This is a genomic window from Clavibacter sp. AC415, from assembly GCF_979252985.1.
The window spans coordinates 1-56,359 of the sequence record NZ_CEEDAR010000013.1; the positions used below are offsets into that span (position 1 = coordinate 1).

Consider the following 56,359-nt stretch of genomic DNA (forward strand, 5'->3'; position numbering starts at 1 on the left):
ATGTTATGTCCTGTACTTCGTTCGGTTGTGGCCGAACCGATATTAACCGTTCCTCGTGCAGTGTCAAGAGATGTTTTCGCATTTATCGTGAAACGCTTTCGCGTTTTTCGTGCGCCGCTTCACCGGCCTGACGTACGGCCTCCAGTCCCTCCCGGACGGCGCGGAACGCGATGCCGCGCGCCTCGAGCCCGTTGAGGATGCGGACCACGTCGGACGTGCCCGGCCCGAGGCGGTCGAGGCTGACCACGAGGAGCTCGTCGTTCTCGCGGAGGTAGTCGAGGGCGTCCTGCAGGCCGGGGCGCGGGGCCTTGGGGCCGCCCGCGACGTCGACGAAGATCCGCTCGCACCCGGCCGCGTCGAGGGCGTCGACCTGGTCCTGGTAGGACTCCTCGGCGCGCGCGACGCGCGCGTACCCGACGAGCGTGGTCATGCGTGCTCCCTCTCGGCGCGTCCCGCGTCATGCCGCGACGGGCGGGCGGCTGGTGGCCGCTCGCCCGTCGATCGATCAGGATGGTGCTCAGCTCGCGTCGTCCGACTGCGGCGACGCGGTCTCCTTCTTCTCCTGCAGGCGGTCGATCTGCTCGCTCGCCTCCGCCTTGTTGAGGTCGGCGGGGATCTCCTCGCCAGCCTGCGTGGCCAGCGAGTCGAGGTAGCTGCGCTGCGCGCCCGTCATCGGCTCGTCGCCCGTGACCCACGTGCTCGGGTCCTTCTCGGCGCTCTGCGGCGGGGTGGGGGTGGCCGATCCGAGCATCTCCCGGTCGTCGCCGCCCGTGGTGTCCTGGTTCGCATCGCTCATGGTGGTGCCTCCTCGTGTCGTACCGCCGACGCTACTCGCGACCGGGGACACCGGCCGCGGTGCCGGGGGCGCCGCCGACGCTGTGCGGCTAGCGCCGGGCGCTGCCGAGGAGCGCCTCGCGGTGGTCGGTGACGGCCTGGAGGAGCCGGCGCTCGTCGTCGAGGTGCCCCGCCTCGGACCGCCCGGACGCCGCGGGCCGCTCGGACAGCATCCGCTGCCGGGCGAACGCCAGCCGCGTCGCGTCGCGGGTGAACAGGCTCATGGCCCGGCCGGCGTCGCCGCCGCGGGTGCGCGCCCACAGGCGCGCAGGCGGCGGCCCTGCCAGGTGCTCAGCATCTCGACCTCGGCCGGCGTGAACCAGCCGACGACGGCGTACTCGCGGAGACGCCGGCGGGTGAGGTGGATCTCGTACCGGCGCGGATCACGACGACGACCAGGAACGCGAAGATCGGCACCTGGAGCAGCACGTAGAAGGAGAGGAAGTCGCCCGTGAGGGTGACGCCCGTGTTCCAGAGGGCGTGCAGCACGATGGCCCCGACCAGCCCGATGGCGCCGAAGCCGAGGGCGGCGCCCGGGCCTCGGCGCGCGCCGTAGCCGATGGCGATGCCGGTGATCATCGTGAACGTCACGTGCGCGAACGGCGAGAACAGCCCCCGCAGCACGAACGTGCCGACGAGCTCGCCCGTGGTGCCCTGCACGAGCGGTCCGCCGAAGTAGACGATGTTCTCGGTGAAGGCGAAGCCCGCCGCGATGGTGGCGCCGTAGACGATGCCGTCGACCGGGCCGTCGAAGTGGCGGCGCGCGACCCAGAAGACGAGGAGCAGGCCGATGGCCTTCGCCGACTCCTCGACCACGGGCGCCTGGACCGCGAGCTGCAGGAACTCCGTGTACCGCGTGGGCACGCCCACGGCCAGCCGCGCGTACTGCACCACGAGGTCGAAGACGAGGGCGATCGCGACGGATGCGGCCGCGCCCCACAGCAGCGCGAACAGCGACGCCGACGGGGCTCCGGCTCCCACCGGTCGACCCACCGGACGGCGAGGAGGACGAAGCCGAGCGGGATGAGGGCGAGGAGCGCGCGCACGGCGACGGCCTGGACCCCGAGGCTGAGCACGAGGTAGGCGGCGACGACGAGGCCGACGAGCAGCAGCACGGCGACGCCCACGACGCCGAGGACGGCCGACGTGGTGATCCGCCCGGGCGCGTGCGGCGCCGGCAGCTCCATGGACGGCGGCGGCGAGGCCGAGGCGAGGGACGGTGGACGGTCACGGGGATGGACGGGTCGGTCACGACGGCCCTCTCTTCGGCGGATCGGCGTCGCCAGCCTACTGGCGGGCCCGACCGGCGTCGGGGCCTTCCCGGCGTCCGAGGCGGTCGGCGTCGGGCCGGCGGTCAGGCCGCCTTGCCGGGGTTGAGGATCCCGGCCGGGTCGAAGACGCGGCGGATCCCGGCGGCCAGCCCCATCACGTCCTCCCCCAGCTCGTCGGCGAGCCACCGCCGCTTGAGGAGCCACGACCCCGTGCTCGCCCGTGAGCGTCCCGCCGAGGTCGACGGCGGCGCGGAAGAGGAGGTCCGCCGCGTGCCAGACCGCGTCCGGGATGCCCGTCGCGTCGCCGTCGGGCGTGCTCGGGTCTTCGGGGATGCAGAAGTTCGGGTGCAGGTTGCCGTCACCGGCATGCGCCACGGTCGGGATGGCGAGCCCCGTCTCCCGCTCAATGGCGCGGATGCGCGTGAGCATGTCGGCGAGGCGGGAGCGCGGGACGGCGACGTCCTCGATGAGGACGCGGCCCCGGGCGGCGAGCGCCGGGTGGAAGGCGCGGCGCACCGCGAGGAGGCGCTCGCCCTCCTCGGCGTCGTCGGTCACGTCGGCCGTGCCGCCGCCCGCGACGACGACCGCGACCACGCGCGCGGCCTGCGCGGCGGCGTCGGGGCCGTCGCAGCGGACGAGGAGGTGGGCGGATCCGCGCGCGGAGTGCGCCGTGCCCAGGTAGGCGTCGATGGCCTCCAGCGCGCCGGCGTCGAGCAGCTCCATCGCGGCGGGCCGGATGCGCGCGGCCGTGATGGCCGACGCCGCGGCCGCCGCCGCCGTGGAGTCCGGGAACGCGGCGGCGACGGTGGACGGCGTCGCGGTCGGGCAGGGCGCAGGCGCACCGTCGCGCGCACGATGACGCCGAGGGTCCCCTCCGAGCCGATCATCAGCGCGGTCAGGTCGTACCCGGTCACGCCCTTCACGGTGCGGTGCCCCGTGTCCACCACCCGGCCGTCGGCGAGCACCACCGTGAGCGCCAGCACGGCCTCGCGCGTCACCCCGTACTTGGCGCAGAGCAGGCCGCCCGCGTTGGTGGCGATGTTGCCGCCGATGGTGGAGATGGCCTTGCTCGCGGGATCCGGCGAGTACCAGAGGCCGCGGGGAGCGAGCGCCGCGTTGAGGTCGTCGTTGAGCACGCCGGGCTCGACGACCGCGAGCTCGTCGGCCTCGCTCACCTCGAGGATCCGGTCCATGCCCCGCACCGACAGCACGATCTCGCCCGCGGTCGCCGTGGCGCCGCCCGCGAGGCCCGTGCCGGCGCCGCGCGTGACGACGGGCGTGCCGGTGGCGCTCGCGATGCGGAGCGTCGCGACGACGTGCTCCACCGCGGTCGCGCGAACGACGGCGATCGGGTCCGCGGGGCTGCGGTACCCGGAGCGGTCCGAGCGGGCGTCGTCGAGGGAGGCGGGGTCGGTCGCGACGACCTCGCCGAGGGCCGCCACCAGCTGGGCGCGGACGTCCTCGTCGGAGTGGGCCGCAGGGATGCGGGCGGACGACGCTCCGGCGAGGACCCCGTCGGGTCGCGGAGCGGGGACCACGCCGTCGTCGATCATGCGATCCAGACTAGGTCGCCCGTGCGCGCAGCGGTCGCCGCGGATCCGGCAGGCTGAGGGCATGCGCCCCTCCGACGTCGGCCCCGCGGCCGCGCACGTGTCCCGCTCCGTAATCGACGTGCCGGCGCCCTTCGACGGCGGCGGCGTGATCCGCTTCCTCTCCTGGCACGCCGTCACGGGCGCCGAGGAGGGGGACGCGACGAGCTTCACCCAGTCGGCCCGGCTCGCGCACGGCGCGGGGACGATGTCCGTGCGGCTGCTCGACGCGAACGGGGACGCGCACGGCGGCGACGGCGGGGGCGGGGCCGGATCGGCGACGCGCGTCGAGGTCGTCACGCGGGTCGAGCACGCGGCCGACGCCGTGGAGCTGATGGCCGGCACGCGCCGCCTCCTCGGCGTCGACGTGGACTCCGCGCGCATCGACGCCGACCTCGCCCGCGATCCCGCGCTCGCGGCCGCCGTCCGCCGCACGCCCGGCCTCCGCATCCCCGGCACGCTGGATCCGCGCGGCACCCTCTTCCGCACCATCGTCGGCCAGCAGATCTCCGTCGCCTCCGCGCGCGCCACGCACGGCCGCATGACGGCGGACCTCGGCGAGGACCTGCCCGCGTCGGTCGCGCACGGATCCGTCACGCGGCTCCCGCCGTCGGCTTCCCGCATCGCCCGCGACGGCGCCGAGCTCCTCCGGGGCCCCGCCCGCCGGACCGCGACCCTGGTGCGCCTCGCGGAGGCGCTCGAGACCGGCGAGCTCGTGGTGAAGCACGGCATGCCGCGCGCGGAGCTCCGCGCCGCCCTCGTGGCCTTCCACGGCGTCGGGCCGTGGACCGCCGACTACGTCGCGATGCGCGCCCTCGGCGAGCCCGACATCCTCCTCTCCGGCGACCTCATCGTGCGCCGCGGCGCGGGTGCGCTCGGCCTCCCCGACGAGGCGCGCGCCCTCGACGCGCGGGCCGCCGCCTGGTCGCCCTGGCGCTCCTACGCGACCCTGCACCTGTGGCGCGTCATGACCGACCGGATGCCCGCCGCGGGCTGACGCCTACGCGCTCCGCTTCTCCTTCTCCGCGGTGCGCTTCGCGGGCGCCTTCCCCGTGCCCGACGACCCCTTCGCGGCGGACGTCGACCCCTTCGCGGCCGCGCCCTTCGTCGTCGACGACCCCTTCGCGGTGGACGCCGCCCTCTTCGCGGTCGACGCCGCCTTCTTCGTCGTCGTCTTCGTCGTCTTCGTCGTCGTCGTCGCCTTCTTCGCGGCCGCCGCCTTCCGCTTCGCGGGAGCCCCCTCTCCCGCCGGCGCCTTCCGCTTCGCGCCGCCGCCGCCCCCGCCCCGGCTGCGCTCGATGCTCCGCTTCAGCGCGTCCATGAGGTCGAGCACCTCGCCGCCCGAGTCCTCGTCGTCGTCCGACTCCCCGAAGGTCGCGTCGGTGTCGAGCGAGTCGCCCTGGGCGAGCTTCGCGTCGATGAGGGTCCGCAGCTGCTCCTGGTACTCGTCGCTGAACTTCGACGGGTCGAAGTCCTCCGCGAAGCCCTCCACCAGCTGCGCCGACATCTCGAGCTCCCGCGGCGACACCTTCGGTGCGGCGTCGAGCGACGGGAAGTCGGCCTCCCGCACCTCGTCGTCCCAGAGCAGGGTCTGCAGCATCAGCACGTCGCCGCGCACGCGCAGCGCGGCGAGGCGGGTGCGCTGCCGGAGCGTCACGTGCACGATCGCCGTGCGGTCCGTCTCCTCGAGCGTCCGGCGGAGGAGCGCGTACGACTTCGGGCTCGAGGAGTCGGGCTCGAGGAAGTAGCTGCGGTCGAGCATCACCGGGTCCACCTGGTCGCTCGGCACGAACTCGACCACGTCGATCTCGCGGCTCCTCTCCTCCGGGAGGGACGAGAGGTCCTCCTCGGTGATCACGACCGTGCGGTCGCCGTCGTCGAACGCCTTGTCGATGTGCGCGTAGTCGACGACCTTGCCGCACACCTCGCAGCGGCGCTGGTACCGGATCCGCCCGCCGTCGGCGTCGTGCACCTGGTGCAGCGGCACGTCGTGGTCCTGCGTGGCGCTGTAGACCTTCACGGGCACGTTGACGAGGCCGAAGGTGACGGCGCCCTTCCAGATGGCTCTCATGGATCCAGTGAACACCCGCCCGGCCGCCGCGCCCCGGCCGCACGGGGCCATGCTGGAGCGATGGCGGGGCGAGAGGCAGCAGGTGGAGGTCGACGGGCACGGGATCGCGCTCTCGAACCTCGACAAGGTCCTGTACCCGGAGACGGGCACGACGAAGGGCGACGTCATCGCCTACTACGCCGCCATCGCGCCCCACATGCTCCCGCACCTCCGCGACCGGCCCGTCACCCGGAAGCGCTGGGTCGACGGCGTCGGCACCGACGAGCACCCGGGCAAGATGTTCTTCCAGAAGGACCTCGACGCGCACACGCCCGACTGGGTGCAGCGGAGGGCGATCCAGGCGCACCGCGACCAGCGCGAACGACTACCCCCTGGTCGGCGACGTCGCGACCCTCACCTGGCTCGGGCAGATCGCCGCGCTCGAGCTGCACGTGCCGCAGTGGCGCTTCGGGCGCACAGGGCGACGTGCGCCGCCCCGGACCGCCTCGTGCTCGACCTCGACCCCGGACCCGGCGCCGGCCTGCCCGAGTGCGTGGAGGTCGCGAGGGCGGCCCGCGCGATCCTCCGCGACATCGGCCTCGAGCCGTACCCGGTGACGAGCGGATTCGAAGGGCATCCACCTCTACGCCGCCCTCGACGGCAGCCACCGCGGCGCGGGCCGCGATCTCCGAGGTCGCGCACGAGCTCGCCCGCGCGCTCGAGGCCGAGCCGCCCCCGACCTCGTGGTGAGCGACATGAAGAAGGCGCTGCGGCAGGGCAAGGTGCTCGTCGACTGGAGCCAGAACAACCCGAACAAGACCACGGTCGCGCCGTACTCGCTCCGCGGGCGCTCGCGGCCGACCGTCGCGGTGCCGCGCACCTGGCGCGAGCTCGCGTCGCCGACCCTCCGGCACCTGGAGATGGACGAGGTCGTCGCGCGGATGCGGAAGCGCCAGGATCCGCTCGCCCCCGTCGAGGAGGGCCGCCAGCGAGAGACCTGGAGCCCACGCCCGAGCGCCTGGCCTCCTTCGCGCGGAAGGAGCCCGCCGGGGATCCCGCCGCCGACCGCCTCGCGACCTACCGCTCCAAGCGCGACGCCGCCAAGACCAGCGAGCCCGTCCCCCGCCGACGCGCCCGCGCCGTCCGAGGGCCGCTCCTTCGTCATCCAGGAGCACCACGCCCGCGCCCTGCACTGGGACTTCCGGCTGGAGCACGACGGCGTGCTCGTCGAGCTGGGCCCTCCCGAAGGGCGTGCCCACCGAGCGCGGCACGAACCACCTCGCGGTGCAGACCGAGGACCACCCGGTCGAGTACGGCGCGTTCGAGGGCACGATCCCGGCGGGCGAGTACGGCGGCGGGGAGGTGGCCATCTGGGACGCGGGCACCTACGAGCTGGAGAAGTGGCGCGACGGGAAGGAGGTCATCGCGACGCTCCACGGCCGGGGCGCGGGCACCGGCATCGACGGGCCGCGCCGCTACGCGCTCATCCACACCGGCGGGCACGGGAAGGCCGACGCGAACTGGCTGATCCACCTGATGGAGCCCGCCGACGCCCCCGCGCGGCCGCACGCGCGGTCCGCGCGCCCTGCCTCGGCTGCGACGGCGGGCGGGCGCACGCGGGTCGGCGCCCGACGCCGGGGAGGCGCCGCGAGCGCGCCCGCGCCCATGCTGGCCACCGCGGCACAGGGCCCGGGCCTCGACCCCGACGAGGAGTGGGCCGTGGAGATGAAGTGGGACGGCTACCGCGCGATCGCCGTCGTCGAGCGCGGCCGGGCCACCCTCACGAGCCGCAACGGCGTGGACCTCACCGCGGCCTTCCCGGAGCTCGCGAGGAGCTCCCCGAGCGGCTCGACGTCGACGCCGCCGTGCTCGACGGCGAGATTGTCGTGCTCGGCGCCGACGGGCGCCCCGACTTCGGCCTTCTGCAGACGCGCCTCGGGCTGACGCGGGAGAAGGACGTCGAGCGGGCGAGGCGGTCGGCGCCCGTGCACCTCATGCTCTTCGACGCCCTCGCGCTCGGCGGACGCGTGCTCGTCGACGCGCCCTACCGGGAGCGCCGCGCCGCCCTGCTCGACGCCGTGCGCTCGCCCGGCCGCGGGCGGATCCAGGTGCCGCCCGCCTTCGACGGCGACCTCGACGAGGCGCTCGCCACGAGCCGCGAGCTCGGCCTCGAGGGCATCGTGGCGAAGCGCGTCGACGCGCCCTACGAGTCGGGCCGGCGATCGAGCGCCTGGGTGAAGGTCAAGCACCACCGGGCGCAGGAGGTCGTCGTGGGCGGTTGGCGTCCGGGATCCGGCAGCCGCTCTGCGGGCGTCGGCTCGCTGCTCGTGGGCATCCCGGGGCCCGACGGCCTCGCTTACGCGGGACGCGTCGGGACGGGCTTCACGGAGCGCGACCTCGCCGACGTCCTCCGCCGCCTCCGCCCGCTGGCGCGGAGGACGAGCCCGCTCGCCGACGTGCCCGCCGCCGACGCCCGCGACGTGCACTGGGTCACGCCGCGCCTCGTCGGCGAGGTGGAGTTCGCGGAATGGACCGGGACGGGCAGGCTGCGCCAGGCCTCGTGGCGCGGATGGCGGCACGACAAGCGGCCCGACGAGGTGGTCCGGGAGGACTGAGCTCCCGCCTGCCCGGCGCACGCGGGGACGGCCGCCGGCACCATGCACGTTATGACCGCAACGTCGGCCGGAGCGCCTCCGCCCGATACGCTCGGGGCATGAAGTTCGCCCACCTGCTCGCCGACGACGGCGTCACCCCCCGACTGGCCGCGATCGTCTCGGAGGGCCAGGCGCTGTTCCTCGACGAGGTCCTCGACGAGTCGCCGCGCGACCTGCAGGACCTCATCGAGCGCGGGGACGACGAGATGGCCCGCGTCCGCGCGACCGTCGAGCGCGCCGTCGCCAGCCGCACCAGCACGACGCCGGTGGACGGCCTCGCGCGCGCCTCAACGGTCCTCCGCCCGCCGGCCGTGTACGCCGTGGGCCTCAACTACTCCGCGCACGCCGAGGAGCTCAACATCACGAGCGCCTCCGCCCCCACCGTCTTCGCGCTGTGGCCGAACTCGCTCTCCGGCCACGAGGGCACCACCAGCTGGCCCCGCTCGCTCAGCGAGGAGGTCGACTACGAGGTCGAGCTCGGCGTCATCATCGGCCGCGCGGCCCGCGACGTGTCCGAGGAGGACGCGCTCGACCACGTCTCCGGCTACACCGTCGTCAACGACATCACGGCCCGCAACCTGCAGTTCTCGGAGCAGCAGTGGAGCCGGTGCAAGAGCTTCGACGGCTTCTCCCCCACGGGTCCCGTCGTCGTCACGCGCGACGAGGTCGCGGACCCGCAGGACCTGCGCATCACGACGGTCCTCGACGGCGAGACGGTGCAGGACGGGCGCACGAGCGGCATGGTCCGCACGGTCGCGCGCCTCGTCTCCTACCTCAGCACCTCCTCCACCCTGCAGCCGGGCACGCTCGTCTCCACGGGCACGACGAGCGGCGCCGGGTACTCCCGCGACCCGCAGATCTTCCTGAAGGACGGCAGCACGGTCACCGTCTCGGTCGAGGGCATCGGCTCGCTCACGACGCACACCCGCATCCTCTGACCGGCGGCGGCCGGAGGGGCGCCCGCGCGTAGGCTCGGGGCATGACCGACCAGCCGCAGGACCCGATCCACGACCACTCCATCCCGGAGGACGCCGACCTCTCCGCGCCCGACGCGGCGGATCCCGAGACCGACGAGCTGCACGACGCCACCGGCCGGACGCCGCCGACGGCGACGCCTAGCCCCTCCCGGCCGTCCCCCGACCACCGCGTCTAGGGTGGAGGGATGATCGACCCGCCTCATCTTCTTCGCCGGCATCGGCACGGGTTACGTCCTGGGCGCGCGCGCCGGACGCAAGCGCTACGAGGGCATCGCCCGCGCGTCGCGCTCCGTCTGGTGGAGCGAGCCCGTCCAGCGCGGCGTCCGCGAGGCGCAGTCCGTGCTCGACGAGAAGGGCCCGGTCGTCGTCGAGCGCACCGTCGAGACGGCGCGCGAGGTCGCGGACTTCGTCGGCCACGCCGTCCAGGGCGCGGCGGTCGCCGTCGGCCGCACCGCGCACTCGGTGGGCGAGCGCATCGGAACCACCACGCAGGACGTCGCGGGCCGGGTCGGCAGCACCACGCAGGACATCGCGGGCCGCGTCGGCGACACCGCGAAGGACCTCGGCACGCGCACCGCCGACCAGACCAAGCACGTCGTCGACCGCGTCGGCCAGCAGGCCACCGAGGTTGGCCACCGGGTCGCCGAGACGGCCGAGGACGTCCGCGACCGCGTCGTGGAGACGGCCGAGGAGGCGCGCACGCGCGTCCAGGCGACCGCCGAGGACCTGCGGGAGCGCGGCGAGGAGGCCGGACGCCGCGCCGTCTTCAGTGCCGCCGAGGCCCGCGACGAGGCGCTCGCCTCCTTCGACGACGAGGACGAGACCGGCCCGGTGGGCATCCCCGCCGACGGCGCCGCCCGGGACGGCGAGGCCGATGCCTCCGCCGACGGGAGCGACGACGACGCCGACGAGGACCTCGACACGCTCGGCCCGGACGACTTCGGCGAGCCCGCGGACGCCGACGAGCAGCCGGTGTCCGAGGAGCCCGCTACGGCGGCTGCTCCCGCGCGGAAGGCCACGCGCACGCCGAAGCCGAAGCCGAAGCCGAAGGCGGCCCCCGACGCCGCCGGGCACGTGCCCACCCCGGCCGACATCGCCGGATCCGTGCACCGCGAGGAGACCGCGCATCCGACACCCTCCGACGCGTCCGGCACGACGCCGGCCCGCACGGCCGACCAGCCCGACGACTGACACCGCACCCTGGACGACGGCGCGCCGCGGACCCTCGGGTCCGCGGCGCGCCGTCGTCTGGCCGCGTGGTCGGTCAGTCGGCTTCGCCGCCCTGCTCGGCCGCGTGGGCCGCGAGCATCTCGGGCGTGATCACCGTCATGGCCGCGGTGACCGGCTCGAGGCCCGAGAGGCGGTCGGGCGCGAGGATCTTCTCCACCTGCGACCGCGTCATGAGCCCTGCCTCCACGACGAGGTCGGGGATCGACGCGCTCGTCATCAGCGCCGTCTTCGCGAGGCTGGAGGACGCGGCGTAGCCGATGTAGGGGGTGAGCGCCGTCACGACGCCGACGGACGACTCCACCTGCGCCGCCAGCCGCTCCGTGTTGGCCGTGATGCCGTCGATGCAGTTCACCCGCAGGGTCTGGGCGGCGTTCCGCAGCCAGCTGAGCGACTGCAGGAGCGAGTGCGCGATCACCGGCTCGAACGCGTTGAGCTGCAGCTGCCCGCCCTCCGCCGCCATGGTCACGGTGACGTCGGCGCCCGCGATGGAGAACGCGACCTGGTTGACCACCTCGGGGATCACCGGGTTCACCTTGCCGGGCATGATGCTGGAGCCCGCCTGCCGGGGCGGGAGGTTGATCTCCCCGAGCCCCGCCTGCGGGCCCGACGACAGCAGCCGCAGGTCGTTGCAGATCTTGGACAGCTTGATGGCGGCGCGCTTGAGCGTCGAGGACAGGGTCATGAACACGCCCGCGTCGCTCGTCGCCTCGATGAGGTCGCTCGCCGTGACGAGCGTGTAGCCGGTGATGGCGCTGAGGTGCCCGCGCACGGCGGCGGCGTAGTTCGGGTCGGCGGTGATGCCCGTGCCGATCGCGGTGGCGCCGAGGTTGATCTCCGAGAGCAGCGGCACGAGCTCGCCGAGGCGCGCGTGGTCCTCGCCGAGGGTGGTGGCGAAGCCGTGGAACTCCTGGCCGAGGGTCATCGGCACGGCATCCTGCAGCTGGGTGCGGCCCACCTTCAGCACCTGCGAGAACTGGGCGCCCTTCGCGAGGAACGAGCGCCGCAGCAGCTCCAGCTCGTCGAGCGTCTGCAGCAGCGAGTGGATCAGCGCCACCTTGAGCGCCGTGGGGTAGGTGTCGTTGGTCGACTGGCTGCGGTTCACGTCGTCGAGCGGGTGCATGTGCCGGTAGTCGCCGAGCGCGTGGCCCGCCTTCTCGAGGGCGCGGTTCGCGATGACCTCGTTGGTGTTCATGTTGGTGCTCGTGCCCGCGCCGCCCTGTATCACGCCGACCACGAACTGGTCGTGCAGCTCGCCCGCGATGATCTCGGAGCAGACCTCGTCGATCTGCTTGGCCTTCCGGGCGTCGAGGACGCCGATCTGCACGTTGGCGCGCGCCGCCGCCTGCTTCACCTGCGCGAGCGCCACCACGAACTCGGGGTAGACGCTGAGCGGCCGGAGGCTGATGGGGAAGTTCTCGAGCGCGCGGGCCGTGTGGATCCCCCAATACGCGTCCGCGGGGACGTCCAGGCTCCCCAGGCTGTCGGTCTCGGTGCGGACGGGGTGCCCGTCCGGGGTGGGGATGCGGTCGTCGTTCGGGCTCACCGGGGTCATGTGCAAGGCTCCATCGTCTCGTCGCTCGTGGCATGAGGATCCCTCGACACTACTCGGGGGTCCGCGCCCGGCCGAGGCGCCCGGTGGCGCGGATAGGCTCGTCGGATGCGCCGCTTCCTCGGGATCGACCTCGCCTGGGCGGAGGGAACGGCGGCCCGCCCCGCCCGCGAGACGGGCCTCGCCTGCATCGACGACCACGGCCGGGTGCTCGCCCTCGAGACCGCCCGCGGGATCGACGAGGTGGTCGCCTGGGTCACCCGCTGGGACGGGCCCGGAGCCGTCGCCGCGGTCGACGGGCCGCTCGTCGTCGCGAACGCCACGGGCAGCCGCCTCGCGGAGAAGGAGGTCGCCTCCCGCTACGGCCGGCTCGGCATCTCCGCCTACCCGTCGAACCGCGGGCTCCCCGCGCAGGGCGCGGTCGCGCTGCGGCGGAGGCTGGAGGACGCGGGCTGGCGGTACGACGACGGGTCCCCCGCCGATCACGACGCCGACGCCCGGACGATGCTCGAGTGCTACCCCTACACGACGCTCGTGGGCGCCCCCGAGCTCGGCTTCGACGGCATGAAGCCGCGGTACAAGCGCCTGGCGCCCCTGCTCCCCACCGCCGAGCGCCGGCCCGCGCGCGCCGCCGAGTTCCGCGTGGTGCTCGACCGGGTCGCGGGGCTGGCGGGGGCGGATCCGCCCCTGGACGTGACGACGCACCCCGCCGCCGCCGCGCTCGTGGCCGACGGCCCCGCGATCCTCGAGCGGCAGCACAAGCACCTCGAGGACCTGCTCGACGGGCTGATCTGCGCGTGGACCGCCGCGTACTGGGCGAGGCACGGCACCGCGCGCTCGCAGGTGCTCGGGGCGACCGACCCGGTGGTCGACGAGCTCGGGCGGCGCGGCACGATCATCGCGCCCGCCCGGCCGCACCAGCGCGCGCCGCACGATCCGCTGCACGCGCCGGCTCCGGTGCCAGCCGCTTGAGGCCGGGTCAGCCCCGGCGGAGCCCGAAGCGCAGCTGCAGCACGAGGAGCAGGTTCTTCACGAGCGTGTCGCTCGGGATCTTCGACTCGCCCTCGGTGCGGTCCATGAACACGATGGCGACCTCCGTGGGCGGCGCCGCGTGCCGCAGCGCGCGCTGCTTCATCTCGATCTGGAAGCCGTAGCCCGTCGTCGTGATGGTGGACGGCGTGACGCGGCGCAGCAGTCCCGCCTCGTACAGGTTGAAGCCGCCGGTGTAGTCGGTGATGCGGGAGCCGAGGAACAGGCGCGTGTAGAGGTTGCCGCCCACGCTCAGGAAGCGGCGCTTGAGGTCCCAGTCGGGCGTCGCCCCACCGCGGATGTAGCGGGAGGCGACCACGAGGTCGGCGCCGTCGCGGACGCGCCGCAGCATCTCCGTGACGTACGCCGGGGTCGTGCGAGAGGTCCGCGTCCATCTGCAGGATGTGCGTGGGCGGCTCGTCGGCCCCGAGGAGGAGCTCGAACGCCCAGATGTAGGCGGCACCGAGGCCCGCCTTCTCGGCACGGGTCTCCACGCGGACGTGGAAGGTGTCCGTCTCGACGCTCGGGGCGAGGGTGCGGACGAGGTCCGCGGTGCCGTCCGGCGACGAGTCGTCGACGATCATCGCCGTGATCGCGAAGTCGGCGTTCTCCGCCGCCATGGCCGCGAGGCGGGGAAGCAGCTCCCCGACGTTGCGCGCCTCCTCGTAGGTGGGGATGACGATCGTGAGACTGCTCAAGCTGGTGGTTCCGTCTTCGCGTCGGGGGGACGACCCGGATGCGGGCCCCATCGAGTCTAGCCAGCCACCGGCCCGCCGACCGCGGGGCGGCGGGCAGCCCCGCCCGGCGCTTGTTACGCTGGCGGTGGCTCGGCGCCCTGACGCCGTGTGCGTCCGCCGACACCACGGGCGTCCGCGCCGCAGGGAGGGGGATCCGCATGGCGAAGCTCCTCGGCGACCGCCGCGTCCGCTTCCTCGTCGCCGGCCTCGTGAACACGGGCCTCGACTTCGTGCTGCTCAACCTGCTGATCCTCGCCGCCGGCATGCCCGTGCTGGGCGCGAACCTGGTCTCGGTGACGGTCGGCATCACCATCTCCGACCTCCTGAACCACTTCTTCGTGTTCCGGTACGGCGAGCCCGTGACCGTAGGCCGGTTCCTGAGGTTCTTCGCGGTCACCGGCTTCAGCTCGCTGCTGCTGCAGAGCGGCGTCATCTGGCTGTTCGAGCGCGGCTTCGACACGACGTTCGGCCGGTCGCTGTTCATGTTCGGCACGAGCGCCGAGCAGGAGTTCCTGGAGATCAACGTCGCCAAGGCCACGGCGGTGCTCATCGGCCTGGTGTGGAACTCCGCGCTGTACCGGCTCGTCGTGTTCCGGGCGCCCGCGGTCCCCGGTGGGGGTCGCGGGGACGACGCGCCGGACGCCGACGGCTCCCCGGCCGTGCGCGCCACCGCCTCCGCGGACTGAGGCGGCGCGGCGCTCCCTAGAGGAGCTTCCCGACCTCCGTCACGAGCTGCTGCACGCCGAGCACCACGAACAGGAGCGCCGACAGGCCCATCACGGTGTCGCTGAGCGGGCGGTTCCGCCAGGCCCGCGGCGTGCGGTCGGTGTTGAGGAGCACGAGCAGGGTGATCGCGAGGAACGGCATGAAGAGCGCCCCCAGCACGCCGTAGGCGATGATCAGGCCGATCGGCTGGTCGAGGAACAGCAGGCCGATGGGCGGGATCGTCAGCCACAGGATGAAGCCGCGGTAGTAGCTGCCGCCGAGGCGGCGACGCGGGTCCTCCACGTCGAGGCCGCGGATGGTGCCGAGGAAGTCGGCGAACATCAGCGAGACGCCGTTCCACACGCCGAAGGATCGACGAGAACGACGTGGCGAAGAAGCCGAGCAGGAAGAACCAGGTCATGAAGGCGCCGTAGCGCTCCCCCAGCACGTCGGCGAGCTGCACGAGGCCGCCCTCGCCGTCGGCCAGCGCGATGTCCGCGGAGTACAGGAGCTCCGCGCCGACGACGAGCATCGAGAGCACGAACACGCCGCTCATGACGTAGGCGACGGAGTCGTCTGATGCGCATGACCTTCATCCAGCCGGGCGCCACCCAGCCCTTCTCGCGCAGCCAGTACCCGTAGGCGGCGAGGGTGATGGTGCCGCCGACGCCGCCCGCGATGCTCAGCGCGACGACGAGGCCGCCCTCGGGGATGGTCGGCACGAGGCCCGACAGGAGCGCCGGGACGTTGGGCAGCGTCACGATCGCGGCGCCCACCACGGTGACGAACATGAGGCCGACGAAGACCGCGATGATCCTCTCGAACGCCGAGTAGCGGCCGAACCAGACGACCACCGCTCCCAGGAGCCCGCAGGCGATCGCGAAGACCTTGAGGTCGACGCCCGGGAACAGGGCCGCGAGCGGAAGCGCGGAGGAGCTCATGGCGGCCGCGCCGTACACAGAGGCCCCAGATGAGGATGTAGGGCCCGAAGTACCAGGTGGTCCAGCGGCCGACGCTGCGCCAGCCCTCGAAGATCGTGCGGCCCGTGGCGAGCGAGTACCGGCCCGCGCCCTCGACCAGGAAGATCTTGATGATGACGCCGAGCACCGCCGCCCAGAGCAGCGCGTAGCCGAAGCGGGAGCCCGCCACCAGGGTCGCGACGAGGTCAGCCCGCCCCGATCCCGGTGGCCGCGACCACGAGGCCCGGGCCGATGATGCGCCAGCGCTTCGCGGACTCCTGCGGCTCGCGGACGTCGCCGCGCGTGTCGATGTCGGTCATGGCGGGCTCCCGTGCGTCGTCGGATGGGGGTCCCCACCGACCCTACGGGGAGCCGCCGCCGGTCGCGCCAACCCGCCGGGCGGCGTCGACCCCGGGCGGGTCAGACGCCGAGCAGCTGCTCGATCGGGCCGCGCGCGAAGAACACCAGGAAGCCCGCCGAGACCACCCCAGAGCAGGGGCGAGACCTCGCGGATGCGGCCGGAGAACGAGCGCACGAGCACCCAGGAGAGGAAGCCGACGCCGATGCCGTTGGCGATGGAGTACGTGAGCGGCATGACGAGCACGGTGAGGAACACGGGCAGCGCGACGGAGAAGTCGGACCAGACGATGTCCTTGATCTGCGACGCCATGAGCGTGCCGACGATGACGAGCGCGGCGGCCGCGACCTCGAGCGGCACGACCTGCGTGAGCGGCGTGAAGAACATGGCGAGGAGGAACAGCACGCCCGTGACCATCGACGCGAGGCCCGTGCGGGCGCCCTCGCCGATGCCGGAGGCCGACTCGATGAAGACCGTGTTGGACGAGCTCGACGTGGCGCCCCCCGCGACCGCGCCGAAGCCCTCGACGACCAGCGCGCCCTTGAGGCGGGGGAAGTCGCCGCGCTCGTCGGAGAGGTCGGCGGCCTTGGCGAGGCCGGTCATGGTGCCCATGGCGTCGAAGAAGTTCGTGAACACCAGCGTGAAGACCAGCATGAGGCTCGAGATGATGCCGATGCGGGCGAAGGCGCCGAAGTCGAACGCGCCGACGAGCCCGAGGTCGGGCAGCGCGACGGGGACGCCCGGCAGCACCGGCGCGTTGAGGTTCCAGCCCGTGGCGCCCGAGGTGTTGGACGGGCCGATGCGGAAGACCTGCTCGACGACGATCGCGATGAGCGTGGTGGCGACGATGCCGATGAGGAGCGCCCCGGGCACGCGGCGGGCCATGAGCACGCCCATGATCACGAGGCCGAGGATGAAGACGACGGTCGGCAGCGACGCGATGGACCCGTCGATGCCGAGCGCGAGCGGCGAGGCCCGGCACGCCGGTGCCGCGCACGAAGCCCGAGTCGACGAAGCCGATGAACGCGATGAAGAGGCCGATGCCCACGGTGATGGCGGTCTTGAGCTCCTTCGGGACGGCGCGGAAGATCAGCGTGCGGAGCCCCGTGGTGGCGAGCAGCACGATCACCAGGCCGTTGATCACCACGAGGCCCATCGCCTCCGGCCACGTGACGTCGCCGACCACGCTCACGGCGAGGAACGAGTTGATGCCGAGGCCCGCCGCGAAGGCGAACGGCAGCCGCGCGACGAGCCCGAACAGGATCGTCATGACGCCGGCCGTGAGCGCGGTCGCCGCGCCCACCTGCGCGGCCTGCAGCCAGTTCCCCTCCACGTCGAGCGTGGCCGCGTCGGCGCTGAACCCGCCGAGGATCAGCGGGTTGAGGACGACGATGTACGCCATCGTGACGAAGGTGAGCACCCCGCCGCGGATCTCCCGCGCGTACGTGGAGCCGCGCTTCGTGATCTCGAAGAAGCGGTCGAGCGCGCCGGGCGCTCCGGAGGTCTCGGGGGAGGGGGACGACGTGCGCGCTTCGGTCATGGCTTCTTCCGCGAGGGGTCGGGTCGGACGACAGGAGGAGGGAGGAGCCGACGACGGCGTCGGGACGGGGTCGAGCCTAGGGGCGCGCGGGCCGACCGCACCAGCGGCGGGGCGGCGGGCGCGACGGGACGGGGATCAGCCGTGCAGCGCGGGCACGATGAGGTAGACGCCGTAGAGCACGGCGATCCCGCTCAGCGCGAAGCAGACGTAGCCGCCCACCGTGGCGGCCTGCGGCCGGATCCCGGTGACCGAGACCTTGTCGCCCTCGTCGTCGTACTCGGTGCCGACGGCGAGCAGCCGGACGCCCAGCGAGAAGAGGCAGACCACCGCGACGGCGCCCACGAGGGCGGCGACGGCGACGACGAGGAACGCGCTCCAGTCGATCATGCGGCCTCCTTGGCCTTCCGGGCGGCCTTGGTGGCCTTGCGTCCCCGCACGGCGAAGCCGGCGGCGTCCACCTCGACGATGGCGTTGCGCGCGTCGACGGCGTTCCGGCGCGAGCGCCAGAAGATCCAGACGATGACCGCGACCCCGACGACCGCGTCGATGACGAAGCCGACCGTGCCGGTGCTCGCGACGAGGGCCGCGACGGCGCCCACGATGGCGGCCGACGGCAGCGTCAGCAGCCAGCCGAGCGCGATCTTGCCGACCGTGTTCCAGCGCACGGACGCGCCGCGACGGCCGAGGCCCGAGCCGATGACCGAGCCCGACGCGACCTGCGTGGTCGAGAGCGCGAAGCCGAGGTGGCTGGACGCGAGGATGGTGGCCGCGGTCGAGGCCTCGGCGCTGAAGCCCTGCGCGGGCTTGACCTCGGTGAGGCCGGACCCCATGGTGCGGATGATGCGCCAGCCGCCCATGTACGTGCCGAGCGCGATGGCGACCGCGCAGACCGCGATGACCCAGAACCGGGGCCGGAGCCCGCGGCCTGGAAGCCGCCCGCGATGAGCGTGAGGGTGATGATGCCCATGGTCTTCTGCGCGTCGTTGGTGCCGTGCGCGAGGGCGACGAGGGACGACGTGAAGATCTGGCCGTAGCGGAAGCCGCCGCGCTCGTTCGGGCCGCTCGAGCGGCGCGTGATCGAGTAGGCGAGCTTCGTGGTCGTGTAGGCGATGAGGCCCGCGATCGCCGGGGCGAGGAGCGCCGGGAGGATGACCTTCGACAGCACCACGCCGAAGTCGACCGAGCCGAGGCCCGCGCCCACGACGGCCGCGCCGATGAGGCCGCCGAAGAGCGCGTGGCTGGAGCTCGAGGGAAGGCCGCGGAGCCACGTGACGAGGTTCCAGACGATGGCGCCCATCAGCCCCGCGAAGATCATGGAGGGCGTGATCTGCACCCCGCCGTCGCCCTCGCGGATGATGCCGCCGGAGACCGTCTTCGCGACCTCGGTGCTGAGGAACGCGCCGACGAGGTTCAGCACCGCGGCGATCGCGACCGCCACGCGGGGCTTCAGCGCGCCCGTCGCGATGGGCGTCGCCATCGCGTTGGCCGTGTCGTGGAAGCCGTTGGTGAAGTCGAAGAACAGCGCCAGGACGATGACGAGGACGACGATGAGGGTGAGATCCACTACCGGATCCCTCGAGCGGATATCACAGTCGTCGATCCTAACGGCCTGCATGCGCACAGCTCGAACGGGCGACGGGTGGATGGCGGCCGGGTGAACGTCCGACGACGGATCGGGGGGCTCAGATGTGCGGCACGAAGTCGCGCCATGCGACGCGGCGGTCGGCGTGCGGGTCGTGCTCGACGCGGTCGACCACGTCGAAGACGAGGGTCGCCCGCCGCCGGGGACCGCGGTCGCGGATGCCGCCCGGGCGCACGCGCGGAGGGCGGGGTCCGGATGCGGCCTCGACCGGCTGACGCTCGCCCGGCGCTCCCGTGCCCGCCGCGGGGGCGTCGTCGTCGGCGAGGTCGCGGAGCGCGTCCTCGTCGTCGCCGACGTAGGCGGGCCACGACTCGTCGACCGTGCCGTCCTGCGCGAAGCGGAGCCAGGCGATGCGCATCCGCTCGCCGGCCGCGACGAACGCGCGCCGGCCGCCGAGGAGGGTCATGCCCCGGCCGAGCAGGGAGTCCATCCGGTCGAACAGCGCGAAGAGCTCGAGGCCGTGCGTGGCGTCGAGGCCCATCAGGTGGACGAGGCGCGGGGCGATGTCGAAGCGGTAGAAGTGCACGGGCGCGTAGCGGGCGTGGCGCTCCGCGACCTTGACCGACGGGTACCAGAAGGCGTAGTCGCCGCCGAAGTCGAGGGCCGCGCGGCGCTTCGGGAGGCCCGGGTCGAGCGCCGCCAGCTCCTCGCGGTGCTCCTCGTCGGTCTTCGCGAACACGGCCCCGATGCGCGCCGGCGTGGTCGCGAGGATGTCGAGCCGCCCGGTGAACAGCGACCCCTCGCGCTCGTTGGTGCCGATGATGAGCGGCACGCGCGCCGCCCGCCCGTGCTTGAAGGCGTCGAGGGGACGCTCGGGCAGCACGTCGCCGTCGATGACGGGGCTGAAGGTTATGGTGCCGGGATCCTGGTCGGGCGTCCGCACCATGAGCTCGTTCGCCGCGGCCGCGAGGGTCGACGAGCTCGCGGCGGTGAGCAGGCGGACCGCCTCCGCGTCGTCGGGGGCGCGGCCCGCGCGGTCGGCCAGGAGCCGCACGAAGCGCTCGGCCCACAGCGCGGTCTGCTCCGCCGGGTAGATGGCGTTGGTGGGCGAGCTCTGCGCGATGGCGCGCGCGAACAGGCCGTGCGCCGCGGGCACGGCCATGAGCGTGGTGACGGCGTTGCCTCCCGCGGACTCGCCGAAGACCGTGACGTTGTCGGGGTCGCCGCCGAAGGCCCGGATGTTCTCGCGCACCCAGCGGAGAGCCTGCACCTGGTCCCGGAGGCCGAGGTTCGCCTCGAGGGGCCGCTCCGGCGTAGAGTACCGGCTGAAGTCGAGGTAGCCGAGCGCGCCGAGGCGGTAGTTGAAGCTCACATAGACGATGCCGCCCTGGCGCACCAGGCCCTCGCCCTGCACGGGGTCCTCACGCGAGGACCCGACGACGTACGCGCCGCCGTGGATGAACACCATGACGGGCCGCAGCTGGGACTCGCGGTTCACGCGCGCGGCGTCCGGCGAGAGCCCGGACGGCGCGACGACGTTGACGGTGAGGCAGTCCTCGCCCATCGGCGTGCCCTGCGGCGCCCCCATGAAGGCGCCCGCGCTGACCTGCGGGGCGACCTTGCCGAAGTGCTGCGCGAAGCGCGCGCCCTCCCAGGGGACGACGGGCTGCGGCGCGCGGAAGCGCAGGTCGCCGCGCGGAGGGGCCGCGTAGGGGATGCCGCGCCAGGCCTCGATGCCCCGCTCGCGCACTCCCCGGACCGTGCCGCCCGTGACGTCGACGTCGAGCTCCGACGGGTCGTACGCCGGGGTGGGCGGCGCGGGGTCGGGGGTCACCCGACGATTCTACGAGCCGGGCTCAGGCTCCCGGGACGGGGGTCGCGAGCAGCCGCTCCAGCGCCTGGTGCGCCCGCCAGAGCGCCGACTCGGTGCGCAGGCGCTCCGCCTCGTGCAGCACGCCGAGCGCGAAGGAGTCCTCGCCGCGGGCCGCCAGCCGGCGCGCCTCCTCGCGGAGGACGCGCTGCATGGCGAGGCCGTCGCGGTGCTCGCCCAGCTCGTCGTGCACCTCCTCCGCCGCCGTCGCGAGCCGCATCGTCTTCCGCCCGAGGACGGGGACCGTGCGCCCGCTGACCTCCTCGGCCGCGTACCGCAGCCGCTTCGCGGCCTTGCGGACCTCGTGCAGGGCTTCTACGCGCGCCGCCTCGCCGGCGGCCTCCTGGGCGACGGCGGCCCGGCGTCCGACCCGCTCCGCGTCGCGTCGGAGCGCCGCGCGGAGGGCCGGGCCCGCGGGGGCGGACGCGTCGTGCGTGAGCGGCGGATCGGCCACCAGGGCGTCGAGGGACTCGAGGAGGGCCAGGTACCGCGCCGAGGAGAGCGACCGGACGACGCGCTCGCGGGCCCGGTGGTAGCGCTCGTCGAGGACGTCGTGGAGGGCGTCGCCCACGTGGTCCGGCACCGTCTCCGCGTCGTGCTCGACCACCGACCACACGACGCGGTCGCGCAGCACCTCCATGTCGCGGGCGTCGCCGAGCACGGCGCCGAGGGCGGTGAGCTCCGCCCGGACGGGCGCGGTGGCAGCGGGGTCGATGACGTCCTGGTGGGTGCGCAGCGCGCTGCGCAGGCGGCGGACGGCGACGCGCATCCGGTGCACGGAGTCGGGCTCGTCGGCGCGCACGTGCGGATCGGCGGCGACGAGGTCGCGCACCCCGCGGGCGAGGACGGCGCGCGCCACGTCGACGGCGGGGCTGTCCTTCCGGAGGGTCGCGGGATCCGGCAGGGCGGGGCCCGCGGGCGCCTGCCGGCCGAGGGCGTCGGCGCCGAGCGCGCGGGCGAGCTTCGAGGCGCTGTCGGAGGGCCGGGCCCCGGCGTCGAGGACGTGCTGCTCGATCCGGTCGAGGAGCGCCGTGCGGCGCTTCCGTCCGGCGGGTGCGTCGGGCAGCAGCTCGACCTCCCACTCGTGCCAGGCGCGCACGGTGCCCCCGCGCACGTCGGACCCGGTGACGCGGTCGTCGGCGAACTCGGCGACCGCCCGGCCGTCCCCGTCGTGCAGCGTGACGATGGTGCGCACCGTCTCGAGGCGCGCGAGCGGCGTGAGCTCCCGTCCGCGCACGTGCACCGCGACCGCGTCGAGCACGGCCGGCGGGACCGCGACGTCGACGTCGCCGTCGCCGTCGCCGTCGTCGAGCGGCCAGCCGAGCTCCGTGCGGCCCTCGGCCCCGTCGGCGGGGAGCTTCACGTGCCAGCCCGCGTCGTGCCCGCCCTCGCGGCGGCGGAGGATCATGCGGCGGTCGGCGAGCGCGTGGTCCGCCGTGTCGAGGTAGACGGCGACGAGCGTGACGGGCTCCGCGGGCCGCGCCTCGGCGATGCCCGGGATGCCGACGAAGCCGGGGACGGGCGCCCCCTCGGGGACGTCGTACTTGCGCTCGATCTCGACCGACTCCGTGTGCACCATCCTCCCTGTGTACCGCACCGGGCGGGGCGCGGCCAGCCGCCGAGGGGCGCCGGCGCGACGGCGCCCCGGGCGTGGGTCAGACTGGCAGGCATGCCCGTCCGCCCGACCGCCGCCGCGACGCGCGCCGCCGACCTCGCCCGCGAGCGCATGGCGGCGCTCGGTCCCGCGGCGCTCGCGGCGCCCGACGCGGCCGAGGCGGTCCGGCCGGGCGGCGGCGCCGACGACGACGGGGCCCTGCACCGCCGCCAGCGCATCGGCCGCGAGCTCGGCTGGTACGCCTCCCGCCGCGCCGTGTACGGCTTCATGAAGCACCGCGGCATCGACACGGCCGCGAGCCTCACCTTCTACTCCACCCTCTCGCTCGTGCCCGCCGCGGTCGCGGTGCTCAGCCTCATCGGCCTCGTCGGCGACACGCGCGCGGGCGTCGACGGCGTGCTCCGCGTGCTGACGGCCGTGCTCGGCGACTCGGCGGTGGACGTGATCCGCGACCCCGTCGAGCAGCTCGCCGACGGCCCGCGCTCCGGGATCGCCTTCACCGTCAGCTTCCTCGGCGCGGTCTGGACGTCGGCGGCCTACGTCACGGCGTTCGGCCGCGCGATGAACCGCGTGCAGGAGACGGAGGAGGGCCGCCCGCTCGTCAAGTACCGGGCCCTGATGCTCGTGGTGACGATCGTGCTGCTGATCGTCAGCGTCGTGATGGTGGGCATGCTGCTGCTCACCGACGAGGGCGCCCGGGCGCTCGGGCAGCGCCTCGGCCTCGGCGACACGACCCTCGTCGTGTGGGCGGTCGTGAAGTGGCCGCTGCTCGTGGCGCTGCTGACGGGGATCATCGGCGTGCTCTACGCGGCGACCCCGAACCTGCGCCGCCGCCGGGTCGACCTGCTGACGTGGGGCAGCCTCGTCGCGATCGTCGCCTGGGGGCTGGGCACCGCCGGGTTCGTCGCGTACGTGACCCGGATCGCGACCTACGAGTCGACCTACGGGGTGCTCGGCGCGGTGATCGTGCTGCTGCTCTGGCTCTACATCGGCAACCTGTCGCTCGTCCTCGGCGGCGAGCTGGACGTGGAGATCATCCGCGCACGGCAGCTGCAGGCCGGGATCCCCGCCGAGCACGCGCTGCGGCTGCCCGTGCGCGACACCACGCGGGCCGAGCGGCTCGCCCGCCGACGCGCGCTGCTCGAGGACGAGGGGCGGCGGCTGCGCGAGGCGCGGAACCCGACGGACGCGCCCGGGGACGACGACGGGGAGCGCCGGGCGGACGCGCCGCCGACGCTCCCCGAGGACGACACCCGGGCGGTGCGGGTCAGGCGGAGGCGCTGGTCCGCACGACCATCTTCCCGACGTTCTCGCCGCGCATGAGGCCGGTGAAGGCCTCGAACGCGCGGTCGATGCCGTCGACGACCGTCTCGTCGGCGGTGATGCTGCCCTCGGAGAGCCACGGGCCCATCTTCGCGGCGAACTCGGGCGCGAGGTCCTGGTGGTTGCCGAGCGTGAAGCCGCGGAGCGTGAGCCCGCGCGTGACGATGCGGCCCGTGTTGCGGATCGCGACCTCCTCGCCCGTGGAGTTGTAGGTCGAGATCGACCCGCAGTTGGCGACGCGGCCGAAGTCCTTGAGCGCGCCGAGCGCCGCCGGACAGGTGGTCGCCGCCCACGTTGTCGAAGTAGAGGTCGATGCCGTCGGGCGCGGCCTCGGCGAGCTTCGCGTCGAGGTCGCCGCCGTGGTAGTCGAAGGCCGCGTCGAAGCCGAGGTGGTCGGTGAGGCGCTCGACCTTCTCCGCGGATCCGGCGCTGCCGACGACGCGCGAGGCGCCGAGCAGGCGGGCGATCTGGCCCACCATGGAGCCGACCGCCCCGGCCGCGCCGGAGACGAAGACGACGTCGCCCTCGCGGATCGACGCGATGCGAGTGAGCCCGACGTAGGCGGTGAGGCCCGTGAGGCCGAGGACGCCGAGGTGCGCGGAGGACGCGACGCCCGGGACCTCGGGGACGGGCGGAACGCTCCGGCCGCACCCTGGGCGACGTCGCGCCAGCCGAGCATGTGGCTGACGAGCGTGCCGACGGCGAGGTCGTCGGAGCGGGACTCGACGACGCGGCCCACCGCGGATCCGGTCATGGCCTCGTCGAGCCCGAACGGCGGCACGTAGGAGGGCACGTCGTTCATGCGGCCGCGCATGTACGGGTCGACGGAGATGAACTCGTTCTCGACGCGCACCTCGCCGTCCTGGAGGTCGGGCAGGTCGACCTCGACGCGGCGGACGTCGTCGGGGGCGGGCTCGCCGGTGGGGCGCTTCGCCAGCTGCCACTGGATGCTGCGTGACGTCATGGGTCTCCTTCGTTCGGGGGTGCGGGCGGTCGGACGGCCGGCCCGCGGCGCTCGTCGGCGCAGCCCCATCCGACCACCGCCGCCTGGACGCGGCACCCAGCGAGCCGTGGCCTCGTGACGGCACGCGGGCTACGACGCCGTCGCGGCCCCGCGCTCGGCGACGTGGGCGGCGAGCACGTCCCCGCACGCTCGTCCACGGTGCGTCGCCGAACCGCTCCCGGTCGACGTGGCGCAGCTCCGCCTCGCCGCTGTACATGCTGACGAGGTACTGCATGCCCTGCCAGGCGGGGAAGGTCTCCTGCTCGTCGCGCCCGACCCGGCGCATGGCCTTGCTCGCCGCGGAGAGGACGCCCGTGGTGCCCGCCCACTGCAGCGCGAACGGCGTGCCCGTGATCTCCGTCATGGTGCGCGCGATGTCCCGGGCGGTGACCCGGTCGCCCGCCACCTCGACCACGCGCGGCGCGTCGTCGTCGAGCGCCACCTGGGCGACCACGCGGGCCGTGTCGTCCTTGGTCGTGAAGTCGAGCACCTGGTCGGCGGAGGACCAGTAGAGGACGCGGTGCCGGTCGAACAGCACGATGGGCGCCTGGCCGGTGAGCATGTCGGCGAACGCGCCGTTGAGCACGGAGGTGGCGCGCACGGGGGCGGCGTCGAGGTCGGCCGCGAACTCGCGGCGCAGCTCGAAGTTGCGGTTGCTGCCGGGCGTCACCCGCCGGTAGTCCGAGGAGTAGTCGGATGGGATGAAGCGCGGCACGCCCGCCGCGACCGCGGCCGCGAGGAGTGCGCGCTGGGCGCCGAGGATCACGGAGCGGGCGCCGCTCACGGCGGACACGACGACGCGCGCGCCCGAGACCGCGCGGACCAGCGCCTCCCGGTCGGTGTACGCGGCCTGCACGACCTCGACGCGCGGCTCGCCGGCCCACGCCTCGGTGGCCGACCGGCTTCCCGGGCGCGTCAGCACCCGGACGGACGCGTCCCGCGCGAGGAGCTCGCGGACGATGCGGCGGCCGAGGTCGCCGGTGGCGCCCGCGACGACGACGGGCGGGGACGCGGGAGTGGATCCGGATGCGGGGGTGCTCACGAGGGTTCTCCATCTGCGGGTGGTCGGCGCGCCGGGCGGCGCGAGCGGTGGGGGCGGCGGGGTGCGGATCAGCCCCCGAACGGCCGCAGCGAGACCGACTCGAGCGTGCCGTCGCGCGTCTGGTCGACGACGAGGCGCACGGCCCGGGCGACCGAGGCCGGGTCCAGGTACCGCGTCTCGTCGTACTCCCCGCCCTCCTTCGCGCGGAGCTCCCGCTGCATGTCGGTGGCGACGCGGCCGGGGTGGACGCTCGAGACGCGCACGCCGTTCGGGCGCTCCTCCTCGCGGAGGGCGTCGCCGAGCGCGCGGAGGGCGAACTTGGATCCCGCGTAGACGCCGCCGGTCGGGTTGGCCGTGAAGCCGGATCCGGAGTTGACGAGCACCACCTGGCCGCGTGCGGCCCGGAGCGCCGGGAGGAGGACGCGCGTGACCTCGGCGACGGCGAAGACGTTGACCTCGAACACGCGGCGCCACTCGTCGACGGGCGTCTCGGCCACCGCGTCGCCGCCGATCACGCCGGCCGAGTGCACGAGCACGTCGAGCCGGTCCAGGGCGGGCACGCCGTCGGCGAGGCCTCCCGCCGCGAGGTCCGCGGCCCAGCCCACGGCGTCCGGGAGGGAGGCGGCGAGCGCGTCGACGGCCTCCCGGTCGCGTCCGTGGACGATGACGCGGTGCGTGCGGGCGAGGTCCTGGGCGACGGCGCGGCCGATGCCGCGCGTGGCCCCCGTGACGAGGGCGACGGGGCGGGCGGTGTCGGGCATGGGTCCTCCTGGGTCGGCTCCGGGGTCGACTGCCAGGCTAGCGAGCGCGCCGATCCCCCTCGTCGGGCGGGGTCCGGGGCATGACGTAGCGTGAAGGGGATCCGGCCGTCGCGTCACGAGCGACGGATCGCCACCGCCCGCCGTCCGAGGGGAACCGCCCGTGCACGCCCGCTTCCCCGCCAGCCTCGAGGTGCTGCGCCAGGAGGCCCGCGACGAGCTGGACGCCGTGATCGAGCACCGGTGCCGGAACGGCGACGACCCGTGGGAGGTCATCCCGCAGCTGCCGACCGTGGACGAGCACGTGGTCGCGACCCTCCGGCAGGACGCGCTCGAGGCCGACGGCATGGTCGAGGAGCTCGCCCGGGTGCGGCACCCGTCCACCGCGCCCGGCGTGGTCGCGCGGTTCGAGTACCGGCTGCTGCGCGGCATCGCGCTCGAGCACCCGGACCTCTCGCGCGCCGTCTGGACGCTCATCGGACGCATGGAGCGCGACCTCCGCCGACGCTGACACCGTGGTCCTCGAACAGGTGGTCAGCACGGCATTCGCCCTCGGCGAACGGCTTGGCACTCCTGATGGCCGAGTGCTGATCTCGACGTAGTTGAGCCGAGGGGGCTCAACCCACAGATCACCGTTGAGGAGTCGAGCATGAACATGACCTTCGATCCGTTCCGCGAGCTGGACCGCGCGATGGGCGCGCTGGCCGAGACCCGCCAGCCGAACCGCCCGATGCCCATCGACCTGCACCGCGAGGGCGACACCTACGTGCTGGCCGCCGACCTCCCGGGCATCGACCCGGGCTCGGTCGACATCGACGTGGACGGCCAGCTGCTCACCATCCGCGCCGAGCGCACGCTCGCGGGGGACCCGGGCGTCCGCTGGCTCGCGCGCGAGCGCGTCGCCGGCACCTTCCTGCGCCAGCTCACGCTCGGCCAGGGCATCGACACGGAGCGCATCTCGGCGCACTACGCCAACGGCGTGCTCAGCGTCACCATCCCCGTGAGCGAGCGGGCGAAGCCGCGCAAGATCGCGGTCACGTCCGACGACGGGCCCGGCGAGCAGCCGGCCGAGACCCTCACGGTGGGATCCGAGGCGCCCGCCGCGAGCTGACCCACGCGGCCGCGCCCGCGGCGTCGCAGCCTGCCGCCGCGTCGCAGCCCCGAGGAGCCGCCGTCCGCACCCGCGGGCGGCGGCTCCTCGCCGTCCGCGGGCACGGAGGCGGGTGGAGGAGCGCGCGCGACGCCCGTCGGGGAGCCGGGGACGCTCGTCAGGGTGGACGGCATGAGCGATCGCGACGAGCACGCAGACGGCATCCGCACCGGGCGCGGCCCCGGCGACCCCGACGGGCTGGTGACCGTGGACGACGTGGTCTCCCCCGACGGCGACCGGACCCCGACCGGCGACGCGGTCCGCGCCCCCGACGGCACGGACTACGGCCACGCCGAGGAGGACACCCTCGAGGTCGAGGACGCGGAGCCCGCGAGCGCCGGGTACCCCGCCGTCCCGGACAACCGCGCCGTCACGGCAGCGGACTCGCACATGAGCGCGCCCGCCGACGACGCCGACGGCCACGTGGATCCCGAGGGCCGCTGAGGTGACGGACCCCGCGCCCGACGCCGACCGCCCCCCGCTGACGGACCCCGCGCCCGACGCCGACCGCCACCCGCTGCCGGACCCCGCGCCCCTCGACGCCGACTCGGTCGCGTCCCGCGAGGAGGCCGCCGAGGAGGACGCCCGCGAGGACGCGCCCGACCCCTTCGGCGAGGGCCCCGACGACATGTGACATCCCGCACGCGACACCCCGCGAGCACCGCCGGGCATCCCCGCAGGACGCATTGCATGAGGGTTCCCTGAACGCCGACCACACGGGCGGGGGCCGAGCGTAGCGTCGGCCGCATGGACACCGACGACCCGCGCCTCCAGCCCGCGGACACCTCAGACACACGCCAGGACAAGGACTTCACCTCCCCCAGCGAGGACGACACGCAGGTGAAGCAGAGCGAGCAGATCGTCGAGAGCGAGGGCGTCTCCGACGACGTCCCCGCCGCCGAGGACGACGTGCAGGTCCTCCCCGGATCGGGCGGACCCGACGACGTCGGCGAGATCGACGTCGACCCCGACGAGCTCAACCTCAGCGGCGACTCGATCCCCGGCCACCCCAAGCCCGAGGCGGGTGAGTGACCGTGTCGGACGCCACCTCCACCACGCCCGGTGACGACTCCACCGGCGACGACACGGCCCTCGACGCGGTCGGCATGGACCAGGAGACGGTCGTGAACGACGCCGTCGCCGGCGAGACCGTCCTCCCCGACACCGACGAGCCGGTCGAGCAGGACGACGACGACGACGCCGTCACCGCCGAGGACGCCGAGCCCGAGGCCGACGCCCTGGGCGTCGACGGCGAGGCCGAGCCCGCCCTCGCCCCGAACGACCTCGCCGGCCAGGACATCGACCTGGACGACACCCCGCCGAGCTGATCCGCCCGGCACCCCTGCCCGAACGCAGCATCCAGCACCCAGCACCAGGAGACCCATGAGCACCGACCAGTACACGTTCCAGGACCCGACGAAGATGTACGCCGGCATCGACCCCACCGCGCAGCAGCAGGACGGCCCCGGGCTCGACGCCGACCTCGACGACACCGCGGACCGCGGCGAGAGCACGTACCGCGGATCCGGCCGCCTCGAGGGGCGCAAGGCCCTCATCACCGGTGCCGACTCCGGCATCGGCGCGGCCGTGGCCATCGCCTACGCCCGCGAGGGCGCCGACGTCGCGCTCTCGTACCTCCCCGAGGAGGAGGAGGACGCGAGGAAGGTCGTCGCCCTCATCGAGGAGGCCGGACGCACGGCCGTCGCGATCCCCGGAGACATCGCGACCGCGGAGTTCAGCCGCGAGCTCGTCGCGAAGGCCGTCGAGGGCCTCGGCGGCCTCGACATCCTCGTGAACAACGCGGGCAAGCAGCAGAACGTCGACGCGCTGGAGGACATCTCCGACGAGGAGTTCGACCTCACCTTCAAGACCAACGTCTACGCGATGTTCTGGATCACGAAGGCGGCGCTGCCCCACCTGGCGCCCGGCTCGTCGATCATCAACACCTCGTCGATCCAGGCGTACCAGCCGTCGCCGAACCTGATCCACTACGCCACCACCAAGGCGTCCATCAACACGTTCTCGAAGGGCCTCGCGCAGCAGCTCGCGCCGAAGGGCATCCGCGTGAACGTGGTCGCCCCCGGCCCGATCTGGACCCCGCTGCAGACGGCCGGCGGCCAGCCCGCCGAGGCACTGCCCGAGTTCGGCGAGCAGACCCCGCTCGGTCGCGCCGGCCAGCCCGCGGAGCTCGCGCCCGCCTACGTGTTCCTCGCCTCCAACGAGTCGAGCTACGTCGTCGGCGAGACGCTGCACGTCAACGGCGGCATGCCGACGCCGTAGCGCCCAGCGCGATCGCGCACCCGCACCGCCCGACGCCCGGGCCGGCTCCCCCGCCGGTTCGGGCGTCGTCGCGCGGGCCGTAAACCGCGGCGACCGCCCGCGCGCCCGACCGCCGGGACGTCTGCCGCGCACCGGAATAGGGTCGAGCGATGACCGACATCCCGGCCCGCGTCGGCGGGAACGTCCTCGCGGGGCTCGTCGCCGCGCTCCGCGTCGTCCGGAGGCCGCGTCCTCTCCACCCGCACGGCGTCACCCTCGCGGGGACGCTCGCACCCGTCCCCTGCCGCGCCGCCTCCGGCCTCGATTGGCTGGATGGGCTCGACGACCCGCTCGCGATCGAGGCTCGCTTCTCGCGGGGCGGCGGCACGCCGCCGGCCATCCCCGACGTGCTCGGCCTCGCGCTCCGGATCCCCGACGCGGGCGGCACCGCGGTCGACGTTCTGCTCTCGACGACGGGCATCGGCTTCCCCGCACGATTCCTGCTGAAGCCGCGCCGCACCCTCTCCGGTGCGCGCATGACCACGCTCATGCCCTACCGCGGATCGGCGGGGCCGGTCCTGCTCGGCGTCGTGGTCGACCGGGAGCCGGACCTGCCCGCGGGCGCCGCCGACCTGGCCCGTGCCCTCGCCACGCGCCCGCTCCGGATGCGGCTGGTGCACGCGACGCCGCGCGGCCGGTGGCACGTGGCGGCGCGCATCGAGCTCGCGCACGACGCCGCCGGCCCCGTCGACACCCCCACGCGCGCGGACCCCGTGCTCGCGGCCCCACCCGGCGACACGACGTACCCGTGGGCCCGGCGCCTCCGGGCCGCGGGGTACCGGGCGGCGCGGCACGGCGCGCCCGTCGCCTCCCGGCATCCCTCGCGCGACCCCGACGCCTGATCCCGGCGCCCGGTCCCGCCCCTGATCTCCCCTCCCCCGCGTGGTCCCTGCCGCGACTACCGCTCGGGCCGATCCGATCCCGTTCCCCGGCCGGCACCGGCGCCTGGCCCCCGGCGCTCTCCGCCGCCGCGGACGCCACCCGCCGCAGCGCGTCGAGGACCCGGCGGACCGGCAGGCGCGCCATCGCGTCCGGACGGGCGAGGACGTCCACGTGGCGGACCAGCGCGGCGCCGACGAGGGGACGCAGGACCATCCCGTCGACCGCCAGCGGGGCCGCCGTCATCCGCGGCATCACGGCGACGGCCGCGCCCGCACCGGACGACCTGAGCCGCGACGGAGAACTCGTTGATGCGGTGGTCGACCTGCGGCGCGCGCCCGATGAGGGCGCCCAGCTGCGCGAGGACGCCCGTGAGGGGGAACCCCTCGTGCGTGGAGATCCACCGCTCGTCGCGCAGCTGCTCGGGGCGGATGCCCGGGACCGCGGCGAGGGGATGCCCCGCGTGCAGGGCGATGTCCAGGGGCTCGACCAGGAGCGGCACGACGACCAGGCGCCCGACCGGCCACTCCGGCTCGTGGGGGAGGCGGTGCGCGACGACCAGGTCGTGGTCCGCGGTGAGGCGGGCGAACTCCGACTGCGCGACGTCGGCGTCGGCGAGGTGGACGCCCGGGCCCTGCATCTCGCCCAGCTCGGCGAGGAGCGGGCCGAACAGCGCGAGCCCCGCGCTGTGGAAGGTGGAGACGCGCACCGGCTGCGCGTCGTGACCGAGGAACGAGCCGACGGCGTCCCGGGCCTCGGCGAGCGCCACCTCCACCCGCGTCGCGGCGACGGCGAGCGCCTCCCCCGCGTCCGTGAGCACCAGCCGCCGCCCGCGCTTCACGGTCAGCGGGACCGCCACCTGCGCCTGGAGCACCGCGAGCTGCTGCGAGACGGCGGACGCGCTCACGTGCATCGCGGCGGCGACGGCCGCCACGCTGCCGCGGTCGCCGAGCTCGCGGAGGAGGCGGAGTCGTGCCGGATCCACAAGCCTGCCCTTCATCGTGCATCAAGTCATGGCCCATTGCTCTTGGGCATCCGTCCTCTGGACAGTAGCGTCATGGCCTCGCGCGCACGCCCCGGACTCCTCGTCGACCTGCTCCTCCTCGGCGTGGCCGCGGTCTGGGGCGCGAGCTTCCTCGCGGCCAAGGAGCTCGCCGCCGAGACCGGCGTCCCCGCGGCGATCGCACTCCGGTTCCTCGTGGCGGCCGCCGCGACGGCCCTCCTGTGCCTCGGCCGGCGGGAGTCCCTCCCCCGGGGCCGGGGCCTCGGGATCGCGGTGGCGCTGGGCTGCTCGCAGGCTGCGGTGATCGGGCTCGAGACGTGGGGCGTCCACCTCACCAGCGCCACCAACGCGGGGCTCCTCATCAGCCTGGCGCTCGTCATGACGCCCGTCCTCGAGGGCGCCGCGTCCCGCTCGTGGCTGCCCCGTCCGTACTTCGTCGCCGCGGTCGCGGCCGTGGTCGGCGTCGCCCTCCTCGTCTCCGAGGGCGGGCTGCGCACGCCGACGGCCGGCGATGCGCTGGTGATCGCCGCGGCCGCGGTCCGCGCGGTCCACGTCACGGCGAGCGCGCACCTCACCCGCGGCCGCACGGAGGGCACGCTCGGGGTGGTGCTCGTGCAGATGGCGGTCTGCGCGGCGGCCTCCACGGTCGTCGCGGGGGCGGAGCTGCCGGCCGCCGTCGCGCGGCTGGACGCGGACGGCTGGGCGGACGTCCTGTTCCTCGGCCTGCTGTGCTCCGTCTTCGCCTTCGTCGTGCAGCTCTGGGCCGTGCGGCGGACGTCCGCGTCGCGCGCGAGCATCCTCATGGGGACGGAGCCGGTGTGGGCGCTCGGCGTGGGCGTCGTCGTCGCGGGCGAGGTGATCGGACCGGTCGGGATGTGCGGCGCGGTCCTCATCGTCGCCGCGAGCTACGCGGGCCAGGCCGTCGAGCGGCGGCACCGGATCCGGCCGCCCGGCCTTGTCACTGCTCCCCCGCAGGCGTTGCCTGGGAGGGAGCGCCGACGGCGGCGCCGGAAACGGACGGAGACCCCATGAGGGAGCTGAAGCTCGTCGCGGCCATCACGAGGATCGAGGACGCCGAGGCGCTCGATCCCATCGTGGAGAAGGTCCGCGGCACCGTGGTCGCCCTGCTCAAGCCCCGCGCCCTGGCCGACCTGCTGCACGGCGTGCCGTTCGGGCACCCGCTGCACCCGGTGGCGGTCCTCGTCCCGTCGGGCGCGTGGATCTCCTCCGCGGTCCTCGACCTCCTGCCCGGCAACCAGAAGGCCAGCCAGGCGCTCGTGGGCGTGGGGATCCTCAGCGCCGCTCCCTCCATCGTCTCGGGCTACGCCGACTGGTCGCAGCTGCACGAGCAGCAGCTCCGCGTCGGCATCGTGCACTCCGCCGCCAACGCCCTCGCGACGGGCCTCTACGGGCTCTCGTGGATCCAGCGCGCCCGCGGCAAGCAGACCAGCGGCAAGCTGCTCGGCCTCGCGGGCCTCGGCCTCGTCTCCGCCGGCGGCTTCCTCGGCGGGCACCTCGCGTACCGCCAGGCCTCGGGCGCCAACCACGCCGAGGACGTGCCGCACCGCTTCCCCGCCGGATGGCAGGAGCTCGGCCTCCTCGACGACCTGCCCGACGGACGCCTCGCGAAGCGCGACGTGGCCGGGCTGCCGATCCTCGTGCGCCGCCACGGGATGACGGTCGACGCGCTCAGCAACACGTGCAGCCACCTCTCCGCGCCGCTCGACGAGGGCGAGCTGGGGAGGGACCCGGGGACGGGCGAGGCCTGCGTCACCTGCCCGTGGCACGACAGCGTGTTCAGCCTGAGGACCGGCGAGGTGGTCCACGGCCCCGCGACCTCGCCGCAGCCGCGCTTCGAGACGCGCGTCACCGGCGGGCTCGTGGAGGTGCGGCTGCCGGAAGGCGGGCCGAGGGGACCCGGGGGCGGCCCGGGCAGGGCGTCGGCGTCGGATCCGCGCAGGGTCACCACGGCGACCACCGCGCAGGCCGCGAATACGGCGGCGCCCGCCACCGTCGGCACGGCGATCCCCGCCGTCGCGGCCAGACCGCCGAAGGCCGATCCGACCGCGAGGCCGAGCAGGCTGAGCACGCGGCCGGCGGCGCCGACTCGGCCGAGCAGCGCGTCCGGCACCCGGCGCTGCCGGAGCGAGGTCGCGCAGATGCCCCAGACCACCGCGTGCAGGATGTAGAGGGCGAGCAGGATCCCGGCGACGACCGGGTCCCGCGTGACGGCGAGCCCGGCGAGGCTCGCGCAGCCGAGCGCGAGGGCGGCCGTGATGGTCCACCGGGATCCGAGGCGGGATCGCAGGGGCGCGGCGAGCGCCGATCCGGCGAGGCCGCCCAGCGCGGACGCCGCCAGGAGCACCCCGTAGCCCGCGGCGTCGAGCCCCAGCCGTTCGCGAGCGAAGAGCACGAGCACCGAGAACGGGAGCATGTACCCGACGCTCGCCAGGCCGCCGAGGAGCGCCAGGGCACCGACGACGCGGTGCCGGGCCAGCCAGCGCACGCCCTCCGCGGCCTCGCGCACGACGGAGGCGCGCGGACCGTGCGCGGGAGGCGCGGCCGGCGACCGCCGCGGCAGCGCGAGCGCCAGGGCGCCGGCGGCGAGCCAGAGCCCGCCCGTCGCGGCCACGGGCGCGGCGACGGCGAGCGCGAACAGGACCCCGCCGAGCGGCGGCCCCACGAACTCGTCCGCCACGAGCTGCGTCCCCGCGATGCGCGCGTTCGCCCGGTCGAGGCCGCCCCGTGGGACGAGCGACGGCAGCACGGCGACCGCCGCGCCGTCGGCGGCGCTCTCGAGCACGCCGACCACGGCCATCACCCCGTAGAGGACGACCAGCGATCCGGCGCCCGTGTGCAGCGACATCGCGAGCCCCAGCACCGCCACGCCGCGGAGCGCGTTCGCGACCACCAGGAGCGTGCGCCGGTCGAGCCGGTCGACGTGCACGCCGACGGGCAGCGCGACCACGAGCCGCACCAGCGCGTACGTCGTCGCGAGGCCGGCCACGAGGCGCGGGTCGTCCGTGGAGCCCGGCCGCGACGAGCGGCAGGGAGACGAAGCGAGCCCGTCCGCGAGGTTGGAGAGCGCGTTCGCGCCCCACAGCACCCGGAACGGGCTCGTCGACCTCATGCCGGGCCCGTCGGGACGCCGCGCGTCCCGACGGGCACCGGCACCGGGATCAGATCCCGGCGCCCTCGGGCGCGGCCGTCCTCGGGCCCGCGTCCGTGGAGGTCGTCCCGACGCCGGCGGACGTGCCCGCGGCCGTCGAGCCGAGGAACGAGCTGAGCGCCGTGGCGACGTCGATCCCCGTGGTGTCCTTCAGCAGCTTCGGCAGCGTCGCCATGTTCTCGGCCACCGAGCGGTTGAGCGCGTTGGCGCCGTCCGCGGAGATGATCGTCATGTTGTCGACGTTGGCGAGCGGCGCCGCCATCTCGCGGGCGATCTCCGGCATGGACGCGATGATGCGCGCCTGCAGGGCCTCGCGCGACAGCTTGTTCTGCGCCTCGGCGAGCGCGGCGGCCGCCTCGGCCTCGGCCTGGCCGCGCGCCTGGATCGCGTCCGCGTTGGCCTTCCCGAGCGCGGTGATCGACGCGGCCTCGTTCACGGCCGCGGTCTTCGCCGCCTCGGCGTTCTGCGTGCGCTGGTAGACCTCCACGTCGACCTTCGCCTTCTCGGCGTCGCGGGCGGCCTGCGCGTCCTGGACGGTCGCGTACTTGCGCGCCTCGGCGGGGAGCTCGACGTCGATGCGCAGGCGCTCCTTGGAGACCTCGGCCTGGGCGGCGACGGCGGTGCGCTCCTGGTCGGCGACCAGGCGGTCCTGCTCGGCCTTCGCGAGCTCGCCCGCGGCGAGCGCGGTGGCGTTGGCGCGGTCGGTGTCGGCCTTGATGGCCGCGCGGCGGAGGTCGAGCTCCAGCTGGCGCTCGGCGGTCTGCTGGTCGTTCTCGATGGCGGCGAGCGCGGAGATCCGCTTGTTCTCGGCCTCCGCGACCTCGGCGATCTGGCGGGCGCGCGCGGCGTTCGAGCGGGCCCGGTCGTCGAGGTAGGTGCTGCCCGGCGTCGTGATCTCGCGGACGTTGAGCGTCTCGATCTGGAGGCCCAGCTCCGCGAGGTCGTTCTTCGTCTGGTTCACGGCCTCCTGCGCCACCACGGAGAAGCTCTTCACGAGCTCGTCCACGGGACGGTCGCCGATGAGGCCGCGGATCGCGCCCTCGAGGGACTGCCGCACGATCTCCGGCAGGGCGTCCTGCTGCAGCAGGTAGCGCTGCACGGCCCGGCGCACGCCGTCCTCGGTGCCCGTCACCTTGAAGTTGACGGTCGCGACGACGGCGGTGTTGATGAAGTTCGCGTCCCGCGCCTCGGCCGTGACGCTCGTCTGGTACTGCTCGAGGGAGAGCGTGAAGCCCTCCTGGAAGATCGGCCAGATGAAGGTCCGGCCGCCGATGATGACCTTCTGCGGGCTCGAGAACCCGGCGCCGCCCTCGCTCTTCTCGGCGTTGCGGCCGACGATCACGAGCGCCTGGTTCGGCGGCACGCGGCGCACGCGCGACGCGATGAACGCCACCAGCGCCACCAGGATGACGATGACGACGATCACGGCTATGGCGGTGGTGCCGCCGGATATCAGGTCCACGGGATGGTTCCTCTCGTTGGGACGGGTGCTGCTAGGTCTGTTGCGGGGCGTCGGGCACGGGCTTCGGTTCTACGCGCACCCGGAAGCCGTCCTCGGACACCACGCGGATGCGCGTGCCGACGGCGAGCGGGGCGTCGCTCTGCGCGAGGCGCCGCTCGAGCTCGCGGATGTGCTCGAGCCGCACCTCGCCGCCGGTCGGCGAGGTGGGCGAGGTGACGACGCCGACCATGCCGACAGGTGAGTACCCGCCGCCGCTCTCCTGCTTCGCGACGAAGCGGACGGCGAGCTGCACGACCACGAGCGCGACGAGCGCGAGGGCCACCGCGATGGCGATGGCGCCGCCTGAGCCGATGCCGGCCTGGTCGGCGAGCACGCCGCCGACGCCGTAGATGGCGAGGGCCGCGCCGAGCGCGACGCCCGAGACGAGGCCGTCCCCGCCGCCGATGGCGTCGAGCAGGTCACCGAGCAGGATGCTGGAGAGGAGGAGCAGGAGCCCGACCGCGCCGACGATCACGAAGACGATCACGCGGCGGCTCCCGGGCAGGCCGCCGCGGCGGTGACGTGCGCGCCGTCGTGGTGCGTGGTCATGCGGGGCCGATCTGCCGAGTGGTGTCCTTCGAAGGTACCTGGTGATCCGCCCAGCGTCGCCTCCTCGTCCGAGGGCCGCCTCACCGCCTATGCTCCGTCGTCGCCGCGTAGCCTCGACGGGTGATCCTCCTGTTCGGCACGCGCGCCCGCGACGCCCTCATCGTGGTCGTGACGTTCGCCTGCCTCCGCTGCGGCGTCACGGCTCCCCAGCGCGTGCTGCACCGGACGCTCCGCTTCACGCTCTTCCTCGTGCCGCTCCTCCGGCTGCGCTCGACATACCGCGTGCTCTGCCCGACGTGCGGCCTCGAGACGCGCCTCACGAAGGACCAGGCGATGCACGCCCTGGAGTGGGCGGTCCGCAACCGCGGCGCGCGCCGCTGACGCCCGGCCGATCCGCGATCCGGTAGCGCCGGCTCTTGACTTCCTCGCTCCGCCGATCTATTTTATCGATACAGGTTTTATCGATACATGAAGCACGAGGGAGTGCGATGACGACCATCGATCGCGATGCGGCAGCCGGGCCGTCGCGTTCCGCCTCGACCGTGCGCGGCCTGCTGGCGGATCCCTCGCTCCTCGTGGTCGACGACCGCTGGTACCTGTATCCCACGACCGACGGCAGCGAGGGATGGGCAGCCGACGCCTTCCACGCCTGGTCCTCCCCCGACCTCGTCACCTGGCGAGAGGAGGGCGAGGTGCTGCGGCTCGGCCGCGACGTGGACTGGGCCAGCGACCACGCCTGGGCCCCCGCGCCCTTCGAGCGGGACGGGGTCTTCTACCTCTACTTCACCGCCGAGCAGTCCATCGGGGTCGCGCGGTCGGACAGCCCCACGGGCCCGTTCGTCGACCTCGGTCGGCCGCTCGTCGCCCGCGGCGACTACCCCGGGACCGCGATCGACCCCTCCGTCTTCGCGGACGACGACGGGACCGTCCACCTCCTCTGGGGCAACGGCGTCGCCCACATCGTGCCGCTCGCCCCTGACCTCGTGTCCTTCGACGCGGCAGCGGTCCGCTCCTGGACCCCCGCCGGGTTCCGCGAGGCCGTGAGCATCCACCGGCACGCGGGCGTCTGCTACGCCACCTGGTCGGAGAACGACGCGCGGGAGGCCGACTACCGCGTGCGCTGGGCCCAGGCGCCGCATCCCACCGGCCCCTGGACCGACGGCGGCGTCCTCCTCGAGAAGCGCCCCGAGCTCGGGATCCTCGGCACCGGCCACCATGCCGTCCACCGCGTCCCGGGGACGGACGACTGGATCATCGCCTACCACCGGTTCGCGATCCCGTCCGGGAACGGCCACCGGCGCGAGGTCGTCTTCGACCGCCTCCACCACCTCCCGGGCGGTGGGCTCGTCCCCGTCGTCCCGTCCCTCGACCACCTCCGGCTCCCGCTCCCCGCACGCCCGCGCTGATCCGCGCGCTGCCGGCCTGCCCCTCGACTCCCCCTCGCACGACCGCACCGCAGCACCACCCCTTCACCCACCCATACAGGTCCGTCCACCGGACGGACCGCTCGCACGGAGGAATGCAATGTCGCATCGTTCTCACGGGCCGCTCGCACGCAGCGCAGCCGCCCTCGCCACCCTCGCCCTGGGAGCAGCCGCCCTGTCGGGCTGCGCTCCCGCGGCCGACGACGGTTCCACCAAGCTCTCGTTCTTCTCCTGGGACAACGAGGCCACCATGACCCCGGTCATCGACGCGTTCGAGGCGGCGAACCCCGGCATCACCGTCGAGTTCTCCAGCGCCCCGCCCGTCGCCGAGTACATCTCCACGCTGCAGACCCGCCTCGTCGGCGGCACCGGCGCGGACGTCTTCGCCATCGCCGCGGAGAACAAGACCAACCTCATCGACGCCGGCTACGTGAAGGACCTCACCGACGAGCCCTTCATGACCGCGATGAGCCCGTTCAACACCGAGACGTACGGCCGTGACGGCCGCGCCTACGGGATGTCGACCAACTCCTGGGCGGGCGGGCTCCTCGTGAACGAGCAGCTCCTCGCCGACGCCGGCGTCACCGGGATCCCCACCTCCTGGGACGACTTCCTCGGCGTGCTCGAGGACGTCAAGGCCACGGGCGTCACGCCGTTCTACGACGGCGCCGGGCAGATCCCGATGACGGTCGCCGCGATGGTCGGCGCCGAGAACGCGGCCGCCGGCGGCGACGTCGACGCCGCCATCTTCAGCGGTGACGCCGAGTTCGCCGACCTGTGGGACGAACCGCTCGCCGCCTACCAGGAGCTGTTCGACCGCGACCTCATGAGCCAGGACGTCATCAGCCTCACCGGCGACCAGATCGTCGACGAGTTCGTGAACGGCCGGGTCGCGATCATGACCGCCGGCCCGTGGAACGTGCCCGCCGTCCGCGAGGCCGCCCCCGACATGGACATCGCGTTCGCGCCCGTGCCGACCCCGACCGGCGACGCCTTCTGGGCCGGCGCGGCGTCTCCGGGCTACGCCATCAACGCGAAGAGCGAGAACACGGAGGCCGCCGAGGCGTTCCTCACCTTCCTCGGCAGCGAGGAGGGAGTCGGGCTGTTCCAGAAGGAGACGGCCGCGCTCACCACGACCGACAACTACACCCCCGAGATCGACCCGGCGCTCCAGCCCAACCTCGAGGGCCTGCAGAGCGGCGACTTCTACCTGCCGCAGATCGCGTGGCCCCGCTACCAGGACGCCCTCAACACCGACGCGGTGGCGCAGATCCAGCTCATGATCCAGGGTTCGGCGACGCCGGCGGACGTGTCCGCGGCGCTGCAGACCCGCCTCCAGGAGCAGGAGGGCTGATCCGGCGGAGGCGCGGCGCCCCTTCGCGCCGCGCCTCCCCCGGTCTTCTCCCCGCACCGACACGAGAGGTCGTCATGTCCACCATCGCCCCCATACGTCCCACGGTCCCGCCCTCGGCGGACCACCCGCGCGACACCCGCCGGTCCGGAGTCGCCCGCCGACGCGAGCAGCTCGGGACGCAGGCGTTCCTGATCCCGATCCTGCTGGTGTTCGTCGTCCTGTTCGCCATCCCGCTCGCGCAGTCGTTCTACTTCAGCCTCACCGACTTCGACGGGTACTCCGCCGAGGCGCGGTTCGTGGGGTTCGACAACTACGCGAGCATCCTCCGCGACCCGGCCATGCTCGCCGGCTTCCGCTTCACCCTGCTGTTCAGCGTCGGCACCACCGTCCTCGTGACGGCCCTCGCACTGCCCCTCGCCGTGGTGCTCAACAAGCCGTTCCGCGGCCGCGGCGCCGTCCGGGCGATCCTGTTCTTCCCCGCCATCCCCAGCATCGCGATCCTCGGGCTCGTCTGGGGGCTGATCCTCTCGCCGCTCGGCTCGGGCGCCATCAACTGGGTGCTGCGCACGCTCCTCGGCCTCGGCGCGGTGCCCTGGCTGTCGAACAGCTCCCTGGCGCAGCTGTCGGTGATCATCGTGGGCGTGTGGTCCATGACCGGCTGGCACGCGATCCTCTACCTCGCCTACCTGCAGTCGATCCCGGAGGACTACTACGAGGTCGCCCGGCTCGACGGGGCATCCGCCCGGCAGCGGTTCCAGTCCATCACCCTCCCGCTGCTCGCCCCCGCGATCACCGTGAGCACGCTGCTGCTGATGACGGGCGGGCTCAAGGTCTACGACCTGCCGTTCACGCTCACGAAGGGCGGCCCCGGGTTCTCGACCTACACGATCACGCAGTCCATCATCCAGAGCGGCGTCGCGCAGGCGCAGTTCGGCAAGGCCTCGGCGCTCGCCGTGGTGTTCCTCCTGGTGGTCGGCGCCATCGTCGCCGTCCAGCTCCTCCTCTCCCGTCGCGTCGAAGGGCGGCTCTCATGAGCGGCAGCACCGCGGGCATCCCGCCCGTCCCCCTCCGCCCACGCCGCCGCAGCGGGGCGAGAGCCCGCCAGCGGTGGTCGTCCGGCGTCACCAGCGTCCTGATGATCGCGCTGGCCGCGGTCGTCGGGGCGCCGTTCTACTACATCGTCGTCAACACCTTCAAGACGCAGGCGGAGACCAGCCGGGCCCCGTTCGGGCTGCCCGAGCGCCTCGATCCCTCCAACTACGCCGACGTCCTGTCCTCCGTCCCCATCGCGGGGGCCTTCGCGAACACGCTGTACATCACGGTCATCTCGGTGGCGGTGATGCTGCTCATCGGGTCGATGGCGGCGTACGCGATGCTGCTGCGCAAGACCGTCGTCAACCGCATCGTGGCCGTGGTGCTCGTCATCGCGTTCCTCGTGCCCGGGCAGGCGACGCTCATCCCGCTGTACCGGATGATGGCGGGTGCCGGCCTCGTGGACAGCCGCAACGGCCTCATCGTGCTCTACGCGGCGGGTGCCATCTTCTGCTACTTCCTGATCCAGGGCTACCTCCGCACCCTGCCCGTGGAGGTGTTCGAGGCGGCGCGCATCGACGGCGCCGGACCCTGGCAGATCTACTGGCGCATCGTGCTCCCGCTCATCCGCCCGATCCTCATCACGGTCGGCGTGTTCCAGACGATGTGGGTGTGGAACGACTTCATCACGCCGAACGTCTTCATCAGCAGCCCCGAGAAGCAGACGCTCGTGCTGCAGGTCTACAAGGCGGTCGGGCAGTTCGGCGTCAACTGGCCGGCGTTCCTGACGCTCAGCGTCATCGTGCTGCTGCCGATGGTCGTGTTCTTCATCGCGATGCAGAAGCACATCGTCGGCGGCCTCGTGTCGGGGAGCGTCAAGGGGTGACGCCCGAGGAGCCCGCCGCGTACGCGATGGCCTACTTCGAGCCGGGCGACCGCGAGGACGGCGAGCGGATCCGCCTCGCCGTCAGCGACGGATCCGATCCCCTCTCCTGGACCCGTGTCGACGACGGGCGGCCGGTGCTCGCGTCGGAGGTGGGCGAGCACGGGCTCCGCGACCCGTTCCTCCTCCGCGACGAGCGGCGCGGCGTCTTCGTCCTGCTCGCGACCGACCTCCGCACCTGGCCCGACGAGGACTGGGACCGCGCCGTGCACCGCGGCAGCCGGTCCATCGCGGTCGCGGAGTCCGCGGACCTGGTCACGTGGTCCGCCGTCCGCCTGGTCCGCGTCGCCCCGGACGACGCGGGGAACGCCTGGGCGCCGAAGGCCGCCTGGATCCCGGGCACCGGCGAGTGGGAGGTGCTCTTCGCCGCCGGCCCGCGCGCCGGGTCCGAGGCCGGCAGCGGCACCTGGGCCGGCGCGCCGGGCGGCCACCAGCGCATCCTCGCGACGCGGACCCGCGACTTCCGCGCGTTCTCGCCCGCGCGGGTCGCCGTGGACACGGGGAGGGACCTCATCGACATGGCGCTCCTGCCCCACGGCGGTCGCGTCCTCCGATTCTCGGTCGAGGACGCGTCGGGCGGCACGGGGCCCCGGCGCGGCACCGCCATCACGGTCGAGGTCGGCGACCGGGTCGGCGGCCGGTTCCGGCTCGTGGCGCGCGGCGTCGGCATGCCCGAGCTCGTGCATGGTGAGGGTCCCGCGCCGTTCGCCGGCATCGGGGGCGACGACACCATCTGGCTCCTCGTCGACGAGTTCGGGCACCGGGGCTGCCAGGTGCTCTCGACCGACGGCGACGGCACCGGGCCGTGGACGCACCGTCCCGAGGCCCGCCTGCCCGACCGTGCGCGCCACGGGTCCGTCCTCGCCGTCTCCGCCGCCGAGGCGGCGGTGCTGCGTGCCAGGGCCGGCGGTCGTGGTCGCGCCGCCCGCAGGTCCGCGTAGTCGATGGGCCCCTCCGGGTGGCAGACTCGTGATCCGATGAGGAAGACGGGCCTGGTGACCATCTACGACGTCGCCCGGGAAGCGGGCGTGTCGGCCATGACCGTCTCCAACGTCATCAACGACCACCCGCACGTGCGCGACGCGACGCGCACGAAGGTGGTCGACGCCATGACCCGGCTCGACTACCGGATCAACGTCTCCGCCCGCAACCTCCGCGCCGGCCGCACCGGCACCATCGGCCTCGTCGTGCCCGAGTTCGACCGGCCCTACTTCGGGCAGCTCGCGGCCCGGATCGTCGAGGCCGCGACGTCGCACGGCTTCCGGGTGGTGCTCGAGCAGACCGGCGCCCGTCGCGACGCCGAGCTGGAGTCCCTCTCCATGTCCCGCAACAGCGTGTACGACGGGCTGATCCTGAGCGCGGTCGGGCTGGGGGCCGGCGACGCGGAGCTCCTGCGCGTCGAGAATCCGCTCGTCATCCTCGGCGAGCGCATCTTCGAGGGCCCGGTCGACCACGTCGCCATGCCGAACGCGGAAGGCGCCCGACTCGCGGTCGCGCACCTCATCGATGCCGGATGCCGTCGCATCGCGATGATCGGGGACCCGGATCCCGGCGACGTGACCGCCGGCGCCCTGCGCATGGACGGCTATCGGCGGGCCCACGCGGACGCGGGACGCGCCGTCGCGCCCGAGCTGCTCGTCGGCCGCTTCGAGTACTCGATGGCGGGCGGCCATGCCGCGATCACGCGCCTGATGGGATCCGGCGCCGAGTTCGACGGCGTCTTCTGCGTCACCGACACGGTCGCCATGGGCGTCCTCCGGGGACTCGCCGACGCGGGGCGCCGGGTGCCGGACGACGTGCGCGTGGTGGGCTTCGACGAGATCCCCGAGAGCGCGTACCTCGTGCCGGGCCTCACGTCCGTGGACCCCGACCACGACTTCATGGCGCGCACGGCCGTGGACCGGCTCGTGCGGCGCATCGAGGGCGACCGGACGCCGGCCCGCGAGTTCCTCGCGGAGCCGCGCCTCGTGATCCGCGGTTCCTCCGCGCGCCGCTGACGCCCGGCCGGCGCCCACCTCCCTCGCAGGAATCCCGACCAGGGGTGAGGAATAAGTTTCGCTCCGCGCTTACAGTGGGAGTGGCGCCAAGCGCCGCTGCCATCAACGACGACGGGAGGGATGCGACGATGCATTCGATCAGCAGGAGACAGGCACTGGGGGTGGGGGCCGCCGCCGCGGGCACGCTGGCGCTCGCGTCGTGCTCGGCACCGGGCGGGAGGCTGGTCAACTCCGATCCGGTCATCCCGGCCGTCGCCGCCGGCGAGAAGGTCACGCTCACGTACTGGGCGTGGTTGAAGGACCTCCAGAAGGTCGCGGACGTCTGGAACGCGCAGAACCCCGACATCCAGGTCGAGGCCGTGTGGATCCCCGGCGGCAACGCCGGCGGCTACCAGAAGATGTACTCCGCCATCACGGCGGGCGGCGGGCCGGACATCGGCCAGGTCGAGCTCCGGCAGCTGCCCGAGTTCCTCCTCGCCAACGGCCTGGTCGACCTCACCCGCTACGGCGTCGACGAGTACCGCGACCGGTACGACGAGGCGCTGTGGAAGCAGGTCAGCTTCCAGGACGGCGTGTTCGGGATCCCCCAGGACTCCGGCCCGATGGCGTTCTACTACCAGCCGGCGCTCCTCGACCAGGTGGGCGGCCAGCCGCCCGCGACCTGGGACGACTGGGCGGCCCTCAGCGCCGAGGTGCGGAAGACGGGCGCGGGGAACTACCTCGACTGCTTCCCCGTCTCCGACGCCTCCGTCTTCACGTCGTACGCGACGCAGGCCGGCGCGAACTGGTTCAAGGTCGACGGCGAGCGCTGGGTCATCGACATGCTCGACGACCGCACGCTCGAGGTCGCCGCGTTCTTCGACAAGGCCATCGACGACGACATCGTCAACACCAGCTTCACCGCCTACTCGCCGCCCTGGTACGCGGCCGCCGCCGACGCGAAGATCTTCGGCTGCACGAGCGCCAGCTGGGGCGACGCCCTCATCCAGTCGGTCTCGGGCGGCGAGGGCAAGTGGCGCGTCGCGCCCATGCAGACGTGGTCCTTCGACGGGTCCTACGGGTCCAGCTACCTCGGCGGATCCACCGCGGCCGTGCTCGCGAACAGCAAGCACCCGGCCGAGGCCCTCAAGTTCATGACGTGGATGACCACCTCCCCCGAGGGCATCGACGCGATGATCGCGAACTCCGGCATCGGCTGGTCGCCCTCGCCCGACTACATCGGCGCACCCCGGCAGGAGCCCAGCGAGTTCTTCAGCGGGCAGTCCTACAACGAGGAGGTCTTCGTGCCCGCAGCCCGCGAGCAGAACCTGGAGTGGACCTGGTCGCCGCTCACGCAGTACACGCTCAACACCCTGCAGGACGAGTTCCGCCGGAAGCTCACGAGCGGCCAGACCCTCGTCGACTCCCTGCCGCTCGCGCAGGAGGCCGTGATCGAGGCCTTCCGCAACAAGGGCCTGCGCGTCGAGGCGGCCTCCGCATGAGCACCGCGACGAGGCCCGCCGGGTCCCAGCGCGGCGAGCACGCCGCCGCCCGCCCCGTCCGCGCACCCCGCGCGGGCGTCGGCAAGGGCCAGCTGAAGCAGTCGCAGACCATCGCGCCGTGGGTGATGCTCACGCCGTTCCTCGCGGTGTTCCTGCTGACCTTCGTCCTCCCGATCATCTACGCCGTGTTCCAGTCGTTCACGACCGTGCGGCGGCAGGGGCTCTTCGGCGAGCAGGGCGTGACGACCGTCTTCGCCGGGTTCGAGAACTACGCGCTCGCGCTCGCGAACGACGCCTTCACGGCGTCCATCGGCCGGGTGCTCCTGTTCGGCATCGTGCAGGTGCCCGTGATGATCATCCTCTGCACGGTCCTCGCGCTCCTCCTGGAGTCGGCGTCGGCGAAGTGGCCCCAGTTCTTCCGGGCCGCGTACTTCATGCCGTACGGCGTGCCCGGCGTCATCGCGACGATCCTCTGGGGCTTCCTCTACATCCCGGGCCTGTCGCCCATTATCGACATCGGCGAGGTGTTCGGGCTGCAGCTCGATTTCCTCAGCGCCGGCACGGTGCTGTGGTCCATCGCGAACATCGTGACCTGGACCTACACGGGCTACAACATGCTCATCATCATCGCCCAGCTGAAGTCGATCCCCGGCGACGTCTACGAGGCCGCGCGCATCGACGGCGCGGGCGCCTGGCGGACGGCGTTCTCCATCCAGCTGCCGCTCATCCGGCCGGCGCTGGTGCTCGCCACCGTGTTCTCGATCATCGGGACGCTGCAGCTGTTCGCGGAGCCGCAGGTGCTCGCCACCTCCGCCCCCGCGATCGACTCGCAGTACACGCCGAACCTCTCGGCGTACACCACGGCGTTCGCGTACAACGACTACGGCGTCGCCGCAGCGCAGGCGGTCATCATCGCCCTCGCCGCGTTCGTGCTGTCGTTCGTCTTCCTCGCGATCACCAACAGGAAGCCCAAGGAGGAGCGGGAAGCCGCCGCAGCGAGGAAGAAGGGGGCGCGCGCATGACCGCCACGCAGGAGGTCGCCACGACCTCGACCGACCAGGCCGCCGAGAAGGCGGAGCAAAAGCGGGCCGCGCAGGCCGCCGAGGCGAAGGTGAGCCGGCCCTCCAAGGCCGGCGGCGCCGCGGGGGCGGGCACGAAGCCCGCCACCCGGATCCTCGTCACGGCGATCCTCGCGCTCGTCGCCCTGTACTTCCTCGTCCCCGTCTACTACATCGTGGTCGCCGCCACGAAGACGACGGCCGACCTGTTCAGCACCAACGGGTTCCTGTTCGCGAACATGAACCTCTGGCAGAACCTCACGATGGTGTTCACGTACAACGACGGCATCTTCGTCCGGTGGTTCCTCAACTCGGTGCTCTACGCCGGGGTGGGCGCGCTCATCGCGACGTACTTCGCCGCCGCCGGCGGGTACGCGCTCGCGAAGTACCGGTTCCGGGGCTCGAACATCGTGTTCGGCACCATCCTCGGCGGCGTGCTCGTGCCGGGCACCGCCACCGCGCTGCCGCTGTTCCTGCTGTTCAGCAGCATGGGCATCGCGAACACGTACTGGTCGGTGCTCATCCCGTCGCTCGTGTCGCCGTTCGGCCTGTTCCTGTGCCGCATCTACGCGCAGGCGTCGGTGGAGGACGCGGTCATCGAGTCGGGCCGGATCGACGGGGCGAGCGAGCTGCGGATCTTCCACACGCTCGCGCTCCGCTCCATGACGCCGGCGCTCGTGACGGTGTTCCTGTTCCAGCTGGTCGGCATCTGGAACAACTACTTCCTGCCGCTGATCATGCTGGCCGACGACAAGCTGTATCCGATCACGCTCGGCCTCAACAACTGGCGGAGCCAGGTCGACCGGCTGCCGGAGTTCTACCAGCTGACGACCGGCGGCGTGCTCGTCTCGATCATCCCGCTCATCGCCGCGATGATCGTCCTGCAGAAGTACTGGCGCGGCGGCCTGACCGACGGCGCCGTCAAGGGCTGACCCGCGGCGCCGTCGAGGGCCGACCTCGACGGACCGCACCCGCGACCGATCGCGCACGGCCGGGCAGGGCGACCTGCCCGGCCGTCAGCGCATTCGGCGCGGCGCCCCGACCCACGATGATGGGAGAGCGGCACGTCGCCGCACCCGCCCACGCGCAAGGAAGCCCATGACGCACGCCCTCCCCTACTTCGAGGACTTCGCCCCCACGACGGGTCCGGCCCGCCGCCCCCGTTCCTGCCTGCACTCGGATGCCCCGCGCATCGTGCTGAACGGCGACTGGCGGTTCCGCCTCTCCCCCAGCCCGCCGCGGCCTCGACGAGACCATGGCCGACCCGGCCTTCGACGACTCCGGCTGGGACGAGATCCCCGTCCCGAGCCACTGGGTGCTCGGCCAGGACGGCCGCTTCGGCCTCCCCGCCTACACCAACGTGCAGTACCCGTTCCCCGTCGAGCCGCCCTTCGTGCCCGACGAGAACCCCACGGGCGACTACCGCGTCGAGATCGACGTGCCCACCACGTGGGAGTCGCTCGAGCGCGTGGTGCTCCGCTTCGAGGGCGTCGAGTCCGCCTTCAAGGTGTGGTGGAACGGCGACGCGGTCGGCGCCGGCGATGGGCTCGCGCCTCTCGCACGAGTTCGACGTGACCGAGTTCCTCCGGCCCGGCGCCAACGTGCTCGCCGTCCGCGTGCACGAGTGGTCGATCGCCAGCTACCTGGAGGACCAGGACCAGTGGTGGATGCCCGGCATCTTCCCGTGACGTGACCCTCCTCGGCCGCCCCGAGGGCGGCATCGACGACGCATCGAGACCCGCGCCGAGTACGACCACGAGACGGGGGCCGGTTGCGGTCCACGTCGAGGTCGACGCGGAGCCCGCCGCCTTCCCCGTGACCCTCGAGGTCGAGGACCTCGGGATCCCTTCAGTGACATGGGACGCCCCGGCCGACGTCGCCCCCGTGCACGTCGACCGGGTCGAGCCGTGGAGCGCCGAGAGCCCCACGCAGGATACCAGGGCTTCCTCCGCACCAACGTCGAGGCCCTCTCGATCCGCCTCGGCTTCCGCACCGTGCGCATCGAGGGCGACCGCTTCCTCGTCAACGGCCGCCGCGTCGTGTTCCACGGCGTCAACCGCCACGAGGCACACCCCGAGCGCGGCCGCGTCTTCGACGAGGACCACGCGCGCGCCGACATGCTGCTGATGAAGCGGCGCAACGTGAACGCGATCCGCACGAGCCACTACCCGCCGCACCCCCGCGTCCTCGACCTCGCCGACGAGCTCGGCTTCTGGGTCATCGACGAGTGCGATCTCGAGACCCACGGCTTCGAGTTCGGCGGCTGGGTCGGCAACCCCAGCGACGACCCGCGCTTCGCCGACCACTACCTCGACCGCATCGAGCGCACCGTCGAGCGCGACAAGAACCATCCCTCGATCGTCATGTGGTCGCTCGGCAACGAGTCCGGCACCGGCCGGAACCTCGCCGCCATGTCCGCCTGGGTCCACCGCCGCGACCCGGGACGCCCCGTGCACTACGAGGGCGACTACACCAGGGCGAGTACACCGACGTCTACTCGCGCATGTACTCGAACCTCCAGGAGACCGAGTCCATCGGCAGCGACGTTCATCCCGGGCGACCTGCTCCGGCTGCACGCCCGGCGAGGGCATGCGCCAGCGCTCGAAGCCCTTCATCCTCTGCGAGTACGTGCACGCCATGGGCAACGGCCCCGGCCAGATCGCCGAGTACGAGGACCTCGTGCTCCGCTACCCGCGCCTGCACGGCGGCTTCGTGTGGGAGTGGCGCGACCACGGGATCCTCACCGAGACCGCCGACGGCGAGGCGTTCTACGCCTACGGCGGCGACTTCGGCGAGGTCGTGCACGACGGCAACTTCGTGATGGACGGCATGGTCCTGCCCGACGACACCCCGGCACGCCCGGCCTCGCCGAGTACAAGGCCGTCGTGCCGCCCGTCGCCTTCCGCCTCGAGCGCGACGGCGGATCCGCGTCCCTCGTCGTCGAGAACCGCTTCCACACGGTCTCCACCGCGCACACGAGCCTCGTCTGGGTGCTCGCGGTCGACGGCGACGACGTCGCCACGGGCGTGCTCGACCCGGCGCCCGTGCCCGCGGGCGGCACCGCCCTGGTGCCGCTGCCCGCCGAGGCCCTCGACGCCGGCGACTCCGCCGTCGCGGGCGCCGAGGTCTGGCTGACGGTGCAGGCGATCCTCCGCGACGACGAGCCGTGGGCCGACGCTGGCCACGTGGTCGCCGTCGCGCAGTTCGACCTGACCCCCGCGCCGCGACCGGCCGTGCCCGCCCGCTGGGTGGACGCCGACGAGGACGCGTACCGCGCCTCGGGCGCCACCCGCCTGACCCTCGGCGACGGCGAGTTCGACCTCGCGACCGGCCGCCTCGTGCGCCTCGGCTCCCTCGAGGTCGACGGTCCGCGCCTCGAGCTGTGGCGCGCGCCGACGGACAACGACCGCAGCGACAGCAGCGGCTCGTACGAGCTCGCCGACCCCCGCCTCACCTTCGGCAAGGGCGTGCCCGGGCCGTCGAGCGAGGCGCGCTGGCGCGGGGCGGGCCTCGACCGGCTGACCCACCGGGTCCGGGAGGTGAAGGTCGGGTCCGGCTCGCTCACCGTCGTGGTGCGCACGAGCGCGGCGCAGTCCTTCGACTCCGTCGACACGACGTACTGCTGGACCGAGGGCGCCGACGGCGACCTGGGCCTCCGCGTCGACATCGTGCCGAGCGCCGGGTGGGCCGTCACGTGGCCCCGCGTCGGGATCCGCTTCGACCTCCCGCGAGCGTCACCAACGCGGAGTGGTTCGGCACCGGGCCATTCGAGTCGTACCCCGACTCGCGCCGCGCAGCGCTCGTCGGCCGGTTCTCGTCGCTCGTCGACGATCTGGGCGCCGTGTACTCGCGTCCCAGGAGACCGGCCACCGCAGCGACCTGCGGGAGCTGGAGCTCGGCACGTTCGACGGCGAGGGCGGCATCGTGATCCACGCGGCGCCCGACACCGCGGGCCGCCGCCCGGGCTTCACGGCGTCGCGGCACACGCCGCAGGAGCTCGACCGCGCCGCCCACCCGCACGAGCTGCCCGCGAGCGAGGCGGTGCACCTCTACATCGACGCGGCGCAGCACGGGATCGGATCCCGCGCGTGCGGCCTCGACGTGCTTCCCGAGCACCAGCTCTGGCCGTCGGCGCGCACGCTCGAGCTCACCATCCGCAGCCGCTGACGCGGGAGCACGTGACGGGCCGCCGCATCCGGCGGCCCGTCGCTCGCCCTCCGGCCGGAGGGCGGGCAAGCTGGAGACGACGGCGTCCGAGGGCGGGCGCGAGGAGGACGCATGACCGACACCATCGAGCAGGGCACCGCGGGCACCAACTGGGCCGGCAACTACGCGTACCGGGCGAGCGCCGTGCGCACGCCCACGAGCATCGAGGAGCTCCGGACCATCGTCCGCGAGTCGCCGCGCCTCCGGGTCCTCGGCTCCCGCCACTCGTTCAACGACATCGCCGACTCCGACGTGCTGGTCTCGCTGACGGAGCTGCCCGCCGACCTCGTGGTCGACCGGGACGCGAGCACGGCCACGTTCTCCGCGGGCCTCGCCTACGGGAAGCTCGCGGAGCTCCTCGGCGCCGAGGGCCTCGCCATCCACAACCTCGCCTCGCTCCCCCACATCTCGGTCGCCGGCGCCATCGCGACCGCCACGCACGGGTCCGGCATCGGCAACGGCAACCTCGGCACGGCGGTCGCGGCCCTCGAGCTCATCACCGCCGACGGCGAGACGGTCACCTACCGCCGCGGCGACGACGACTTCGACGGTGTCGTGGTGGGCCTCGGCGCGCTGGGCGTCGTCACGCGCATCACGCTCGACGTCGAGCCCGCCTACCTCGTGCGCCAGCGCGTGTTCGAGGGCCTCTCCTGGGACGCCTTCGACGGGAACCTCGAGGACGTCTTCGGCGGCGCCTACAGCGTCAGCGTCTTCACGCGCTTCGGCGAGGCCACCGACCAGGTGTGGCTGAAGAGCCGCGTGCAGCTCGACGTCGACGGCCAGCCCGAGGACGAGGTCGTGGTGCCCGACTACTTCGGGGCGCCCGCCGCGACCGAGGAGCGCCAGCCCGATCCTCGGCATCGACCCCGTCAACAGCACCTCGCAGCTCGGGGTCGTGGGCCTCTGGTCCGACCGGCTGTCGCACTTCAAGATGGGCTTCACCCCGAGCGACGGCGAGGAGATCCAGTCGGAGTTCCACGTGCCGCTCGACCGCGCGGTCGAGGCCGTCCAGGCGCTCCGCGCGATGGGCGACCGGATCCGCCCGATCCTCCTCGTCTGCGAGCTGCGCGCCGTGGCCGAGGACCGCCTCTGGCTGAGCCCCCAGTACGGGCAGACCACCATCGGCCTGCACTTCACCTGGAAGCGCGAGCAGGAGGCGGTGGAGGCGCTGCTCGTCGAGCTGGAGGCGGCCATCCGCCCCTTCGGCGCCCGGCCGCACTGGGGCAAGGTGTTCACCGCCGAGGCGGCGGACATCGCCCCGCTGTACCCGCGGTCCGGCGACTTCCTCGCCCTCGCCGAGCGGCTCGACCCCGAGGGCAAGTTCCGCAACGCCTGGTTCGACCGCTCGCTGCGCGGCTGAGGCGCATCCCGTCCTGACCGGCACCTGGCCCGTGATCCCCCACCACCGACGACACTGTCCTCCAGGTGCGGGAATCGCGGGCCGGCGTCGTGTACGGCGCGTAGGGTGAGCACCATGTCGCCCGAGACCTCCTCCTACGTGCCCGCCCCCGGGCGGATCACGATGTTCTCCACCACCTGGTGCGGCTACTGCCGCCGGCTGAAGGCGCAGCTCGACCGCGCGGGCATCGGCTACGACGAGGTGGACATCGAGCAGGTCCCCGGCACCGCCGAGCTGGTCGAGGCCATCAACGGCGGCAACCAGACGGTGCCCACCGTCCTCTTCCCCGACGGCTCGTCCGCCACCAACCCGTCGCTCGCCGACGTGACCGCGAAGGTGGCCTGAGCCATGCAGCACCACGACCTCAGCGAGATCCCCGACTTCCTCGCGGCCTGGATGCGCGAGCAGCGCTGGTTCGCCTCCAAGGGCACCGAGCCCCGCCTCGAGCGCATCGGCGGGTGGAGCTTCAGCGACGAGGGCTGGTTCGCCCGCATCGAGACGCACCTGATCATCGACCACGGCAGCGCGAAGCCCGTGCTGTACCAGGTGCCGCTCACGTACCGGCAGGCGCCGCTGGAGGAGCTCAAGCCCTTCCACATCGGCACCATCGTGGAGGACGACGGCGTCGAGCTGCACGTCTACGACGGGCCGCACGACCCCGCGTACGCCTGGGCGCTCATCCGCACCATCCTCGACGAGCGCGACGCGGACGTCGACGAGACCTCGCTCGGCGCGACCGCGCGCGGCCAGCGCCAGCCGGGCGTCGAGATCGCGACCGTGGTCGGCTCCCACGTGCTCTCCGGCGAGCAGTCCAACACGTCGATCATCTACGACATGGTCTCGGCCGACGGCCAGGCCATCAACCCGATGATCGTGAAGGTGTTCCGCGCCCTGCACCACGGCGAGAACCCCGATGTGGTCCTGCAGTCCGCCATCGCGGGCGCCGGATCCCGGCTCGTGCCGCAGACCATGGGCAGCGTGCTCGCCGAGTGGAGCGACTCCGGCCGCGAGGTCGGCCACGCCATCGGCCACGTCGCCTTCGCGCAGGAGTTCCTGCCCGGCGTCACGGACGCCTGGCGCGTCGCGCTCCGCGCCGCCGAGGCCGACGCGGACTTCCAGGCCGAGGCCCGCGCGCTCGGCGAGGCCACGGCCGACGTGCACGCCACGCTCGCCGCCGCCCTCCCCACCGTCGAGGCCACGGCCGACGTCATCGAGGGGATCATGGTCAGCTTCCGCCGCCGCCACGCGACGGCGGAGCGCGAGGTGCCCGAGATCGCGGCCTTCCACGACGCCATCTCGAGCGTGTACGACGCCGCCGAGAAGGGCGAGTGGCCGAAGCTGCAGCGCATCCACGGCGACTACCACCTGGGCCAGGTGCTCTCGGTGCCCAACCGCGGCTGGGTCCTCCTCGACTTCGAGGGCGAGCCGCTGCGGCCCATGCACGAGCGCTCCCTGCCCGACGTCACGCTCCGCGACGTCGCCGGCATGCTCCGCTCGTTCGACTACGTCGCCGGCTCCTACGCCCTCGCGCACCCCGGCAAGTCCGCCGCCGCCTGGGCGTCCGCCTCCCGGCGCGCGTTCGTCGACGGCTACATCGCCCGCTCCGGCACCGACCTCCGCGCGAACCGCGCCCTGCTCGACGCGTTCGAGATCGACAAGGCCGTGTACGAGGCGATCTACGAGGTCCGCAACCGTCCGGGCTGGCTCTCGATCCCGCTGCAGGCCGTGGCGCGTCTCGCGACCCGCTCGAGCACGCTCGGCGCGGCGACCACGCCGGGCGCGCCCGGCCCGCGCGAGGCGGGGCCGCTGGTCCCCTGACCTCGGCGGGCACCCGGAGCCGGGGACGGCTCCGTCCTCGCCGCGCTCGGGCCCGGTGGCGATCGGCGCACGCTCGCGTCCGTGCCCGGCCGTGGCCGACGCAGGGGACGCGGATGCTCGGACAGGCGCTGCTCGTCCTCGTCGGCATCGCGCTGATCCTCCTCTCCTGGCCCTTCGGTGCACCCGCCGACGGGTCGGGCTGGTGGGGCGTCGTCGGAGGCGGGCTCATCGTCGTCGGCGCCGCCCTGGCTGCCGTCCGGGCCCGTCGGCCGGGCCACGTCCGGCGAGGGTCCCGGCCGCGTCGGTAGGCTCGACGGATGACCGACCCCGCCGTCCCGGCCGTCTCCGAGTCCGCATCCGCCACCCCGCCCGTCGCCGAGCAGCGCCCCGTCGAGCGCACGTTCCACGGCGACACCTTCGTCGACCGGTACGAGTGGCTGCGCGACAAGGACGACGCCGACGTCATCGCGCACCTCGAGGCCGAGAACGCGTACACGGAAGGCCAGACCGCGCACCTGGAGCCGCTGCGCGAGGCGCTGTTCACGGAGATCAAGGACCGCACGCAGGAGACCGACCTCTCGGTCCCCGGTGCGCGAGGGCGACTGGTGGTACTACGCGCGCACCGTCGAGGGGTCGCAGTACGCGATCCGCTGCCGCCGGCCCGTCCAGGGTCCTGACGACTGGACGCCGCCCGTCATCGAGGCCGCCGCGGACGGCGTCGCGGTCGAGGGCGAGCAGGTCCTCCTCGACTCGAACGCCGAGGCGGAGGGACACGAGTTCTTCTCGCTCGGCGCGTTCGAGGTCAGCCCCGACGGCTCGCTCCTCGCCTACTCGACCGACACCGAGGGCGACGAGCGCTTCACGCTCCGGATCCGCGACCTCGCCACGGGCCAGGACCTCGCCGACGAGATCCCCGGCACCAGCCACGGCGCCGCGTTTCTCCGCCCACGGCGACCACCTGTTCTACGTCACGGTCGACGACGCCTGGCGCCCCGACACCGTGTGGCGCCACCGCGTCGGCACGCCCGCCGCGCAGGACGTGAAGGTCTTCACCGAGCCCGACGAGAGCTACTTCGCGGGCTTCGGCGTCAGACCCGCAGCCGCCAGTACCTCATGGTCTACGTCGGCTCGAAGATCACGACCGAGGTGCTGCTGCTCGACGCCGGCGACCCCACGGGCACCTTCCGCCCGGTATGGCCGCGCCGCCACGGCGTCGAGTACGACGTCGACCACGCGGTCATCGACGGCAGCGACCGGCTCCTCATCCTGCACAACGACGGCGCCACCAACTTCGAGCTGATCGACGTGCCCGCCGACGACCCGACCTCCACCACGGACCGCCAGGTCGTCATCCCGCACGACGACGACGTGCGCCTCGAGGACGCCAGCGCGTTCGCCGACCACGTCGTCGTGTCGTACCGGCGCGAGGGCCTCACGCGCGTCGGCGTGATCCCGTTCGACCGGGTCCTCGACGGCGAGCAGCTGCACGAGATCGCCTTCGACGAGCCGATCTACACGGTCGGCACCGCGGGCAACCCCGAGTTCGCGCAGCCCACCGTGCGCCTCGGGTACACGAGCCTCGCGACGCCCGCCACGACCTACGACTACGTGCTCGCCACCCGCGAGCTGCGGCTGCTCAAGCAGCAGCCGGTGCGCGGCGGCTACGACCCCGACGACTACGTGCAGACCCGCGAGTGGGCGACCGCGGAGGACGGCACGGAGATCCCGCTGTCGGTCGTCTACAAGCGCGGCCTCGTGCACCCGGGCACGCCCGCGCCGCTCCTGCTGTACGGCTACGGCTCGTACGAGGCGAGCATCGACCCGTCGTTCTCCATCGCGCGGCTGTCGCTGCTCGACCGGGGCATGGCGTTCGTGATCGCGCACGTGCGCGGCGGCGGCGAGATGGGCCGCCGCTGGTACGACGAGGGCAAGACGCTCACGAAGCGCACCACCTTCACCGACTTCGTCGCGGCGGCCGACCACCTCATCGCGCGCGGGTGGACGAGCCCCGACCGCCTGGTGGCCGAGGGCCGGAGCGCCGGCGGCCTGCTCATGGGCGCGGTCGCGAACATCGCGCCCGACCGGTTCGCCGGGATCCTCGCGGGCGTGCCGTTCGTCGACGCCTTGACGAGCATCCTCGACCCGTCGCTGCCCCTCACCGTGATCGAGTGGGACGAGTGGGGCGACCCGCTGCACGACCCCGAGGTGTACGCGTACATGAAGTCGTACACGCCGTACGAGAACGTGCGCGAGGGCGTCGAGTACCCGCGGATCCTCGCGGTCACGAGCCTCAACGACACGCGCGTCCTCTACGTCGAGCCCGCGAAGTGGACCGCCCGCCTCCGCGAGGTCGGCGCGCCGGTGCTGCTGCGCACCGAGATGCAGGCCGGCCACGGCGGCAA

At 73.6% G+C, this 56,359-nt stretch carries 47 protein-coding genes and 17 pseudogenes (1 of these 64 cut by a window edge); 41 read left to right on the plus strand and 23 right to left on the minus strand.

Annotation, left to right across the window (positions count from 1 at the left end):
* Positions 1-82 precede the first annotated feature (82 nt).
* The 5 genes and pseudogenes from ACZ411_RS04335 to ACZ411_RS04355 all read right to left on the minus strand — a co-directional run bounded on the left by ACZ411_RS04335 (position 83) and on the right by ACZ411_RS04355 (position 3,589).
* The gene (locus ACZ411_RS04335; protein ID WP_464168796.1) at positions 83-430 is read right to left on the minus strand and encodes a recombinase family protein; all 348 of its coding nucleotides are present in this window, start codon (positions 428-430) and stop codon (positions 83-85) included.
* An 87-nt stretch (positions 431-517) separates the two neighbouring features.
* Positions 518-796, minus strand: a complete 279-nt coding sequence (locus tag ACZ411_RS04340) for a DUF3072 domain-containing protein (protein WP_464168798.1) — start codon at positions 794-796, stop codon at positions 518-520.
* Positions 797-884: 88 nt separating this feature from the next.
* Positions 885-1,058, minus strand: a complete 174-nt coding sequence (locus ACZ411_RS04345) for a hypothetical protein (protein ID WP_464168800.1) — start codon at positions 1,056-1,058, stop codon at positions 885-887.
* Positions 1,059-1,125: 67 nt separating this feature from the next.
* Positions 1,126-1,815: a PrsW family intramembrane metalloprotease gene (locus tag ACZ411_RS04350; RefSeq protein ID WP_464168802.1), complete on the minus strand. Its 690-nt coding sequence runs from the start codon at positions 1,813-1,815 to the stop codon at positions 1,126-1,128.
* Positions 1,816-2,188: 373 nt separating this feature from the next.
* Positions 2,189-3,589, minus strand: a pseudogene (locus ACZ411_RS04355) (FAD-binding oxidoreductase).
* 130 nt (positions 3,590-3,719) lie between these two features.
* Between ACZ411_RS04355 and ACZ411_RS04360 the strand changes: the two are divergent.
* Positions 3,720-4,691, plus strand: coding sequence for an AlkA N-terminal domain-containing protein (locus tag ACZ411_RS04360; RefSeq protein ID WP_464168804.1), 972 nt, complete (start codon positions 3,720-3,722; stop codon positions 4,689-4,691).
* Between the two features lie 3 nt (positions 4,692-4,694).
* On the opposite strand, the gene ku is transcribed toward ACZ411_RS04360, so the two are convergent.
* On the minus strand, positions 4,695-5,765 hold the full coding sequence (gene ku, locus ACZ411_RS04365; RefSeq protein WP_464168806.1) for a non-homologous end joining protein Ku: 1,071 nt from the start codon (positions 5,763-5,765) through the stop codon (positions 4,695-4,697).
* Between the two features lie 196 nt (positions 5,766-5,961).
* Here ku and ligD (ACZ411_RS04370) point away from each other — a divergent pair.
* The 7 genes and pseudogenes from ligD (ACZ411_RS04370) to ACZ411_RS04400 form a co-directional block, all read left to right on the plus strand.
* Positions 5,962-6,309, plus strand: a pseudogene (gene ligD, locus ACZ411_RS04370) (non-homologous end-joining DNA ligase LigD); the annotation flags it as partial.
* Positions 6,310-6,379: 70 nt separating this feature from the next.
* Positions 6,380-6,646, plus strand: a pseudogene (gene ligD / locus ACZ411_RS04375) (non-homologous end-joining DNA ligase LigD); the annotation flags it as partial.
* A gap of 349 nt (positions 6,647-6,995) precedes the next feature.
* A complete protein-coding gene (locus tag ACZ411_RS04380) occupies positions 6,996-7,688 on the plus strand; it encodes a DNA polymerase ligase N-terminal domain-containing protein (protein WP_464168808.1) in 693 nt (230 codons plus the stop codon).
* Positions 7,610-8,359, plus strand: coding sequence for a non-homologous end-joining DNA ligase (gene ligD, locus ACZ411_RS04385; protein ID WP_464168810.1), 750 nt, complete (start codon positions 7,610-7,612; stop codon positions 8,357-8,359). The genes ACZ411_RS04380 and ligD (ACZ411_RS04385) overlap by 79 nt, the downstream gene beginning before the upstream one ends.
* A 98-nt stretch (positions 8,360-8,457) precedes the next feature.
* Entirely contained in the window at positions 8,458-9,336 is an 879-nt protein-coding gene (locus ACZ411_RS04390) for a fumarylacetoacetate hydrolase family protein (protein ID WP_464168812.1), read from the plus strand.
* A 41-nt stretch (positions 9,337-9,377) separates the two neighbouring features.
* Positions 9,378-9,551 (plus strand): hypothetical protein, encoded by a 174-nt coding sequence (locus tag ACZ411_RS04395; RefSeq protein ID WP_464168814.1) that lies wholly within the window; start codon positions 9,378-9,380, stop codon positions 9,549-9,551.
* A 163-nt stretch (positions 9,552-9,714) separates the two neighbouring features.
* The gene (locus ACZ411_RS04400; RefSeq protein ID WP_464168816.1) at positions 9,715-10,566 is read left to right on the plus strand and encodes a hypothetical protein; all 852 of its coding nucleotides are present in this window, start codon (positions 9,715-9,717) and stop codon (positions 10,564-10,566) included.
* Between the two features lie 73 nt (positions 10,567-10,639).
* Here ACZ411_RS04400 and ACZ411_RS04405 read toward each other — a convergent pair whose 3' ends face one another.
* Positions 10,640-12,157, minus strand: a complete 1,518-nt coding sequence (locus tag ACZ411_RS04405; protein WP_104343896.1) for an aspartate ammonia-lyase — start codon at positions 12,155-12,157, stop codon at positions 10,640-10,642.
* Between the two features lie 105 nt (positions 12,158-12,262).
* Between ACZ411_RS04405 and ACZ411_RS04410 the strand changes: the two genes are divergently transcribed.
* Entirely contained in the window at positions 12,263-13,126 is an 864-nt protein-coding gene (locus tag ACZ411_RS04410) for a DUF429 domain-containing protein (RefSeq protein ID WP_464168819.1), read from the plus strand.
* Between the two features lie 7 nt (positions 13,127-13,133).
* On the opposite strand, the gene ACZ411_RS04415 is transcribed toward ACZ411_RS04410, so the two are convergent.
* Both ACZ411_RS04415 and ACZ411_RS04420 read right to left on the minus strand, forming a co-directional pair.
* Entirely contained in the window at positions 13,134-13,535 is a 402-nt protein-coding gene (locus tag ACZ411_RS04415; RefSeq protein ID WP_464168821.1) for a glycosyltransferase family protein, read from the minus strand.
* A gap of 73 nt (positions 13,536-13,608) precedes the next feature.
* Positions 13,609-13,932 (minus strand): annotated as a pseudogene (locus tag ACZ411_RS04420) (glycosyltransferase); the annotation flags it as partial.
* 146 nt (positions 13,933-14,078) lie between these two features.
* On the opposite strand from ACZ411_RS04420, the gene ACZ411_RS04425 reads away from it, so the two are divergent.
* Positions 14,079-14,606, plus strand: a complete 528-nt coding sequence (locus tag ACZ411_RS04425) for a GtrA family protein (protein ID WP_464168823.1) — start codon at positions 14,079-14,081, stop codon at positions 14,604-14,606.
* Between the two features lie 16 nt (positions 14,607-14,622).
* On the opposite strand, the pseudogene ACZ411_RS04430 reads toward ACZ411_RS04425, so the two are convergent.
* The 6 genes and pseudogenes from ACZ411_RS04430 to ACZ411_RS04455 form a co-directional block, all read right to left on the minus strand.
* A pseudogene (locus ACZ411_RS04430) lies at positions 14,623-15,904 on the minus strand (Nramp family divalent metal transporter).
* A 100-nt stretch (positions 15,905-16,004) separates the two neighbouring features.
* Positions 16,005-17,482 (minus strand): annotated as a pseudogene (locus ACZ411_RS04435) (NCS2 family permease).
* 135 nt (positions 17,483-17,617) lie between these two features.
* Complete coding sequence (locus ACZ411_RS04440; protein WP_094116226.1) at positions 17,618-17,869, minus strand: hypothetical protein; 252 nt, start codon at positions 17,867-17,869, stop codon at positions 17,618-17,620.
* Positions 17,866-19,046 (minus strand): annotated as a pseudogene (locus tag ACZ411_RS04445) (anion permease). Before ACZ411_RS04445 ends, ACZ411_RS04440 begins: the two are co-directional and overlap by 4 nt.
* Before the next feature lie 118 nt (positions 19,047-19,164).
* Positions 19,165-20,898 (minus strand): carboxylesterase/lipase family protein, encoded by a 1,734-nt coding sequence (locus ACZ411_RS04450; protein WP_464168826.1) that lies wholly within the window; start codon positions 20,896-20,898, stop codon positions 19,165-19,167.
* A 22-nt stretch (positions 20,899-20,920) separates the two neighbouring features.
* Positions 20,921-22,513 (minus strand): CYTH and CHAD domain-containing protein, encoded by a 1,593-nt coding sequence (locus ACZ411_RS04455; RefSeq protein WP_464168828.1) that lies wholly within the window; start codon positions 22,511-22,513, stop codon positions 20,921-20,923.
* 90 nt (positions 22,514-22,603) lie between these two features.
* Here ACZ411_RS04455 and ACZ411_RS04460 point away from each other — a divergent pair, with 90 nt between their 5' ends.
* The gene (locus ACZ411_RS04460; RefSeq protein WP_464168830.1) at positions 22,604-23,872 is read left to right on the plus strand and encodes a YihY/virulence factor BrkB family protein; all 1,269 of its coding nucleotides are present in this window, start codon (positions 22,604-22,606) and stop codon (positions 23,870-23,872) included.
* Here ACZ411_RS04460 and ACZ411_RS04465 read toward each other — a convergent pair.
* The 3 genes and pseudogenes from ACZ411_RS04465 to ACZ411_RS04475 form a co-directional block, all read right to left on the minus strand.
* Positions 23,817-24,836, minus strand: a pseudogene (locus ACZ411_RS04465) (NADP-dependent oxidoreductase). The gene ACZ411_RS04460 and the pseudogene ACZ411_RS04465 sit on opposite strands and share 56 nt — an antisense overlap.
* A gap of 129 nt (positions 24,837-24,965) precedes the next feature.
* Positions 24,966-25,917: pseudogene (locus ACZ411_RS04470) on the minus strand (NmrA family NAD(P)-binding protein).
* 68 nt (positions 25,918-25,985) lie between these two features.
* Positions 25,986-26,678 carry an SDR family oxidoreductase gene (locus ACZ411_RS04475; RefSeq protein ID WP_104343903.1) on the minus strand — a complete coding sequence of 231 codons (693 nt, stop codon included), beginning with the start codon at positions 26,676-26,678 and terminating at the stop codon, positions 25,986-25,988.
* Between the two features lie 160 nt (positions 26,679-26,838).
* Here ACZ411_RS04475 and ACZ411_RS04480 point away from each other — a divergent pair, with 160 nt between their 5' ends.
* The 8 genes from ACZ411_RS04480 to ACZ411_RS04515 all read left to right on the plus strand — a co-directional run bounded on the left by ACZ411_RS04480 (position 26,839) and on the right by ACZ411_RS04515 (position 30,986).
* The gene (locus tag ACZ411_RS04480; protein WP_464168832.1) at positions 26,839-27,186 is read left to right on the plus strand and encodes a hypothetical protein; all 348 of its coding nucleotides are present in this window, start codon (positions 26,839-26,841) and stop codon (positions 27,184-27,186) included.
* Between the two features lie 138 nt (positions 27,187-27,324).
* Positions 27,325-27,786, plus strand: a complete 462-nt coding sequence (locus ACZ411_RS04485) for an Hsp20/alpha crystallin family protein (protein ID WP_464168834.1) — start codon at positions 27,325-27,327, stop codon at positions 27,784-27,786.
* A 171-nt stretch (positions 27,787-27,957) separates the two neighbouring features.
* Complete coding sequence (locus tag ACZ411_RS04490; protein WP_464168836.1) at positions 27,958-28,269, plus strand: hypothetical protein; 312 nt, start codon at positions 27,958-27,960, stop codon at positions 28,267-28,269.
* A gap of 1 nt (position 28,270) precedes the next feature.
* Complete coding sequence (locus ACZ411_RS04495) at positions 28,271-28,459, plus strand: hypothetical protein (RefSeq protein ID WP_464168838.1); 189 nt, start codon at positions 28,271-28,273, stop codon at positions 28,457-28,459.
* Between the two features lie 113 nt (positions 28,460-28,572).
* On the plus strand, positions 28,573-28,857 hold the full coding sequence (locus ACZ411_RS04500) for a hypothetical protein (protein ID WP_104289719.1): 285 nt from the start codon (positions 28,573-28,575) through the stop codon (positions 28,855-28,857).
* On the plus strand, positions 28,854-29,153 hold the full coding sequence (locus ACZ411_RS04505) for a hypothetical protein (RefSeq protein WP_464168841.1): 300 nt from the start codon (positions 28,854-28,856) through the stop codon (positions 29,151-29,153). Before ACZ411_RS04500 ends, ACZ411_RS04505 begins: the two co-directional genes overlap by 4 nt.
* A 55-nt stretch (positions 29,154-29,208) precedes the next feature.
* Positions 29,209-30,105, plus strand: a complete 897-nt coding sequence (locus ACZ411_RS04510; protein ID WP_464168843.1) for a glucose 1-dehydrogenase — start codon at positions 29,209-29,211, stop codon at positions 30,103-30,105.
* A 149-nt stretch (positions 30,106-30,254) separates the two neighbouring features.
* Positions 30,255-30,986, plus strand: a complete 732-nt coding sequence (locus ACZ411_RS04515; RefSeq protein ID WP_464168845.1) for a hypothetical protein — start codon at positions 30,255-30,257, stop codon at positions 30,984-30,986.
* Positions 30,987-31,042: 56 nt separating this feature from the next.
* On the opposite strand, the gene ACZ411_RS04520 is transcribed toward ACZ411_RS04515, so the two are convergent.
* Positions 31,043-32,023 carry a LysR family transcriptional regulator gene (locus ACZ411_RS04520; RefSeq protein WP_464168847.1) on the minus strand — a complete coding sequence of 327 codons (981 nt, stop codon included), beginning with the start codon at positions 32,021-32,023 and terminating at the stop codon, positions 31,043-31,045.
* Positions 32,024-32,080: 57 nt separating this feature from the next.
* On the opposite strand from ACZ411_RS04520, the gene ACZ411_RS04525 reads away from it, so the two are divergent.
* Both ACZ411_RS04525 and ACZ411_RS04530 read left to right on the plus strand, forming a co-directional pair.
* Positions 32,081-33,058 (plus strand): DMT family transporter, encoded by a 978-nt coding sequence (locus tag ACZ411_RS04525; protein ID WP_464168849.1) that lies wholly within the window; start codon positions 32,081-32,083, stop codon positions 33,056-33,058.
* Positions 33,055-33,858, plus strand: a pseudogene (locus ACZ411_RS04530) (Rieske (2Fe-2S) protein); the annotation flags it as partial. The gene ACZ411_RS04525 and the pseudogene ACZ411_RS04530, both read left to right, overlap by 4 nt.
* Before the next feature lie 119 nt (positions 33,859-33,977).
* Here the strand turns inward: ACZ411_RS04530 and ACZ411_RS04535 are convergent.
* From ACZ411_RS04535 to ACZ411_RS04550, 4 genes and pseudogenes are all read right to left on the minus strand, one after another.
* Positions 33,978-35,156, minus strand: a pseudogene (locus ACZ411_RS04535) (MFS transporter); the annotation flags it as partial.
* Positions 35,157-35,205: 49 nt separating this feature from the next.
* On the minus strand, positions 35,206-36,657 hold the full coding sequence (locus tag ACZ411_RS04540) for an SPFH domain-containing protein (RefSeq protein ID WP_464168851.1): 1,452 nt from the start codon (positions 36,655-36,657) through the stop codon (positions 35,206-35,208).
* Between the two features lie 31 nt (positions 36,658-36,688).
* Positions 36,689-37,183 (minus strand): NfeD family protein, encoded by a 495-nt coding sequence (locus ACZ411_RS04545; RefSeq protein WP_464168853.1) that lies wholly within the window; start codon positions 37,181-37,183, stop codon positions 36,689-36,691.
* Positions 37,180-37,329 (minus strand): hypothetical protein, encoded by a 150-nt coding sequence (locus ACZ411_RS04550; RefSeq protein ID WP_464168855.1) that lies wholly within the window; start codon positions 37,327-37,329, stop codon positions 37,180-37,182. Before ACZ411_RS04550 ends, ACZ411_RS04545 begins: the two co-directional genes overlap by 4 nt.
* A 36-nt stretch (positions 37,330-37,365) precedes the next feature.
* Between ACZ411_RS04550 and ACZ411_RS04555 the strand changes: the two genes are divergently transcribed.
* From ACZ411_RS04555 to ACZ411_RS04650, 20 genes and pseudogenes are all read left to right on the plus strand, one after another.
* Positions 37,366-37,626 (plus strand): zinc-ribbon domain-containing protein, encoded by a 261-nt coding sequence (locus ACZ411_RS04555; protein ID WP_464168857.1) that lies wholly within the window; start codon positions 37,366-37,368, stop codon positions 37,624-37,626.
* Between the two features lie 107 nt (positions 37,627-37,733).
* Positions 37,734-38,651 carry a family 43 glycosylhydrolase gene (locus ACZ411_RS04560; RefSeq protein ID WP_464168859.1) on the plus strand — a complete coding sequence of 306 codons (918 nt, stop codon included), beginning with the start codon at positions 37,734-37,736 and terminating at the stop codon, positions 38,649-38,651.
* Positions 38,652-38,769: 118 nt separating this feature from the next.
* Positions 38,770-40,023 carry an ABC transporter substrate-binding protein gene (locus ACZ411_RS04565; RefSeq protein ID WP_464168861.1) on the plus strand — a complete coding sequence of 418 codons (1,254 nt, stop codon included), beginning with the start codon at positions 38,770-38,772 and terminating at the stop codon, positions 40,021-40,023.
* A 74-nt stretch (positions 40,024-40,097) separates the two neighbouring features.
* Entirely contained in the window at positions 40,098-41,057 is a 960-nt protein-coding gene (locus ACZ411_RS04570) for a carbohydrate ABC transporter permease (protein WP_464168863.1), read from the plus strand.
* Positions 41,054-41,941, plus strand: coding sequence for a carbohydrate ABC transporter permease (locus tag ACZ411_RS04575; protein WP_094116245.1), 888 nt, complete (start codon positions 41,054-41,056; stop codon positions 41,939-41,941). The genes ACZ411_RS04570 and ACZ411_RS04575 overlap by 4 nt, the downstream gene beginning before the upstream one ends.
* Positions 41,938-42,939 carry a glycoside hydrolase family 43 protein gene (locus tag ACZ411_RS04580; protein WP_464168866.1) on the plus strand — a complete coding sequence of 334 codons (1,002 nt, stop codon included), beginning with the start codon at positions 41,938-41,940 and terminating at the stop codon, positions 42,937-42,939. Before ACZ411_RS04575 ends, ACZ411_RS04580 begins: the two co-directional genes overlap by 4 nt.
* A 36-nt stretch (positions 42,940-42,975) precedes the next feature.
* A complete protein-coding gene (locus ACZ411_RS04585; RefSeq protein ID WP_094116247.1) occupies positions 42,976-43,995 on the plus strand; it encodes a LacI family DNA-binding transcriptional regulator in 1,020 nt (339 codons plus the stop codon).
* 128 nt (positions 43,996-44,123) lie between these two features.
* Positions 44,124-45,476: an extracellular solute-binding protein gene (locus tag ACZ411_RS04590; protein WP_094116248.1), complete on the plus strand. Its 1,353-nt coding sequence runs from the start codon at positions 44,124-44,126 to the stop codon at positions 45,474-45,476.
* Positions 45,473-46,498, plus strand: coding sequence for a carbohydrate ABC transporter permease (locus ACZ411_RS04595; protein WP_464168869.1), 1,026 nt, complete (start codon positions 45,473-45,475; stop codon positions 46,496-46,498). Before ACZ411_RS04590 ends, ACZ411_RS04595 begins: the two co-directional genes overlap by 4 nt.
* Positions 46,495-47,466, plus strand: a complete 972-nt coding sequence (locus ACZ411_RS04600; protein ID WP_464168871.1) for a carbohydrate ABC transporter permease — start codon at positions 46,495-46,497, stop codon at positions 47,464-47,466. Before ACZ411_RS04595 ends, ACZ411_RS04600 begins: the two co-directional genes overlap by 4 nt.
* Before the next feature lie 323 nt (positions 47,467-47,789).
* Positions 47,790-48,014, plus strand: a pseudogene (locus ACZ411_RS04605) (sugar-binding domain-containing protein); the annotation flags it as partial.
* Positions 48,015-48,075: 61 nt separating this feature from the next.
* Positions 48,076-48,222, plus strand: coding sequence for a sugar-binding domain-containing protein (locus tag ACZ411_RS04610; protein ID WP_464168888.1), 147 nt, complete (start codon positions 48,076-48,078; stop codon positions 48,220-48,222).
* A gap of 168 nt (positions 48,223-48,390) precedes the next feature.
* A pseudogene (locus tag ACZ411_RS04615) lies at positions 48,391-48,954 on the plus strand (glycoside hydrolase family 2 TIM barrel-domain containing protein); the annotation flags it as partial.
* A 169-nt stretch (positions 48,955-49,123) separates the two neighbouring features.
* Positions 49,124-49,378: pseudogene (locus ACZ411_RS04620) on the plus strand (glycoside hydrolase family 2 TIM barrel-domain containing protein); the annotation flags it as partial.
* A 152-nt stretch (positions 49,379-49,530) separates the two neighbouring features.
* Positions 49,531-50,701: pseudogene (locus ACZ411_RS04625) on the plus strand (beta-galactosidase small subunit family protein); the annotation flags it as partial.
* Positions 50,702-50,812: 111 nt separating this feature from the next.
* Positions 50,813-52,100, plus strand: a pseudogene (locus ACZ411_RS04630) (D-arabinono-1,4-lactone oxidase).
* Between the two features lie 114 nt (positions 52,101-52,214).
* Complete coding sequence (locus ACZ411_RS04635; RefSeq protein ID WP_094117013.1) at positions 52,215-52,484, plus strand: mycoredoxin; 270 nt, start codon at positions 52,215-52,217, stop codon at positions 52,482-52,484.
* Positions 52,485-52,487: 3 nt separating this feature from the next.
* A complete protein-coding gene (locus tag ACZ411_RS04640; protein WP_464168874.1) occupies positions 52,488-53,957 on the plus strand; it encodes a maltokinase N-terminal cap-like domain-containing protein in 1,470 nt (489 codons plus the stop codon).
* A gap of 113 nt (positions 53,958-54,070) precedes the next feature.
* Positions 54,071-54,265 carry an LPXTG cell wall anchor domain-containing protein gene (locus ACZ411_RS04645; protein WP_464168876.1) on the plus strand — a complete coding sequence of 65 codons (195 nt, stop codon included), beginning with the start codon at positions 54,071-54,073 and terminating at the stop codon, positions 54,263-54,265.
* 9 nt (positions 54,266-54,274) lie between these two features.
* Positions 54,275-56,359: pseudogene (locus ACZ411_RS04650) on the plus strand (S9 family peptidase); it runs 76 nt beyond the window's last position.

Bases quoted from the DNA above. Each gene is read 5' to 3' on its own strand.
- ACZ411_RS04410 (WP_464168819.1), top strand. From the start codon at position 12,263: ATGCGCCGCTTCCTCGGGATCGACCTCGCCTGGGCGGAGGGAACGGCG.
- ACZ411_RS04485 (WP_464168834.1), top strand. From the start codon at position 27,325: ATGAACATGACCTTCGATCCGTTCCGCGAGCTGGACCGCGCGATGGGC.
- ACZ411_RS04525 (WP_464168849.1), top strand. From the start codon at position 32,081: ATGGCCTCGCGCGCACGCCCCGGACTCCTCGTCGACCTGCTCCTCCTC.
- ACZ411_RS04395 (WP_464168814.1), top strand. From the start codon at position 9,378: ATGACCGACCAGCCGCAGGACCCGATCCACGACCACTCCATCCCGGAG.
- ACZ411_RS04440 (WP_094116226.1), bottom strand. From the start codon at position 17,869: ATGATCGACTGGAGCGCGTTCCTCGTCGTCGCCGTCGCCGCCCTCGTG.
- ACZ411_RS04390 (WP_464168812.1), top strand. From the start codon at position 8,458: ATGAAGTTCGCCCACCTGCTCGCCGACGACGGCGTCACCCCCCGACTG.
- ku (WP_464168806.1), bottom strand. From the start codon at position 5,765: ATGAGAGCCATCTGGAAGGGCGCCGTCACCTTCGGCCTCGTCAACGTG.
- ACZ411_RS04640 (WP_464168874.1), top strand. From the start codon at position 52,488: ATGCAGCACCACGACCTCAGCGAGATCCCCGACTTCCTCGCGGCCTGG.
- ACZ411_RS04455 (WP_464168828.1), bottom strand. From the start codon at position 22,513: ATGGTGCACACGGAGTCGGTCGAGATCGAGCGCAAGTACGACGTCCCC.
- ACZ411_RS04335 (WP_464168796.1), bottom strand. From the start codon at position 430: ATGACCACGCTCGTCGGGTACGCGCGCGTCGCGCGCGCCGAGGAGTCC.
- ACZ411_RS04500 (WP_104289719.1), top strand. From the start codon at position 28,573: ATGGACACCGACGACCCGCGCCTCCAGCCCGCGGACACCTCAGACACA.
- ACZ411_RS04360 (WP_464168804.1), top strand. From the start codon at position 3,720: ATGCGCCCCTCCGACGTCGGCCCCGCGGCCGCGCACGTGTCCCGCTCC.
- ACZ411_RS04490 (WP_464168836.1), top strand. From the start codon at position 27,958: ATGAGCGATCGCGACGAGCACGCAGACGGCATCCGCACCGGGCGCGGC.
- ACZ411_RS04415 (WP_464168821.1), bottom strand. From the start codon at position 13,535: ATGCTGCGGCGCGTCCGCGACGGCGCCGACCTCGTGGTCGCCTCCCGC.
- ACZ411_RS04590 (WP_094116248.1), top strand. From the start codon at position 44,124: ATGCATTCGATCAGCAGGAGACAGGCACTGGGGGTGGGGGCCGCCGCC.
- ACZ411_RS04345 (WP_464168800.1), bottom strand. From the start codon at position 1,058: ATGAGCCTGTTCACCCGCGACGCGACGCGGCTGGCGTTCGCCCGGCAG.
- ACZ411_RS04635 (WP_094117013.1), top strand. From the start codon at position 52,215: ATGTCGCCCGAGACCTCCTCCTACGTGCCCGCCCCCGGGCGGATCACG.
- ACZ411_RS04475 (WP_104343903.1), bottom strand. From the start codon at position 26,678: ATGCCCGACACCGCCCGCCCCGTCGCCCTCGTCACGGGGGCCACGCGC.
- ACZ411_RS04405 (WP_104343896.1), bottom strand. From the start codon at position 12,157: ATGACCCCGGTGAGCCCGAACGACGACCGCATCCCCACCCCGGACGGG.
- ACZ411_RS04425 (WP_464168823.1), top strand. From the start codon at position 14,079: ATGGCGAAGCTCCTCGGCGACCGCCGCGTCCGCTTCCTCGTCGCCGGC.
- ACZ411_RS04595 (WP_464168869.1), top strand. From the start codon at position 45,473: ATGAGCACCGCGACGAGGCCCGCCGGGTCCCAGCGCGGCGAGCACGCC.
- ACZ411_RS04575 (WP_094116245.1), top strand. From the start codon at position 41,054: ATGAGCGGCAGCACCGCGGGCATCCCGCCCGTCCCCCTCCGCCCACGC.
- ACZ411_RS04520 (WP_464168847.1), bottom strand. From the start codon at position 32,023: ATGAAGGGCAGGCTTGTGGATCCGGCACGACTCCGCCTCCTCCGCGAG.
- ACZ411_RS04340 (WP_464168798.1), bottom strand. From the start codon at position 796: ATGAGCGATGCGAACCAGGACACCACGGGCGGCGACGACCGGGAGATG.
- ACZ411_RS04645 (WP_464168876.1), top strand. From the start codon at position 54,071: ATGCTCGGACAGGCGCTGCTCGTCCTCGTCGGCATCGCGCTGATCCTC.
- ACZ411_RS04610 (WP_464168888.1), top strand. From the start codon at position 48,076: ATGGGCTCGCGCCTCTCGCACGAGTTCGACGTGACCGAGTTCCTCCGG.
- ACZ411_RS04565 (WP_464168861.1), top strand. From the start codon at position 38,770: ATGTCGCATCGTTCTCACGGGCCGCTCGCACGCAGCGCAGCCGCCCTC.
- ACZ411_RS04460 (WP_464168830.1), top strand. From the start codon at position 22,604: ATGCCCGTCCGCCCGACCGCCGCCGCGACGCGCGCCGCCGACCTCGCC.
- ACZ411_RS04515 (WP_464168845.1), top strand. From the start codon at position 30,255: ATGACCGACATCCCGGCCCGCGTCGGCGGGAACGTCCTCGCGGGGCTC.
- ACZ411_RS04585 (WP_094116247.1), top strand. From the start codon at position 42,976: ATGAGGAAGACGGGCCTGGTGACCATCTACGACGTCGCCCGGGAAGCG.
- ACZ411_RS04510 (WP_464168843.1), top strand. From the start codon at position 29,209: ATGAGCACCGACCAGTACACGTTCCAGGACCCGACGAAGATGTACGCC.
- ACZ411_RS04560 (WP_464168859.1), top strand. From the start codon at position 37,734: ATGACGACCATCGATCGCGATGCGGCAGCCGGGCCGTCGCGTTCCGCC.
- ACZ411_RS04600 (WP_464168871.1), top strand. From the start codon at position 46,495: ATGACCGCCACGCAGGAGGTCGCCACGACCTCGACCGACCAGGCCGCC.
- ACZ411_RS04570 (WP_464168863.1), top strand. From the start codon at position 40,098: ATGTCCACCATCGCCCCCATACGTCCCACGGTCCCGCCCTCGGCGGAC.